The following is a 57,671-nucleotide window of genomic DNA, read 5'->3' as shown; positions in this document are numbered from 1 at the left end:
AGATGAAATTAAAAAAGAACAATATATATATTGTTCGCTTGAAACAAGATACGCAGACTATTTTAACGGATTTAGATATTGTTGAAAATTCAATGTTTACTGATCAAGTTTCGAATACGATTATGGGAAATTCTCAAAAAATGAAATCTTATTTAAGAGGAGCGTTTTTAGCGGCAGGTTCGGTTAATAATCCGGAAACGAGTCGCTACCACTTAGAGATTTATTCATTATCGGAACAGCATAGTAAAGATGTGACTGAAATGATGAATTATTATGGCATGAATGCTCGCACATTGGAGCGACGTAATGGTTACATTTCTTATCTGAAAGGTGCAGAAGATATTTCTGACTTCTTAACACTAATCGGTGCGACATCTAACATGTTGAAGTTTGAAGATGTTAGAATTGTCCGTGATATGAGAAACTCGGTCAACCGGATGGTAAACTGCGAGACTGCTAATCTAAGCAAAACGATTAGCGCGGCGGCTAAGCAAATTGAAACCATTGAATTTATTGAACGGACAGTTGGTTTAGATCAGTTGCCAGAAAAATTAAAAGAGATTGCAGAACTGAGAGTGGAGCATCCTGATGTTAGTTTGAAAGAGTTAGCTGAAATGGTCCCATCAGGTGCTATTTCAAAATCAGGAATCAATCATCGCATTCGAAAAATTAATGAATATGCAGAAAAATTGCAAAAAGTATAAAAAAAGACAGCTAATACAATTAGCTGTCTTTTTATTATTTGATTTTAGAGCTGTTAACCATGATTTCATCAATCAAGCCATATTCCTTAGCTTGCTCAGGTGTCATAAAGTTATCACGTTCAGTATCTTGTGCAATGCGTTCAAGCGGTTGACCTGTACGTTCTGCTAAGATTTTGTTTAAGCGATCGCGAGTATTTAAAATGTGACGAGCAGCGATTTCGATTTCAGTCGCTTGACCTTGCGCGCCCCCAAGTGGTTGGTGAATCATAATTTCAGCGTTAGGTAGAGCATAACGTTTGCCTTTGGTACCTGCTGTTAATAAGAAACTACCCATTGATGCAGCCATACCAAGTACAATAGTTTGAACGTCAGCTTTAATGAAGTTCATTGTATCGTAGATAGCTAATCCAGCAGAAACACTGCCTCCAGGAGAGTTGATATAAATGTAGATATCTTTTTCAGCATCTTGAGCATCTAAGAAAAGTAATTGAGCGATAACAGAGTTTGCAACATTATCATCAATTGGACCGCTTAGCATAATAATGCGATCTTTAAGTAAACGTGAGTAAATGTCATAAGAACGTTCACCACGAGATGATTGTTCAATGACTGTTGGGATTAAATTCATAAATGGTTCCTCCTATTAATTCTTAATCGATAGCTATATTCTAACATAAAACAGCATTATAAAACCAATGATACAAATTATAATAAGACTCTTTATTTTTTTAAGAGTTATTTTTTGAACATTTTGAATAAATAACGTATATTTATATAAAAGGTGTAATATAATTAACCAAAATGTCACCATTGTGTTAAAATAAATTTAAAGAAATAAAACCAGTCGGGTCAAGGAGCGAACAATGAAATTTTTGAGTGAATCAATTAGAAGAGTGTTATATTTTGTGTTTTTTGCTGTCGTTTTATTTATCAGTATTAAACATTTAGGTCAAGGGAGCTGGGTGAAACAAACTGTTCCTGTTTTAATGGCGTTAGTTTCTCTTGTCGGAGTATTAAATGCTGTTAATCCCTCGTTATTTGGAGGCGTCTTTACTAGTAGATCTAAAATGCCAAGTAATATGTTAGTCCTACTTTCATTAGTATTGTTAATGATGACTGGTGATTTATCGCGATTAATTGGCTTAGCTGAAAGTAAAGTTGCCACAGGGACATCTGTCATTAAAGATAAAGAAGCTGATAAGTTGAAAGCGGAAGCTGAGAAATTAGCTGCTGAAAAAGCCGAAGCGGAAGCTAAGAAAACTAAAGAAAAAGAGGCTGAAAAAGAAATAGACCCTGCGATATTAAAAGAAAAAGCCCAAGAGCAACTTCCGAAGAGTTTGAGTTCATTGAAAAAAGAGCCTTCGGGAACTAATTATTATTACTATAGCAAAACATTAGAAAACAAAACTAAGAAAAACCAGATATTCCCATATCTTATTACAACTACAACTGAGGATTTGGATTTGATGCATATGAACTTATGGATTCGCTATTCATATGTAGGTGATGAACAATTAGATTTGAAGAAATTTAAAATTATTACTGACAAAGAAGAGTACTTAATGGATGCTTATGATGTCAATGTTGATCGTGACTTACCTCAACAACCGCTTCAACCTGAAGATATTGATGAAGATGGTAATCCTATCGATGTTGAAATGAACGGCGAAGACACAGAAGAAACTGAAGAGGAAGAACAGAAAGTTTGGGAGTGGATTGAATTTTCACCAAACTCAAAAAAATTAGATATGTTAATAGATATGACAACGTCTAAAAAAGTGAAGATTCATTATGAGGGTAAAGAAGGTTCAATGGAACGGGACTTAACCAAAGCTGAACAAGAAGCTTTAAACGAAGTCGTTAATACTTATCGTTTCTTCTTAACAGCAACAGAAACAATTGAAGAAAAATAAAAAAGAAGCCATTGGCTTTTTTTTTATTTGTATTAAGTTGTAATCCGAGATATTCTATAGATAGAGGGGGTGGAAATCATGGCGAAAAAAGAAGAGTACTATGAGTTTAAATATAGTTTGCCTTATAAATTAGAATTAGCACCTAATCAAATTGAGCAAGGAGAAGCTTGGATTACTTGTGATTTAGAATGGACGGGTTCTGAGTATGATTGTGATTACGATGCCTCAACAGACGGGAAAGCCGATTTTACTGAAGGGTTACCACCAAAACTAGAAAAAGAGTTACTAGATAAATTAAGAAACGATTTGTTACGTGAAGGCGTGGAACTATCTGATTTACCATTTATGTAAAAAGAAAAAGCAGACACCTAGGTGTCTGCTTTTTTTGATGCCTCCTAAGGGAATCGAACCCCTGTCTCAAGAACCGGAATCTTGTGTGATATCCACTACACTAAGGAGACGTAGTACAAGAAATAGTTTAGCTAAGATAATGATAAATAGCAAGTTAATAATCAAAATATAATCGCCAATATTCTGTGAATAGAATAAATAAATCACAATGTTTTTTAATAAAAATGTAGCCTTTTCCTTGCATGCCATTTTGATAGGTGGTACTATTATCTTGTAAGTGAAGGAGAAGAAAATAGCATGGGCTAGTTTTTGGATCCCCTTTTTTTACAGTCTATGGGTCGTAAAACGACACACCGGGACAATTAAAGTCCCAGTTAGGAGTTGCTGATGGAAAACCAACTAGAGATTCTGAATACAATAGCGCCTGATATGATGCAAGTTGTTCAAGAGCGTTTCATTGTTCTTCAAAATATCGATTGGATGGCTCCAGTAGGCAGACGAACTTTAGCTTTAAAAATAGGTTTAACAGAACGTGTCTTAAGAACAGAGACAGAAATGTTAAAACAATTACAGTTGATCGAGATTTCTAAAAGTGGCATGACAATCACGCCAGAAGGCAAGAAAGTCTTAACCGGTTTAGAATCATTAATGGGTCAATACACAGGGATGAAGCAAAACGAGCATCGCTTAGCTGAATATTTTAATGTTGATAAATGCATTATTGTGTCTGGTAATAGTGATGAAGAAAAGAAAGTGTTAGCTAGTTTTGGTTTAACAGTTTCCGAAGCGCTTCAAAAATTGTTACCAGCTAAAGAAAGTGTCATTGCCGTTATGGGTGGGACAACGATGGCTGCTGTAGCAGAAAATATGGTTGCCCTTGATCAAAAAGTCAGTCACAACATTTTCGTGCCAGCACGAGGTGGAATTGGCGAGACAATGGGGATTCAAGCAAACTCTGTTAGTGCAACAATGGCTGCTAAAACTGGCGGTACATCTAGACCACTATACGTACCAGAAAGAGTGAGTCACGAAACCTATCAGTCGCTACTGCAAGAACCATTTGTTCAGGAAGTGATTGGGTTAATCGATGAATCAACATGTGTGATTCATAGTATTGGTCAAGCTATGAGAATGGCCGAAAGAAGAGGCATGTCGCAAGACGAATTAGTAATGTTGAAAGACAAGGGAGCTGTTTCTGAATCATTTGGTTATTTCTTCGATAAAGAAGGAGAAGTAGTCTACAAGATTCCGAGGATCGGCTTGCAGTTGAAGGACTTGGAAAAAATTCCGGTTATTTTAGCTGTTGCAGGTGGTGCATCAAAAGCGGAAGCAATTGAAGCTTACATGAAAAATGCCCCACAACAAACAGTCTTAATTACTGATGAAAGTGCCGCAAATGCGATTTTAAAAGGGGTAACCCTTTAAAATATAAAAAATATTGATTTTCATAAGGAGGAAATCTCACATGACAGTAAAAGTAGGGATTAATGGATTTGGACGTATCGGACGCTTAGCATTCCGTCGTATCCAAGAAGTAGAAGGTATCGAAGTAGTAGCAATCAACGACTTAACAGACGCTAACCAATTAGCTCACTTATTAAAATATGATACAACTCAAGGCCGTTTCAACGGTGAAGTTGAAGTTAAAGAAGATCACTTCTTAGTTAATGGTAAAGAAGTTAAAACTTTAGCAAACGCTAACCCAGCTGAATTACCTTGGGGAGACCTAGGTGTTGAAATCGTATTAGAATGTACTGGTTTCTTTACTTCTAAAGAAAAAGCTGAAGCTCACTTACAAGGTGGAGCTAAACGTGTAGTTATCTCTGCTCCTGGTGGAAATGACGTACCTACAGTAGTATTCAATACTAACCACAATATCTTAACAGGTTCTGAAACAGTTATCTCTGGTGCTTCATGTACAACTAACTGTTTAGCTCCTATGGCTGACGTTTTAAACAAAGAATTTGGTGTTGTTGAAGGATTAATGACAACTATCCACGCTTACACAGGTGACCAAAATACTTTAGATGCTCCTCACAAAGGCGGAGACTTACGTCGTGCCCGTGCAGCAGCTGAAAATATCATTCCAAACACAACTGGTGCTGCTAAAGCAATCGGTTTAGTAATTCCAGAATTAAACGGTAAATTAGACGGAGCAGCTCAACGTGTTCCTGTAGCAACTGGTTCATTAACTGAATTAGTAACTATCTTAGACAAAAAAGTAACAGTTGATGAAGTTAATGCAGCTATGAAAGCAGCAGCTAACGAATCTTATGGTTACACAGCTGACCCAATCGTTTCTTCTGATATCGTAGGTATGACTTACGGTTCATTATTCGACGAAACACAAACTAAAGTAATGACTGTTGGTGATCAACAATTAGTTAAAACTGTTGCTTGGTATGATAACGAAATGTCATACACTGCACAATTAGTTCGTACTTTAGAATACTTTGCTAAATTAGGTTAATTTTAACTCTTTGAGTGATAATTAATTTATAACTTAAAGCGGGGGAGCATCGCGCTTCCTCGTTTTTTTATTTCAAGGATAGATATGAGGAGGAAATACCAATGGCAAAATTAACAGTAAAAGATTTAGCCTTAAAAGGTAAAAAAGTTTTAGTCCGTGTTGACTTCAACGTACCTTTGAAAGATGGCGTGATTACTAACGATAACCGTATCACTGCTGCTTTACCGACAATTGAACACATTATCACTGAAGGTGGGAAAGCTATTTTATTCTCACACTTAGGTCGTGTGAAAGAAGAAGCTGATAAAGAAGGTAAATCACTTGCACCAGTTGCGAAAGCATTATCTGATAAATTAGGTAAAGAAGTTGTTTTCGTACCAGGCGTTACTCGTGGGGAAGCTTTGGAAACAGCGATCAACAACTTACCAGAAGGTGGCGTTCTATTAGTAGAAAACACACGTTTTGAAGATGTTGATGGTAAAAAAGAATCTAAAAATGATGCTGACTTAGGTAAATACTGGGCATCTCTTGGCGATGATATCTTCGTCAATGACGCTTTTGGTACTGCCCACCGTGCACACGCTTCAAACGTTGGTATTTCATCAAACGTTTCTCAAGCAGCAGCAGGTTTCCTAATGGAAAATGAAATCAAATTTATTAAAGAAGCTGTTGAAGCACCAGTTCGTCCATTCGTAGCGATCTTAGGTGGTTCAAAAGTATCTGATAAAATTGGTGTAATTGAAAACTTAATCGAAAAAGCTGATAAAGTTATCGTTGGTGGAGGAATGACTTATACATTCTTCGCTGCTAAAGGTATCGAAATTGGTGACTCACTAGTTGAATTAGATAAAGTTGAATTAGCTAAATCATTAATTGAAAAAGCTGGGGACAAATTAGTCTTACCAGTTGATTCAATCGAAGCCAATGCATTTGCTGGCTACACTGAAATGAAAGCAACAGAAGGTGAAGCAGTCGATAAAGGATTCTTAGGCTTAGATATTGGTCCTAAATCAATCGAGTTGTTTGAAAAAACAATCGAAGGTGCTAAAACGGTCGTTTGGAATGGTCCTATGGGCGTATTCGAAAACGAAGATTTTGCTAAAGGAACAATTTCAGTTATGGATGCTATTGCCGCTCAAGAAGGCGCAACATCTATCATCGGTGGAGGAGATTCAGCAGCCGCTGCAATCAACTTAGGCCGTGCTGATAAATTCTCATGGATCTCAACTGGTGGTGGAGCTTCTCTAGAATTATTAGAAGGTAAAGAACTACCAGGCTTAACTGCATTAACTGAAAAATAATGACAAGTTTAATTTAAATCATAATTTTCATACAAAAAAGGAGTGTTTGATTATGCGTAAACCAATTATCGCTGGTAACTGGAAAATGAACAAAACAGCTCAAGAAGCTATGACTTTCGTTGAGGCTGTGAAAAATAATATCCCTGCAAACTCTGCAGTGGATTCAGTTGTAGGTTCTCCTGCACTATTCTTACAAAGCTTAGCTGAAGCAGCTAAAGGAACTGAGTTAAAAATCTCAGCTCAAAACTGTTACTTTGAAAATGCGGGTGCTTTCACTGGTGAGAATTCACCTGAAGCTATTGCTGATTTAGGTGTTCAATATGTGATTATTGGACATTCAGAGCGTCGTGAGTATTTCCACGAAACAGATGAAGACATTAACAAAAAAGCTAAAGCAATCATTGCTAATGGTATGACACCAATCGTTTGTTGTGGTGAAACCTTAGAACAACGTGAAGCTGGCGAAACAGCAACTTGGATTAAAGGTCAAGTTGAAAATGCCTTAGATGGTTTAACAAATGAGCAAGTAGCTAACTTAGTTGTTGCTTATGAACCAATCTGGGCAATCGGAACTGGTAAATCTTCATCAGCTACTGATGCAGATGAAACATGTTTCGTCGTTCGTAAAACAATTGCTGATAAATTCGGTGCAGATGTTGCCAACAAAGTTCGTATTCAATACGGCGGTAGCGTTAAACCTGAAAACATCAAAGAATACATGGCTCAAGAAAACATCGATGGAGCATTAGTTGGTGGGGCAGCTTTAGAAGCTAACTCATTCTTAGCTTTATTGGAGGCAGTGAAATAGTATGAGTAAAGCACCAGTAGCCATTATTATTTTAGATGGTTTTGGCTTACGTAATGAAACAGTGGGTAACGCTGTTGCGCAAGCTCATAAACCAAATTTTGACCGTTACATGAAAGAATTCCCGACAGCTTCTTTAAAAGCTGCGGGACTTGATGTCGGTCTTCCTGAAGGACAAATGGGTAACTCAGAAGTCGGGCACAGTAACATTGGTGCTGGCCGAATTGTTTACCAAAGTCTAACAAGAATTGATAAAGCCATTGAAGATGGAGAATTCCAAACTAATGAAGCTTTATTAAAAGCAATGGATCACGCTATTAAAAACGATTCAGCTTTACACTTATTCGGCTTACTATCGAATGGTGGGGTACACAGTCATCAAAACCACTTATACGCTTTACTTGAAACAGCTAAAGCTAAAGGGGTTAAAGAGACTTATATCCATGCCTTCTTAGATGGTCGTGATGTGGCACCAACTTCTGGTGTTGATTTCATGAAAGAATTAGTGGCTAAACTTGAAGAGTTAAACTATGGTCAAATTGCAACAGTATCTGGTCGTTTCTATGCGATGGACCGTGATACACGTTGGGAACGTGTTGAAAAAGCTTATAACGCTTTAGCTTTAGGCGAAGGTGTTAAAGCAACTGATCCAGTTCATGCCATTGAAGCATCTTATGCTGATGGGATTAACGATGAGTTCATGTTACCAACAGTCATTGAAAAAGATGGTAAACCTGTTGCGACAGTAACTGATAACGATGCTGTTATCTTCTTTAACTTCCGTCCTGACCGTGCCATCCAATTATCAAATGCCTTTACAGATAGTGAGTGGTCTAACTTTGACCGCAAAGCTCATCCACAAAATGTGCAATTTGTGACAATGACACTTTATAACCCAAGTATTGTTGCTGATGTTGCTTTCCCGCCAATGGAAATGAAAAATGTCATCGGTGAAGTCTTAGCTAACAATAACTTAAAACAATTACGTATTGCCGAAACTGAAAAATACCCACACGTGACGTTCTTTATGAATGGTGGACGTAATGAGGAATTTGAAGGTGAAAGCCGTACACTAATTAACTCACCAAAAGTTGAAACATATGACTTGAAACCTGAAATGAGCGCTTACGAAGTGACTGATTCACTAGTAGCAGACATCGCAGCAGACAAGTTTGATGCCATCATCTTAAACTTCGCTAACCCTGATATGGTTGGACACTCTGGTATGCTAGAGCCAACGATCAAAGCGATTGAAGCAGTTGATGAAAACTTAGGTCGAGTAGTTGATGGTATTTTAGCTAAAGATGGTTATGCGATTATCTTCGCCGACCACGGAAATTCTGAAACAATGATGACACCTGAAGGTAAACCACATACTGCCCACACAACGGTGCCAGTCCCTGTGATTGTAACTAAAAAAGGCGTTGAGTTACGTACAGATGGACGTTTAGCTGACGTAGCACCAACAATGTTAGACTTACTAGGTGTTGAAAAACCTGCTGAAATGACAGGGCAATCACTGATTAAGTAATTTATCTGAGATAAGCAGTGGATAAATTGAAAACTTAACAAAAAAAGCTTATGATAAGAGAGTAAACTATGTTGAACATTTCGTTTAACTTAGAAATAAAATCAAAACCCAAAAGGAGAGACACAAACATGTCAATTATTACAGACGTATACGCACGCGAAGTCTTAGACTCACGTGGTAACCCAACAATCGAAGTAGAAGTTTATACTGAAAGCGGAGCTTTCGGTCGCGGAATGGTTCCTTCAGGTGCCTCAACTGGAGAATACGAAGCCGTTGAATTACGTGATGGCGACAAATCTCGTTACTTAGGTAAAGGTGTTTCTCAAGCCGTTGAAAATGTTAATACAATTATTGCTGAAGCAATCGTTGGATTTGATGTAAGAGACCAAATGGATATCGATAAATTAATGATCGAATTAGATGGTACTCCAAACAAAGCTAAATTAGGTGCTAACGCTATTTTAGGTGTTTCTATTGCCGTTGCTCGTGCTGCTGCAGACTACTCAGAAACTCCTTTATACCACTACTTAGGCGGATTCAATACTAAAGTATTACCAACTCCAATGATGAACATCATCAATGGTGGTTCACATGCTGATAACAGTATCGATTTCCAAGAGTTCATGATCATGCCAGTAGGAGCTCCTACATTTAAAGAAGCTTTACGTATGGGTGCTGAAGTATTCCACGCGTTAGCTAAAATCCTTAAAGGTAAAGGTTTATCTACAGCAGTAGGTGACGAAGGTGGTTTTGCTCCTAACTTAGGTTCAAACGAAGAAGGATTCGAAGTTATTATGGAAGCTATCGAAGCTGCTGGTTACAAACCGGGAACTGACGTAGTATTAGCAATGGATGCAGCTTCATCAGAATTCTACGATAAAGATAAAGGTGTTTACGTTTTAGCTGATTCAGGCGAAGGCGAAAAAACAACTGAAGAAATGGTTCAATTATACGCTGACTTATGCGAAAAATATCCATTGATCTCAATCGAAGATGGATTAGATGAAAATGACTGGGATGGATTCAAAAAATTAACTGAAGTATTAGGCGACAAAGTTCAATTAGTTGGTGACGATTTATTCGTAACAAACACTGATAAATTAGCTGAAGGTATCGAAAAAGGTATCGCTAACTCAATCCTAATCAAAGTTAACCAAATCGGTACATTAACAGAAACTTTCGAAGCTATTGAAATGGCTAAACAAGCTGGCTACACTGCAGTAGTTTCTCACCGTTCTGGTGAAACTGAAGATGCGACTATCGCTGACATCGCTGTTGCGACAAATGCTGGTCAAATCAAAACTGGTTCATTAAGCCGTACTGACCGTATTGCTAAATACAACCAATTATTAAGAATCGAAGATCAATTAGGTGATACTGCTCAATACAAAGGTTTAGATTCATTCTATAACTTAAAAAATAAATAATCTTAGTTTTAATAAAGCTTATTCTAATAGGAATTAAAACTGTACGGACGTAATTAAGACTCTTCTTTTGAAGGGTCTTTTTTGTGTTACTTTAAAAAATTCAGATGAATTTTTATTGGATTGTTGTATTAGAAACTCATCATAACGTATAATTTAAACGTATGAATATCAAATTTCATTTTTTGTTAATTACACGGAGGACAGAGTTTGATGGTACAAAAAATTAAGAAAGTTTATGTTGAAAAGTTTGTTTTGGATTTACATGAAATGAAAAAGGTTAATCACATCAATCAGATGATTAAAACTCTCAGATTGTTATTCAATTATATGGTAATGGAGGAGTATATTAAGAAGAATATTGTTAAAGATTTTTCATATCTAAAAAAAAGAAAGTGCTCTACTGAATACATTTAATGATAGTAAAGCATTTAGTATGATTAATTACTACGGAAAGAATGAAGATTTCATCTCTCAGCGCAACAAAGTAATTATTGAGATATTTGCTTGTTGTGGTTTTCGTGTTCAAGAAGTTAGAGAACTTAAAAATGAGAACATGTTTGATACTTATATTAAACTTTTTGGAAATGGAAGAAAAGAGAGGGGAGTTTCTATTATTCTTTACTTGTTTAATTCAGCAAAAATACATAGTGTGATTATTGCTATATAATGGTTTTAAGTTGTTCAATATACGTATTTATCATATACAATCTAGAAATAGGACGATTACCATGATAAGAGTTGAGGTGTTGGAGAAGGATGTACCTATAACTAAGATTTCTAGAGAGCTTGATGTTGCTAGGAATACGATTTATAGGATAAGAGATGAAGAGATGAAAAAGGAGAGAAATTAAAGTGGCAAAAAAGAAAAAATTTTATATTTGTTTTTATGATGAAGCATTTCATGATAGAAAAATAACTGAATCTAAAGAAAAAGGACAAATGAATATTGAACAAAAAGAGAATGGAGATAATTTTTTCACTGCTAAAATTATTTTTTTAGAGCATCAACATGAAAAATATATTAGGCTTTTTAATGAATTTGAAAATCAAGCAAAAGAAATACTAGATATTGATAATTCTGCTGAATTTAAGGGGACAACAATAAAAAAACCTAATTTTAAAAACGGAGTATCATCTTTTAATAAAAAAACACTAGAAATTTATAATAATTTTTTTGATTTGATTGATAGTAATTGGATTTTTCAAATTTCAGTAATGAATAAATTAGAGCATGTAATCAATTTTATTTTTTCAAATAGTAGAATTTCTTTAATAGCTGATGAGCAAGCTTTTAGATATTCATTAAGTAAATTTTTAAATCAATATAGAAATGAAGAGTTAATATCAGTATTATTTGATTCAGATTCGACAATATCTGATATTTATAATTGTATTATGAATTTATTAGATGATGTTGAGAATAATATTTCAGGAATAAAACGAAAAGAAGAAGAAGAGAGGGCCATTCGAGAAATAAGGACTGTTTTGTTAAATAGTTTATTAAATTTAAAATCAAAAGAAAAATATGAGTGGGACTACAGTCACTCTTTAAATGGGCTGGTCTTTTTACTTGAGGAAAAGAAAATAAAAACTAAATCCGTTAATTTAATTATAGATAGAGAAGAGAGAACTGAAGCAGTTGCAAAACAGTTTTTCAATTTTAAAAGTGTAAAAAGTGTAGATTCTAAAGATTGTTCAGGTGTAAGAATAGCGGATATTTTTAGTAATTTTGTAGGTAGATTTGTAAAAGCTATAGATGATGAGTATCTTGAAGATTGGGATAATTCTGATGCTAAAGCTAAACTAGCTGAGAGAAGGATTTTAAACACAGAATGGTTTAATTTAACTAATGAACAATTTGATTTATATATTAAAATAGCTAACGTATTTTCTGATAGAAAAGATATTTTCTGGACTGTGCAAACAGGTCTTTATTGGGGGAATTTTAGCGTGTTTATGTCTTTACTATATTATTTTTTAAGATTTGACAATTTTAATGAATATCAAAGTTATAGTTATGAGGAACATAGAGAACAGTTTAATTTGTTTTGTTTACAAAGAGAGGAACAAATGCATCAAAGATAAGACTAAAACCAAATAAAATTCTGATTTTATAGAGAAATATTTAAATTAATTTTTTCAAATAAATAAAATGCAAAAGAGAGTGATGTGATGTAATGAAAGATGATAAAAATTCAGGTATTGGATTTAGCTTGGCATTAGCTATAATTGTAGTTGGAATAGTATTACCAATTGTTTTTAAACAAACTCTAATAACAACAGTTTTTAGTATAGTACTCGTGTCAGTTGGAGTAGCAGGTTTAGGAATAGAACTTGAATCTTTTGATAATGGAAAAGGCTTTGCTTCAATTGGGATAGGAATATTATTTTTAGTACCAGCAATCAGCTTATTTTTTATAAATTCAATTTTAATTAAAATAGTTGGAGTTCTTTTACTTTTAATAGGAGTATTTGGAACTTTTGTAGGTGTCTCAGAACAAATTACAGTAAGAAATTCAAAAAAAATGACCAAAGAAGTAACTAAAGAAATAAAAAGTACTGAAAAATCTATTAATAAAGGCATGATACCTAATGTTAAAATTTTATTTTTTATCATAGGAGCACTTGCTGGATTTATTGCTAATTTAGTAACTATTTTAGATTATTTAAAAATTAGATGATGAGTTGGATATTGCTAACTACAAAATGCATCCTAGTTAGTAGTACATAACAATCCACTTTTAATAGTATTGATATAAAGCTTTATGTGATATGATTTTCTTTAAATAAAAGAAAAGTTCGTCTGACCGTATTGCTAAATACAACCAATTATTAAGAATCGAAGATCAATTAGGCGATACTGCTCAATACAAAGGTTTAGATTCATTCTACAACTTAAAAAATAAATAATCTTAATTGATTCGTTTAACTCATCCTGTTTTTGGGATGAGTTTTTTTGTATTCAAAAAGCCATACGAGTTAGTATGGCTTTACTAATCATTTAAATTATAGAAAGTTCTGACCTTCTTCATAATAGTTAGCTTCTTCAAGAGTGTGGAAGATAATCGTAATCTCTTTTTCCTCATTAAAATACTTGTTAAGGGTTGAGTTTAAGTACGTTGCAAGCTGATCTTGAACTTCTTGGCTGCGTTTGAACCAACTAACTTCTAAGAATAACATGCTTGACGTGATATCATTTCCTTCTAAAAAAATTGTGTTGCTAACGTGCTCAAAGGTAATCCAATCAATAGGGCAATCAATTATTTCAGCACTTTTGACTGATAATGTTTGAGAAAGTGATTTTACGTCTTCAAATTCTACGTTTTTAAATATAAATCTTGGCATAAATAAAACTCCTTTAATCAGTTATTTTTAATAAGACTATTATAAAACAAATTAATTAGAATAAATACCATCTTAGTCAAAATGAGTTCTAATAATTAGAGTGCTTGTATCCAACGTGTTACACTTAATGTAGAGACGACTGAAGAGGTGAAGATGAATGAAACGATTTGAAAAGAAGCTTGAGGATAAGTATAGCCAGTCATTTATGAAGTTTGATAAATGTTGTATTGATGATGCAGGGGACCTCCAAGATATGAAACGTAGCGTGCTGGAGGAAAGAAAAGTCGGTGATTTTTTAAACTTAATCAGAGGAAATCAATTTGAGGAGTTACTAACTAAAAACCAATTCAAAGAATTTTCTGAATTAGAGATTAATAAAGAACAATATGATTTAGAAGGATTTTTAAAATTATATGAAATTGTTTTACTGTTGAAAATTAATGATGTTTCATTGAATTTTACTAGTATAAATTTTGCTTCAGATAACTTTAAGATTACTATAAACACTATGTAATTTAATATTCAAAACACGCATGAATATGCGTGTTTTTTTATTTTTTTATGAGTTGAAAAAAGACGATTCACACTATCTGAGTGCTACAATACGGGTATCTTAAACAGAGGAGGAATAGCTATGAATTTAACAGAAAGCAAGGTTGATCGTTTGTTAAAAATTTTTACTGTTTTGATGCCCACGTCATTTACATTTTTTGTCATTATTGATAATATTTTTTTCGCCTGGGATGATAATTTCCAATTTGTAAAACATGTTATGTCCATGGATACCGTTGAGAGTGTGGTTCATTGGCGGACATTTGATAATCCAATAATTTGGAAAACGGCTTATACAATGTTGATTTGTTTTGAAACAGCTACATTTTTAATTGGAGTAATTGCCTTATACAAGTTAATTAAGGCGCTGAACAAAGATCAAGCGACATTTTTTAAAGCGAAATTGTGGGGTTACTTAACATTTGTCTTTACGTTATTGATTTGGTTCTTTGGTTTTATCGATATTGGCGGAGAATGGTTTAAAATGTGGTTATCCCCATCTTGGAATGGCCAACCTATTGCGATGTGGTTATCAATTCTTTTTGCTGTGTTACTAGGTATTTTTCATACTTCAGAACGTGAGAGCTAACAAATAAAAGACTACATTTAGTAGTCTTTTTTATTTGTTAAGGAAAAGTAAAATTATTTCTAATTTAAATTTGTTCGCATCTAAAACTAGCGAGGAATTATGAGCGTATGCTATAATAATGGTGTAATTAAAATAGAAGTGTGAGGTATTTTAAAATGGAAAATTTAGCAAAAAAACCAATTGTTTGGATTTTAGGTGTCATTGCAGTCTTAGCAATTATGTTTGGTGGTATGTATAACGGATTTATGCAAGCTGAAACAGAAGTTGATTCTGCTTGGGCTAACGTTGAAAGCAAATTACAACGTCGTCATGATTTAATCCCTAACTTAGTAAATTCAGTTCAAGGTGAAATGAAACAAGAACAAGAAGTTTTTGGTAAAATCGCTGATGCTCGTGCAGCAGTTCAAGGTGCCAAAACAACAGATGATAAAGTTGCAGCAGAAAACGAATTATCAAGTCAAGTTAATCGTTTAACAACTTTAATCGTTGAAAACTATCCAGAACTTAAATCAAGTGAAAACGTGACTAAGTTAATGGATGAATTATCAGGAACAGAAAACCGTATTTCAACTGAACGTGATCGTTACAACTCAGCTGTTAAATCATTTAACGTTAAAGTTAAACGTTTCCCAGGTAATATGGTAGCAAAAGTCTTCGGATTTGATGCAAAAGAATTCTTCAAAGCAGATGCTGGTGCTGAAAAAGCTCCAGAAGTATCATTTGATAAATAATAACTGTTAATAATCAAGGAGGGTCTACGATGAAGCGTATACTAACAATGTTGTTTATGACATTAAGCCTATTCGTAGGCTTATCTTTTACTGCTGATGCTCAGCGTGTCAATGGCGTGGATGATTTCTTTGCTGCTGACTATGCCAATATTTTAAGAGAAGAAGACAAGCAGTTAATTTCTGCAAAAAATATTGCTTATGAGAATAAATACAAAGATAAGGCTCCGCAAATTGTGGTAATGACCTTACCTCGTATGTCCACAGGTGATATTGAGTCTGAATCAATTAAGATTTTTGAAGATAAAAAAATAGGTAGTGCAGATTACGATAACGGCATATTAATATTATATGATTTAGATACTAACAAGGTCAGAATCGAAGTTGGATATGGGATGGAAGGAAGTATTCCAGACGGTATGGCAGGTATGATTCTCGATACGTATCTAGAAGATATTAAAGCAAGCGATAAAGCAGCTAAATCTCGTGGGCTGACAAGTGTCTTTAATGACGTTGTCACACAAGTTGATGCAGACATCGCTGAGGGTGGTATTAAAGCGACCAAAGCATCTGTGTGGAAATCATTCAAGTACTTCGTAATGAATAATCCAGAAATGATGATTTTCTTCTTATTCTTTATGTATGCCTTTGGTGTTTCAACAGTTCGAGAAGTTAAAGATCGCGAGAAAATTAATTTCTATCAAGAACATGGTGCAGATGAATTTTTAATCAAATACGGAATTACGTGGGTAGCATTTTATGCTGCTTATATGGCACGTAAACGTGCAGCAGTTGCAAGGGCAGCTTCACGAGGAAGTGGCAACATCGGCGGTTTTGGCGGCGGTGGTGGCTTCGGTGGTGGAGGTAGCTTCGGTGGCGGAGGTAGTTCTGGTGGTGGAGGAGCAAGTAGATAATACTTGCTTCTTTTTTTATACAAAAAAGCCTGGACAATTTTGTCCAAGCTTTTAATATATATATAATGTTATTTAATTCACAATTGGCGGGAATGTGTGGGAATCGAACCCACCTAAGAAGCTCTTAACTCCTCATAACGGTTTTGAAGACCGCAGGGAACACCAGAACCCATCCAATCCCAACGCAAGAATAACATAGAAAATTTGAATCAGTCAAGCTTTAATTTGCTAATAATATCCTAGTAATTTAATTTAAATTAGTTTAAATCCCGACACATTGTGATACAATGAACAAAAAGATTGATATTTTTTTACTTATAATTGTAAACGCTTACGCTTGAAAGGGGTGCTTGTTTTGGAAAAAATAAATGAATTTGGGGGATTATTTATATGTGGTGGTTGCAACGCGAAAATTGGACCGGGTAATTTAAGCAAATTATTAAATGGACTGCCACAAACTAATGACGATCGTTTGCTTGTGGGGTTTGATTCAACAGATGATGCGGGAGTGATTAAGTTGTCAGATGATGTGGCCTTAATTCAAACTTTAGACTTTTTCCCCACGATGGTAAGTGATCCTTATCTATTCGGGAAAATTGCTGCGACTAATGCATTAAGTGACGTCTATGCGATGGGTGGAAAAGTGTTATCTGCCATGAATATTGTGTGTTTCCCCGAAGAAATGGATATCAATATATTGGGAGAGATTTTACGTGGTGGTAGTGAGGTTATTCAAGAGGCAAAAGCTTTATTGGTTGGGGGGCATTCAATTCACGACAGTACACCTAAGTATGGCTTATCTGTTACTGGCACAATACACCCCGATAATATTTTGACAAATAATAATTGCCAAGTTGGGGATATCTTGATTTTGACTAAAGCAATTGGTGTTGGAATCATCACAACAGCGTATAGTGTAGGTGAAACAACTGATGAAAATTTTGCTGAAGCGATAAGTTCAATGACAACACTAAATAAATATGCTAGTGAAGTGATAGTTAAACATAAGGTGAGCAGTTGTACTGATGTGACAGGATTTGGGTTATTAGGTCATTTAAGCGAAATGCTTGGTGAGAATCAAACAGCGTACTTAACAAGCAGGGATATTCCAGTTATTAGTGGTGCTTATGAATGTGCGCAAGAATTATTAGTGACAGCTGGGGGACAACGTAATCGTAATTTTTTAAACGATAAAGTTTTATTCAAATGTGATGATTTTGCTATTGAGGAATTAATGTTTGACCCACAAACTTCTGGGGGCTTATTAATCAGTGTGCCAGCTGAATATGCAAAAAAATTAGTTGATGAGTTACAGCAAGTGGACCAGCTTGCATCTGTGATTGGAAAAGTAGTTGAATTGGATACTCATAAGATCATTATAGAGTAAGGAGGAATTGACAATGAAACAAGTTGATGCGCGAGGTTTAACGTGTCCTAAGCCAGTAATTGAAGCAAAAAAAGCTCTTAAAGAAAATAATTGCATTGAGGTGTTGGTTGATAATCAGATTGCGACAGAAAACTTAAAAAAATTAGCTGAAGTAAAACAATATAAAGTAAATGTTATTAAAGAAAGTAATCAGTCATTTAAAGTGATTTTATCTACAGGGAGCAGTAACAGTCCAGTCCAAAATAATGTCATTTTAGAGCCAAATAAATCTAATACCAACGTTGTTGTTGCTGTTGATACTGAAGTAATGGGACAAGGAAATCAACAATTAGGTGAGTCGCTTATGAAAAGTTTTATTTATGCTTTGGCAGAACAAGATTTCCAGCCTACTTGTATTCTTTTTTATAATGGTGGTGCGAAATTAACCGTGGAAAATTCGCCGGTGTTAGAAGATTTAAAAGGAATTTCGGAACGGGGGGTATCAATCTTAACATGCGGTGCTTGTTTAGATTTTTATGGTTTGACAGAGCGCTTAGCAGTGGGGGAAATCACAAATATGTATCGAATTGTTGAGTTAATGTCTACAGCACATCATGTTGTGAAACCTTAGTAAATGAGAGGTGTGTTTTATGGAAGGGTTAGTTGTTGTTGAATCAACGCATAAAGGGATGACACTGGAAGAGACTATCAATAAAAAAGGGATTAAGGCTCGATTGATTCCGACTCCGGAATCAATATCTTCTAGCTGTGGACTATCTTTAAAATTTAATTGGACTGATTATTCTCAAGTGATTGAAAGTTGTCATGGCATCGGTATCAGTCAGCCCTTGATTTATTACAAGCAAAAAGATCAGCATTTTAATTGGAAAATTGAGGAATGTGAGTAGCATAATCTTTTGGGAGGTGTAGCGTGTGACGCGTGTGGTAATTGGAACTGCTGGACATATCGACCATGGGAAAACCACTTTGGTTAAAGCTCTAACAGGAATTGAAACAGATGTTACGAAAGAGGAACTCAAGAGAGGGATGTCTATTAACCTTGGATTTGCATATTTAAATTTAGCTAACGGTCGACAAGTTGGGATTGTAGATGTGCCAGGTCATGAGAAATTTATAAAAAATATGTTGGCTGGGGTTGCAGGTATAAATTTGGTTATGTTGGTGATTGATGTTAATGAAGGGGTTATGCCTCAAACGCAGGAACATATCGATATTCTTTCACTGTTAGGAGTTAAAGATTTTATTGTGGTTCTTACCAAGTGTGATAGTGTTGAGCCTGACTATGCAGACTTGGTTTTGGAAGATTTAAAAGAACAATTTAAAGGAACAGCTTTAGAAAAAAGTGTCATCGTGAAAACGGATGCTGTATCAGGCTTTGGTCTTTCTGAATTAAAAGAAGAAATCAAAAACAAAGTAGAAGATCTCACAGATTCAGAAAAAAACACGTTAGATCCACGTCTAAATATTGATCGGGTATTTTCTGTTAATGGTTTTGGGACGGTTGTAACAGGAACGCTTTTGGAAGGCAGCTTGTCTGTTGGGGATGATGTGGTAATTTATCCACAAGGTATTAAAACTAAAATTCGAAATATACAAGTGCACGAAAAAAATCAACAGCAAGCTTTCCCAGGACAAAGAACAGCTATCAACTTAACTAAAGTGACTAGCGATAAACTTTCTCGAGGCAATACATTAACCGTTTTAAATAATGTTGAATCCAGTTGGATGCTGGATATTAAGGTTACCTGTTTAGATTTTTTAGAAAACAAACTGTCTCTTTGGGATCGTGTTCACTTCCATGTAGGAACACAAGAGGTGCTAGCTAGAGTCGTTCCTTTAGGTGCTGAAGAGATTGGGCCGGGTGAAGAAGGCTTTTTACAGCTTAGATTAGAAGAACAAGTGGTAGTGAAAAAAGGCGATCACTTTATTATCAGAAGTTATTCTCCTGTTCGGACGATTGCTGGTGGTACTATCTTAGAGACATTGCCAAGTAAGCATCGTCGTTATAAAGAAGGGCTATTGCAATCGTTAATGATTAAAGAAAAGGGCGATATTTCTGACTTAATAATTATTTATTTACAACAACAGCCTGAGTTGATTCAAACCATTAAATCAATCGCCGATCATATTAATAGTAGTCCATCGGAGGTTTCTTTAGGAATAGAAGATTTAATTCGAAAGAATCGCCTAATAAAAATCGGCAGAGGGGTCATGCTTTTTGAACGTCTCCATGAAATAGAAGAAAAAATTATCTCGAATTTAACAAACTTTCATCATTCTAATCCATATAAACTAGGAATGGATAAAGCTTCTTTTCATAGTGTTTTTCCTGGGCTGAAACTAAAAGAATTAGAGTTGATTTATCATGACCTAGAAACGCGGGAGTTAATCTCGCAAACAGATAAAATATTAGCACTAAAAACACATCGAGTTGCTATTCCAGATGGATTAAAAGTTGCAATGAAAGAAGTCGAACAGTTATTGTTAGTCGATCAATTTCAACCATATACATTAGAAGAATTAACGGCTAAGAATCTAGAGGCATTAAATGTAATTGGATTACTTGGAAACGATGTAATTGTTTATCTTACTCATGATATTATTTTACATAAAAAAAATTATCGCCGAGCAATGAATAATGTAACAGCATTCCTTCAAGCGAATGAACAAATTAGTTTAGCGGAATGTCGTGATTTATTAAAGTCATCTCGAAAATATTCTTTACTTTTCCTGGAACATTTGGACGATTTGAAGATCACGTATCGTGATGGTGATTATCGCCGATTGGTAGCTCCCCAACATAAAGAAGTAGGTGAGATTTGATGGAATGTTATTTTGATTACAGTGCTACATCGTTAAAGAAACCAATAACTGTGATAGAAAAAATGACGGACGTGCTGCAAAATAATACTTTTGGTAACCCAGCGCGGGGAGGTCATGACTACTCTTTGAATAGTTATCGTGAAGTTTTTAGAACACGGCAAGCTGTAGCAGATTTTTTTGGGATTACCGAAAGTCAACGCGTGATTTTCACAATGAATGCAACAATGGGGCTGAATCAGGTTATCAAAGGGTTATTTTCTGCCGGAGATCATATCATCACAACTAATTCAGAACACAATTCAGTGTTGAGACCTCTTTATCAATTAGAAGAGTCAGGCGCACGCTTGAGTTTTATTACCTGTGATCCTCATAATGGAACGTTACAAATAGAGGAAGCGGAAAGGTTAATCACGCCTAACACGAAAGCATTCGTTGTCACCGATGCGTCTAACGTGACCGGCAACATAACCGATTTAGAACCACTAGCAACTCTCTGTCAGGCAAAAAATATCCTATTAATTCTAGATGCTTCTCAGTCTGCCGGTAATCGTGTCATCGATATGAAAAAAGAAGGAATTGATATTCTTTGTTTTACAGGTCATAAATCGCTATATGGGCCACAAGGGATTGGCGGTATATGTTTCAGTGAAGAAATCTTCATTAACCCCTTACTTGTTGGTGGCAGTGGAAGTCATTCGAGCGATCATCAACATCCGACTGATTACCCGACGTGTTTAGAAGCTGGGACAATGAATTTACCAGGTATTGTAGGCTTGCATGCGGGAATTAACTACCTTAGTGAGAACGGAGTAGAAAAGTTAGCTAATAAAGCCTCAAAATATGCAGTTAATTTTTACAATCGCTTAAAAGATGAGCCGTTACTACAATTTTATGGTGATTACAGCACAACCAAAAGGATGCCAATAGTAACGTTTAATATTGGGGATATTTCATCATCGTTAGTGGCGGATTATTTATCTCAAACATATCACATTGCTGTTCGTTCGGGATTACACTGCGCCCCACTGATTCATAAATCGTTTGGGACAGAATCGCAAGGAATGTTACGTTTTTCTTTTTCCCACTTTACAACTGTTGAGGAAATTGACTACGGGGTCAAAGCAGTTAAGGACATTATTGATTTAGTGAATAGAGGTGAATGGAGTGAATAAAGAGTTATTAAAAAAAATTCCTAAAGTTGACGATTTATTAAGGCGATCTGAACTTGAAATTTACATAGTGAAATTTGGGCGTGAAATGGTTAAAGAAACTATTCAAGATGGCATCACAAAATTACGCCAAGAAGTCTTACTAAATAAAATAACCATCGATATCACTGAAAACGGAGTGATAGATTACGCCTGTAGTACTTTGGATAGAAAAGAAAAGAGCGGCTTAAAACGTGTAATAAATGCTACTGGAGTAGTGTTACATACTAATCTTGGACGAGCGAGAATATCAGAATCAGCACAAGAAAAGTTGTTAGAAGTTGCTTTTGGTTATTCTAATTTAGAATACGATTTAACAACTGGTAAAAGAGGCTCACGGTATCAAGTGATAGAAAAAGATTTAATTAGTTTAAGTCATTCCGAGGCGGGTTTTGTTGTTAATAATAATGCTGCAGCGGTGTTATTAGCATTGTCAACTATTGCGAAAGGGAAGGAAATTATTATTTCGCGAGGCGAACTAGTAGAAATCGGAGGATCATTTAGAATCCCAGAAATTATTGAATTAAGTGGAGGGATTATCAAAGAGGTTGGGACTACCAACAAAACCAAAATAGAGGATTACGCAAAGGCTATAAATGAAAATACTGGAGCGATTTTAAAAGTTCACACGAGTAATTATAAAGTAGTTGGTTTTACCGAAAGTGTAGCAATAGATCAACTTGCTTCACTAGCTAGAGAACATGATCTGCCGTTAGTCAATGACTTGGGGAGTGGCTTATTTTATAGCTTGGAAGACCTGGGGTTGCCACCAGAGCCGACTGTTAGCCAAGCAATTGAAAGTGGTTGTGATATTGTCACGTTCAGTGGTGATAAGTTGTTAGGTGGTCCACAGTCAGGGTTAATTGTTGGAAAAAAGGTTCTTATCGAGAAAATGAAAAAAAATCAATTAACCCGCACATTGAGAATTGATAAATTATCTTTGGCTGTACTTGAGCAAACATTGAAAGCTTATTTGCAACCAGACCATGGTCATGAAACAATTCCAATTATTAGAGCATTAAAGCAAGGCGTTACAGAATTAGAGATTAGAGGAAATAAATTGTCAGATCAATTAAAAGGGAACAACGCTTTATCTGTAAATCTGTTAGAAGATTGCTCACAAGTTGGTGGCGGTTCATTTCCAGAAGTGACACTGCCAACCATTTGTGTCACAGTATCAAGCATGAATATTTCTTGTCATGATTTTAGTGAACAGCTAAGGCAATGCGATATTCCTGTGGTGTGCCGGATTAAAGATAACCAACTAGTTTTTGATATGAGAACAGTTCAAGACGATGAGTTAGTTGACTTGGGATTAGCAATAAAAAAAGTTCTCAAAATTATTAAATAGTCTTGTTTTACCGGTAGATTGTGATACAATGAACTCATCAAATGAAAGGGGTTACATTATGTTTTTAGTAAATGGGATTATCTTAAAAAAATCATGACAATCTAGTAAAAAGGGGCAAGTTTGCCTATTCCCATTTGGCCTTAGTGTAATCATTTTATTTAACAATTTAAAACAAATTCATAAAACTGTTTTTAACTATGCAAAACAATATCAAGGAAGGATTGTGTCCCGTTTTTGGGACAGTCGTTTCGAGTTGTTTTTAATGGTTGAAGGCAGTTTTTTTGTGTGGAGATGATAATATGGTGATTTTAACAAATAATCCGAAAATTGCTAATTTAAAAACGTCAGAAAAAATAGACTATCAGGAAGTTGATTATCAAACGATTTTAGTCATAGCAAAGCGCTATGTTGTCGAAGGAAAACAAACACTTTTAATTCATCCACTTAGTGGCAGTATCAAACCAAATGAAACGATTTATAAGACAATCATATTAACTGATTCGGAAAAAGAAGAGATTGATTTGGAGAGCTTAATTTTAATTGAATCAGCTGAAGCAGTGGTTGAGAAATTTTTAAACAACCAACCTGTTCCGAATTGGAATGAAAAGATATTAACTGATTTTGCTTGGGTGGATTACTACATTATGATGAGCACGTTTGAAAGAATAGGCTTAAAAGTCAGTTGATTTTCAAAATTGAAAGGAGGTGAGGCTGAAAATAAACACTGTGATTGATTGATTTTTAAAATTTGAAATGAGGTGAAGGGATGAAATTGGAACTAGGTAAAATTATGATTGAAAAAGTTATCTTAGGGACAGAGTCAAAAGTTTTGGAACATACTTTGTATGTAAATGAAGAAAAAGTTAAAGAGTTAGTTCTTGCTGATGAACGTTTGACAGACTGTAAAATTGAAATTGCAAACCCTGGCGATAGTATTAGAATCACACCGGTAAAAGATGTTGTTGAACCTAGGTGTAAGGTTCATGGTCATGGTGAAATGTTTCCTGGAGTCATAAATAAAGTCTCAATGGTTGGTTCTGGTAGAACGCATGTCTTAAAAGGGTGTGGCGTGATGACCGTTGGTAAAATCGTTGGTTTCCAAGAGGGAATCGTTGATATGGTAGGACCAGGGGCTGATAAAACACCATTCTCAAATTTGATTAATATATGCTTGGTTCTTGAACCGGCAAAAGATTTAGAACCACATAGCTATGAAGAGGCGGCTCGCCTTGCCGGGTTAAAAATCGGAGAATATCTTGGTAAGCTGGGTGCAGAGGTTGAGCCAGATGAAATCACTGAATATGAAACATTACCTTTGTTTGAACAAGCAGCACAACACCCAGATTTACCGAAAGTCGGCTATGTCTATATGCTACAAACTCAAGGTTTGTTACACGATACGTATGTTTATGGTGCGGATGCCAAACATATTATTCCAACAATTCTTTATCCTACTGAGGTAATGGATGGAGCGGTTCTAAGCGGAAATTGTGTTTCGGCATGTGATAAAAATACAACGTATCATCATTTAAATAATCCAGTCATTGAAGATTTATATAAACGGCATGGCAAAGATTTAAACTTTATGGGTGTCATTATTACGAATGAAACAGTTTATTTGGCAGATAAAGAAAGATCGAGTGATATGACAAGTAAACTTGCTGAATTTATGGGGTTAGACGGAGTTATCATTACGCAAGAAGGTTTTGGTAATCCTGATACAGATTTAATTATGAACTGTAAAAAAATTGAACAAAAAGGAATAAATACTGTGATTGTAACGGATGAATATGCAGGACGTGATGGAGCAAGTCAATCCTTAGCTGATGCAGATAAACTTGCAACAGCGGTTGTCACTGGTGGGAATGCAAACGAAACAATTGTTTTACCACCAATGGAACATTTGATTGGACAATACGACTATGTGGATTCAATCGCGGGTGGTTTTGATGGGAGCTTGCGGGAAGATGGCAGTATTGAAGTGGAAATTCAAGCGATTACCGGCGCGACCAACGAATTAGGTTTTAATAAAATGTCTGCCAAAGGTAATTAAAAATTGGAGGGAAATAAATGTCATTAGAAAATAAAAAAATTATGATCATTGGTGATCGTGATGGGATTCCAGGGCTAGCCATTGAAGAATGTTTGAAAGGAACATCTGTAGATGTGGTCTTTTCATCAACGGAATGCTTCGTCTGAACGGCCGCAGGTGCCATGGACTTGGAAAACCAAAAACGTGTTAAAGAAGCTGCGGAAAAATTCGGTGCAGAAAATATAGTCGTATTAATTGGTGCAGCAGAATATGAAGCAGCTGGTCTAGCTGCTGAAACTGTTACAAACGGCGATCCAACATTTGCTGGTCCACTAACAAATGTCCAGCTAGGTTTAGCTGTGTATCATGTGTTAGAGCCAGAATTTAAAGAATTTGTAGATAGTTCTGTTTACGAAGATCAAATCGGGATGATGGAAATGATTTTAGAGGTAGACGAAATCATTGAAGAAGTTTCTGGTATTCGTAAAGAGTTTACTAAATATTAAAAAATGTTAGAAGGAGGTTACTATGACAAAGTATAAGGTAGTGCATTATATAAACCAATTTTATGCTGGGATTGGTGGTGAAGAATTCGCTAATACGAAACCATTTAAAAAAGATGAGATCATTGGCCCTGGTTTAGCTTTTTCGTCGGCTTTAGGTGAAGACGTCGAAATTGTTGGGACAGTCGTTTGTGGTGACAGTTATTTCGGGGAAAACATTGAAGAAGCTTTGGCAGAAGTTTTAGCAATGATTAAATCATATTCTCCTGATTTAGTTATTGCAGGACCAGCGTTTAATGCAGGACGCTACGGTGTGGCTTGTGGTGCTGTTGCAAAAGAAGTTATGGAAGTTCTGAATATTCCCGTTGTAACAGGTATGTATGAAGAAAATCCGGGAGTAGATTTATATAAAAAAGATGCCTATATCGTACCAGTAGGAAAATCGGCAGCAACCATGAGAAAATCTGTCCCTGCTATGACGAAAGTTATTTTAAAACTATTAAAAGGTGAAATAGTTGATCCGTTAGAAGATGGATACATCGTTCGTCATCGGAAAAACTTCGAAGAAACTAAACGAGGATCTGAACGGGCAGTTGAGATGTTAGTTAAGAAAATGAAAGGCGAGGAATATGTAACAGAATTCCCAATGCCAGAATTTGATAATGTTGAACCAGCAGCAGCAATTAAAGACATGGCAAATGCCAAAATTGCTTTAGTGACTTCTGGTGGGATTGTACCTAAAGGGAATCCTGATCATATCGAATCATCAAGCGCCTCTAAATATGGTGAATACGATATTGAGGGTGTGACGGATCTAACAGAAGAAACCTATGAAACCGCACATGGTGGTTATGACCCAATGTATGCGAATCAAGATGCTGACCGCGTCTTACCTGTTGATATCATGAGGGAAAAAGAAAATGCTGGCGAAATTGGAGAACTATATCGTTATTTCTATACAACAACTGGTAATGGGACATCTGTAGCAAATGCGAAAAAATTTGCATCAGAATTTGCTCAAAAATTAGTTGCAGATGGTATTCAAGCAGTTATTTTAACCTCTACATGAGGAACTTGTACTCGTTGCGGAGCAACGATGGTAAAAGAAATTGAAAAAACTGGAATTGCAGTAGTGCATATTTGTACAGTTGTACCGATTTCACTAACAGTTGGTGCGAACAGGATTGTTCCAGCCATAGCTATTCCACATCCATTAGGCAATCCAAGCTTAAGTAAAGAAGATGAGAAAAAATTACGTCGTGGCATTATCGATAAAGCGCTAGAAGCTTTGACAACTGAAATTTCTGAGCAAACAGTATTTGAATAAAAAAATAATCTAAGCTACTAGGTTGTAGGTTGGGTATCTTATGCAAAAAAGCGATGTGACTAAGTTAAGAAGGATGTGAAAAAATGGCAGAAATGTATGATGTTGTCATAATTGGTGGTGGGCCAGCCGGCTTAACATCTGCTTTATATAATTCACGAGCAAGATTAAAAACTTTGGTTTTAGAGAAAACGAAACTTGGGGGACAAATAGCTTTAACTCATGAAATTGCTAATTTCCCTGGGGCTATAGAAGGCAGTGGCGAAGAACCTTCAGGGGCGGAATTGATTGCGAGAATGGCAGATCAAGCCCGGAAATTCGGTGCTGAGATAATGGTGGGAAAAGAAGTTGTTTCATTGGATTTAGAAGGAAAAGTTAAGGTAATAAAATGCCAAGATGGTAGCGAGTTCCAATGCTACGCAGTCATTTGTGCAAATGGGGCTGAGCCACGAGCAATTGGTTGTCCTGGTGAAGAAGACTTGAAAGGTAAAGGAGTGTCATACTGCGCAACGTGTGATGGGGCATTTTTTGAGGACCTTGAGGTATATGTTGTAGGCGGAGGAAACTCAGCTGTTGAAGAAGCCTTATTTTTAACAACATTTGCTCGAAAAGTAACAATCATTCAAAATTTATCAGAATTAACAGCATCAGCGATTGCTGTGGAACAGGCTGAAAATAATCCTAAGATTGACTATATTTTTAATAGTGTTGTGACGGAGATAAAAGGTGATGGATTAGTTGAGAGCATGGTCATCAAAAATGTGGAAACAGAAGAAACGCAATTAATTGAAGCAGATGAAGAAGATGGTACGTTTGGCATTTTTGTCTTCATCGGTTATGTTCCAAAAACTGATTTATATCAAGGAAAACTAACGTTAAATGATTGGGGTTATCTTGAAACTACTGACTCACTAGAAACAAGTATGTCGGGTGTGTTTGCAGCGGGAGATATTCGTCCTAAATTGTTAAGACAAGTTGTGACTGCTACTGGTGATGGTGCCACAGCCGCATTTGCAGTCCAAAGATATGTAGAAAAAATGAAATCGTAAGGAGGAGCTAACATGTTGGAATTAACACTTGAAAATTTTGATGCGGAAGTAATAGAAAATAACAAACCAGTAGTTATTGATTGGTGGGGAGAAACTTGTGAGAATTGTATCGCATTAATGCCAATGGTTGAAGAAGTATCAGCTGAATATAGTGATTGTTTCCATTTCACAAAATTTAATACTTCCCAAAAAGGTGTCCGTCGTTTTTGCATTAAACATAAAATTATGGGACTACCAGTTATTTCGATATTTAAAAATGGTGAGAAGGTAGCTGAATTAACCAAAGATGATATCACTAAAGAGTCATTAGTAGAGATGTTAAAAGCAAACTGTTAAATAATAGTTTAGGAGGGAAATAAATGTCATTAGAAAATAAAAAAATCATGATCATTGGTGATCGTGATGGGATTCCAGGGTTAGCCATTGAAGAATGTTTGAAAGGAACATCTGTAGATGTGGTCTTTTCATCAACGGAATGCTTCGTCTGAACGGCCGCAGGTGCCATGGACTTGGAAAACCAAAAACGTGTTAAAGAAGCAGCAGAAAAATTCGGCGCAGAAAATGTGGTCGTATTAATTGGTGCAGCAGAATATGAAGCAGCTGGGCTAGCTGCTGAAACTGTTACAAACGGCGATCCAACATTTGCTGGTCCACTAACAAATGTCCAGCTAGGTTTAGCTGTGTATCATGTGTTAGAGCCAGAATTTAAAGAATTTGTAGATAGTACTGTTTACGAAGATCAAATCGGGATGATGGAAATGATTTTAGAGGTAGACGAAATCATTGAAGAAGTTTCTGGTATTCGTAAAGAGTTTGCTAAGTATTAAATTAAAAAGAACCTAAGGGAGGCTTGCCTCCCTTTTTTATCAGAGGAGGGTTATCATGGGTTTTGCAACGCTTAATGGAGCGAGTTATATTTTGGTTCATACTCCCGACATGATTGAACATAATGGAACCACACAAACAACTGAAAAAATCGTTAATCCAGATAGTGAGTATTTAAAACAATTAAAAGGGAATATTCGGAGTTATGATCAGGTTGTTAACTATGCCCCGAATCAAACTTACATTGGTAATATGAAACCATCAGATTTAAAAGAGCTACCACAACCATGGGTTTCAAGTGAGTGTAAAGGCGAACGATTTGGTCGCTTTGGAGAGATTATGCCAGAAGAAGAATTTTATGGATTATTACAAATTTGTGATGTCTTTGAGTTGGTACATCTTGAGAAAAATTTTTCCGTAAAAGTAAAAGAAGCGATTGGCAAACATGAATTATTTTCAGAAGATGTATCTAAAATTAAAGAAGGTCAGGAAGCTATTTGGTTGGCAGAAAAGGTGACTGCTCGGCATGCGGAAGGACTGTATGTTGGCAATGACTTAGTAGGGTGTGTTTTACCAGCGCATGAAATTGATGTTAACTTAAGCGCCCACACTATTTTAGAAAATTTAGTTGTAAAAGCTAGTGGTGTTTTAGCATTAAGACATTTAATTAAGTTGAAAGGACTCAATCCGACAGAAATTGATTATGTTATTGAGTGTAGTGAAGAAGCTTGTGGTGATATGAATCAACGTGGTGGTGGTAATTTTGCAAAGTCTATTGCTGAATTATCTGGCTGTACACAAGCAACGGGCTCTGATTTAAGAGGGTTCTGTGCCGCACCAACTCATGCACTTATAACGGCTGCTTCGCATGTCAAAGCTGGGACGTTTAAAAACGTTGTGATTGTGGCAGGTGGAGCTAGTGCTAAGTTAGGAATGAACGGGAAGTCTCATATTGGCAAAGGCTTGCCAATTCTAGAAGATGTTCTAGGCGGTTTTGCTGCATTGATTAGTGAAAACGATGGTGAACATCCGGTGTTGAGAACAGATTTGGTTGGCCGCCATATGGTTTCGAGTGGATCAAGCCCGCAAGCAGTAACAACTGCTTTAGTCGCTGCGCCTCTTGACGCAGCAGGATTGACGGTTCATGATATTGATGCCTACTCAATTGAAATGCAAAATCCTGACATTACAAAACCTGCTGGTGCAGGTGATGTCCCAGAATCAAACTTAAAAATGATAGCAGCCGTGGGAGTTTTACGCAAAGAATTAGAGAAAAAAGAGTTGATGAACTTTGTAAATGAAAAGTCTATGCCTGGTTGGGCACCAACTCAAGGCCACATCCCAAGCGGCGTGCCATATTTAGGATTTGCAATTGATGATTTGACAACTGGTTCATTTGACAGAGCGATGATTGTAGGAAAAGGCTCGTTGTTCTTAGGGCGAATGACCAATTTATTTGATGGCGTATCAATAATCATCGAACGAAATTCTGGGGAAAAATCAGAAGTGAGTAATGATTTGAAATCGGAAGTTAAATCGGCAGTAGCCAAAGCGTTGCGTGGGTTCACTGACAGCCTGTCAGTGGAGTCCTAGGTGGTGATGGCTATGACGATAATCGACGAGAAAATAAAAGAAGTATTCGATGAAATTGCAACATCCTTAGAAACAGGAAAAAGTGGTTCTAATCTTAAAATAGGTTTGACAATAAACGGTAGTGAATTAGGACTTGCCAATATGGAAGAAGCTGTAAAAATAGCCAGTAAAAATCAATTGTTTGATGTTGTAACGATTGGATCAGAAGTACAATGGGAAGGCGTTGAGTCAATCGTTTGCGAAACTGAAGAAGCCGGCTATGCCAAAATGGAAGAACTGTTAACAACTGGGTATATTTCAGCCTGTGTAACGTTACATTATAATTTTCCGATTGGGGTGGCTACGGTTGGTCGCGTCGTGACACCTGCGCTAGGCAAAGAGCTGTTGATTGCAACAACAACAGGAACAACAAGCCAGGTGCGCAATGAGGCAATGGTTTATAATACGATAAACGGCATTGCAGTAGCGAAGGCCTTGGGTAATGCGAACCCGACTGTGGGTATCTTAAATGTTGATGGGGCAAGGACCGTTGAAAGAAGCCTGAAAGAATTAGTAATGAATGGTTATTCTTTGTCCTTCGGTGAAAGCCAACGGCAAGATGGCGGAGCAGTTATGCGCGGGAATGATCTGTTAACTGGTAGTTGCGACGTGATGGTTTGCGATAGTTTAACAGGGAATCTATTGATGAAACTATTTTCTAGCTATACAACAGGTGGACAATTCGAATCATTAGGATTTGGTTACGGACCTGGGGTTGGAAAAGATTATTGTCAAAATATTTTAATTGTCTCCCGCGCTAGTGGTGCACCAGTAATAGCTAATGCACTCAGCTATGCATACGATATGGCAAAAGCTGATTTACAATCTTTGAGCGCGGCGGAATATAAGTTAGCCGAAAAAGCTGGCTTAAAAGCGATTTGTCGAAATCTTCAGCCTGTTGAAAAAACATCTTCAACAACTATCGAGCAACCTCCAAAAGAAGTTGTGACAGAACAAATATCGGGTATTGATGTGATGGAATTAGAAGATGCAGTACTAAAACTGTGGGAATGTCATATTTATGCTGAAAGTGGGATGGGGTGTACAGGTCCAATTCTACTAGTTAGCGAAATTAATATGGCTACTGCCGAGACTATTTTAAAAGAAAATAATTATTTATAATTAATAAAGCTAAAAGGGCATGTTAACCCTTTTAGCTTTATTTTTTAGAATAAAATAGTAAAATAATATTAAAGAAGATTCGGAGGGAAAGCCAGTGGAGGATTTACTTAAAGAAATAAATCAATTTCGTGATGAGCGTGATTGGCGACAATATCACAGTCACAAAGATCTTGCTATATCTGTTAGTTTAGAAGCGTCGGAATTATTAGAAAATTTCCAGTGGAAAACTGATAAAGAGGCAGTAGCAGTTAATAAACAAAATATTCAAGAAGAAATTGCTGATGTTTATATCTATTTAATGATGTTAGCTGACGATCTTGATTTAGATATAAAAGATATCGTTCGACAAAAATTAACAAAAAATGCTGAAAAGTATCCTGTAGATGAGGTCCATGAATTAAATCAGAAAGCAGTTGATTAAGGATTTGACAATTCACGGTTACTAGCTTTTGTTTAGCTAATATGGTAGAATTAACGAATAGTAATTCAATGTAACGGGAGGTTTCACTTATGTATAGTTTTTTAGTTGGACTAATGTTAGTTCTTTCAGTTTTAATTATTATTGCTGTAATGATGCAGCCTAGCAAACAGAATAGTGCTGCTAGTGCATTTACAGGTGGCGCAGATCAATTATTTGGTAAACAAAAAGCTCGTGGTTTCGAAGCGTTTATGCAAAAAGCAACTGCAGTTTTAGGTTTTGCTTGGGTAATCAATGCAATTGTTTTAGCGATTATTTCTTCTAAGTAAAATAATGCCTCCTGTTTTCAGGGGGCTTTTTGTATGGTTTTAATATTAGATGTGTGGAGTGGATGGAATGGAAACGAACAATGTAAAACTACCAGAAACGGTTTTTCTAAAAGGTGGCAAACGTGCGGTTGTTTTGATGCACGCCTATACAGGCAATCCAAATGATGTAAGATCATTAGGTCGAGTATTAAATAGCAACGGTTATACAGTTTTGATGCCGTTGTTTGCGGGACATGGAACAAAAAGAGCTGAGGATATTTTGGCAGCAGGTCCAGAATCTTGGCATCAGCAACTAGTGAATCACATGCAACACTTAAAAGATGAGGGTTATGACGAAGTGGCAGTTTTTGGTTTATCACTAGGCGGCGTGTTCGCTATGAGCGCACTAGAACGATACCCTGAACAAGTCATTGGCGGAGGGATTTTCTGCTCACCGATTGCAGCTGAAATCGAAACTAACATTTTACCAACCTTTAAATATTATGCTCGCACTAACATGAAACGAGCAGGGTCAGAAGATGGTGAAGTTGAACAGCGTATGTCTGAAATTGAAAAGACACTACCAATTCAATTAGCAGAAATCAGTGACTATTCTGCCGAAGTGTTTCATCAGTTAAAAACGGTCAAGCAGCCAACTTTATTAGTTCAAGCTGGACAAGATAAGATGATTAATCCCGATGATGTCTATGATGTAGCAGATGAGCTTATTAATTCTCAACCGCAAATCAAATGGTATCCAGAAAGTGGTCACGTTATCACAATTGGTCCTGAGAAAAAAGAATTTGAAGCAGATGTCTTACTATTTATTAATCAATTAAATTGGCATTATAGTTTGGAAGCGTAAGTCTCCTTGCTGTAGATGCAACGAGGTGACTTATGAAAACAACAATTAAAGAAAAAATATTAAATTATTTAGAAACAAGTAGCAAAAAAAGTTTTTCCATGGAAGAGCTAAGCCAAGATTTAGAGTTAAATAAAGGTGATGATTTTAAAGCTCTTGTTCAAACAATCGCTACAATGGAAAGAGAAAAATCAATCATCTTTACTAAAAAAGGTAAAGTTCAATTGCCATTAAAAGAAGTATTAGTGGAAGGGATTTTCCGAGCTAATGATCGAGGTTTTGGATTTGTTAGTATTGAAGGTGAAGAAAATGATGTTTACATTTCGAAAGACCATACAGGTTTTGCATTAAATGGTGATACTGTAAGAATTGACATTTTAAGCTCTCCCAATCAACTTGAAGGTAAGACTGCTGAGGGTAAAGTTAAAGAGATTGTAAAACGCAGCATGACTCAAGTGGTGGGTGAATTCATTCCTTACAGTGAAGAAGAGCGTCAAGAGACAGATTTATATGGTTATGTTAAACCCCAAGATAAAAAGCTAAGTAACTATAAAATTTTTATTGCGGCTGAAGGGATCCAACCGGTTGAGGGAACAATTTGTGTTGTTGAAGTGACTCACTATCCTGAACCAGGATATCCAACTGCCTTAGAAGGTCTAATCAAACAAACAGTGGGCCATAAAAATGATCCAGGAATGGACATTTTAAGTATTGTGATGCAACATGGGATTCCAACAAAATTCCCAGATGATGTTTTAACTCACGCGGACCAAATTCCTGATGAGATTTCAGAAGAAGATATGACTAATCGTCGTGATATTCGTGACCAAATATTAGTTACCATTGATGGTGCTGACGCGAAAGATTTGGATGATGCGGTAACTGTCAAGAAGTTAGCCAATGGTCATTACTTCTTAGGCGTTCACATTGCTGACGTTTCCCATTATGTGACTGAAGGTAGTCCCATGGATTTAGAAGCTTATGAACGTGCCACAAGTGTGTATTTGACTGACAGAGTTATTCCGATGATTCCTCATCGTTTATCAAATGGTATCTGTTCATTGAATCCAAAAGTTCCAAGACTTGCCATGAGTTGCGAAATGGAAATTGATGAAACTGGGACTGTTGTGTCGTACGATATTTTTGAAAGTGTCATTCAAACAGCTGAACGAATGACGTACAAAGCTGTTAATGAAATTCTAGAAGATGAAAATCCTGAAACGATAGCGCGATATGATTCACTGGTTCCAATGTTTAAAGAAATGGGTGAACTACACCAGTTACTAGAAAAAATGCGTGTTGATCGTGGTGCTATTTCATTTGAAGATCGAGAAGCAAAAATATTGGTTGATGAGGCTGGGCACCCAGTCGATATTGAACTACGCTCACGAGGTATTGGTGAACGTTTAATTGAATCATTTATGTTAATGGCAAATGAAACAGTTGCTAAACACTACTGTGATTTGAAGTTACCATTTATATATCGTATTCATGAGCAACCAAAAGAAGATAAAGTGCAACGTTTCTTCGAATTCATTACAAATTTTGGAATTGTGGTTCGTGGGACGAAAGAAGATATTTCTCCTAAAGAATTACAAAAAGTCTTGAATCAAGTCATCGATCGTCCCGAAGAGGCTGTTATTAATAAGATGTTACTTAGAAGTATGCAACAAGCCCGCTATAGTGAAGATTCAGTTGGTCACTACGGTTTAGCAGCAGATTATTATACGCACTTTACATCGCCAATTCGTCGTTATCCAGACTTGATTGTTCACCGTTTAATCAAATCCTATTTAACACAACCAGTTGCAGAAGAGACGAAAGAAAAATGGAACAGTCATTTGCCAGATATCGCAACTCATAGTTCGCAAATGGAACGTCGTGCTGTTGAAGCGGAACGTGATACTAATGCCCTTAAAAAAGCTGAATTTATGGTTGATAAGGTTGGTTTAGAATTTGAAGGTGTGATTGGTTCGGTGACGAAATTTGGGATGTTCATTGAATTACCGAATACCGTCGAAGGATTGATTCATGTTAATCAATTGCCAGAATACTTCCATTTCGTGGAAAGCCATTTAGCGTTAGTTGGTGAAAGAACAGGAACAACCTACAAGATTGGCCAAAAAGTTGTTATTAAAGTAACTAAAGCAGATCCCGCAACACGTGAAGTTGATTTTGAGTTAGTCTCTGTTGAAGAATTACCAGAAAGTGATAAAATAAGTATACTGAAACGTGACCGTCGAGGTGGCAAACCAACAGGTCGTAATCGTCAAAATGACCGTCAACCACGTGACAAAGATAAAAAAGCTTATCATGGTAAAGCTAAAGGGAAGTCAGGCAAAGGTGGTAAAAAACCTTTCTATAAAGAAGCTGTTAAGAATAAAAAAGGTAAAAAGAAAAAATCTAATAGGTAAGGGGTGGTGTTATGCCAAAAGGAGATGGACAGTTAATTGCACAAAATCGTAAAGCACGTCATGACTACAGTGTCAGCGAAACGATTGAAGCAGGCATGGTTCTCCAAGGGACAGAGATTAAAGCGATTCGTGCTGGGCGCATTAATTTAAAAGATGGCTTTGCTAAGGTGAGAAATGGTGAAGTTTACCTTCATAACGTCCACATTAGCCCTTACGAACAAGGTAATTTGTTTAACCACGAACCGTTAAGAACGCGTAAGTTGTTAATGCATAAAAAACAAATTGCACGTTTGATTGGTGAAACCAAAAATCCTGGTGTCACATTAGTTCCTTTAAAGTTATACATAAAAAATGGTTATGCTAAAGTCTTAATTGGTGTCGCTAAAGGTAAAAAGAACTATGATAAACGAGAAGATTTGAAACGAAAAGATATCAATCGCGATGTCGCACGTGAAATGAAAGATAGATAAAAAGAACGCCAACTGTGTATCAGTTGGTGTTCTTTTTTTGAGTAAAACTACTTTAAAATAAGCAATCGTTTCATCTGTATTTTCAATAATAAGAACAAAGAGTTTTTTTCATAGATAATTCTTTAAATATCAGGGATTATTTGGTACGATAGGAGATGTATTAGACTATTTTTTTAGTGAGAGGAGAATGAGATTAGTCGAAGCGAAAAATTGCAATTAACTGCAGAGTTAAAGCTTTTTAAAAGCTGAGAGTAAGAATTGATTTGGCGAAAATGAAAAACAGAAAAAAATCTATCATTTTTTTTATTATTTTCATGAAAAAGCTTTGTAATTTGATAATCATGGTGTTATCATTAGCAATGTTAAATAGTGGAAAGTGATAGTTGTATAAGTTTTAACTTATAACAAGTCTGTAAGTATTATTTTTGCTATTTTGATAATCTTCTCTTTGGAAAAGAGGTGAAGTAATATGGAAGAAAAATCCTGGATTGTGAATATAGCCGGATTGGATTTCGATATGACAGTCTGCATGATGGTTCTTTTAACCTGTGCCCTGATATTTGGGTTTGTCATGTACTGTTCTCGCAATCTTCAGCTTAAACCTACAGGTAAGCAAAATGTCTTAGAAGCGATCATAGATTTTGTCCGCAATATCTTATCAAGTAACTTGCCTAGTAAGGAAGTCAACAACTTTCATCTACTAGGATTTACAATGTTTCTATTCATTCTTGTTTCCAATATGCTAGGTTTAATAACGAAAATCGGTATTCATAATTCTCTGGGAGAAGAAATCAGTTACTGGAAGAGTCCAACAGCTGATCCGCTAGTCACTTTGACTTTAGCGACAATGGTTATTCTACTAACCAACTACTTTGGTGTTAGAAAGTTTGGTTTGAAAGGCTATTTCAATAATAGTTTTGCCCAACCAGCTAAATTCTTAATGCCGGTAAAAATTATGGAAGAGTTTACGAATGTCTTAACATTAGGTTTACGTTTGTACGGTAATATCTACGCAGGTGAAGTGCTCTTAACGTTAATTTCTAGTAAATTAGCCCCAAGTTTTGGTGCAGCATCATTTATCGCAGGTATCCCACTAGAAATGATTTGGATTGGTTTCTCAATCTTTATCGGTGGTATCCAAGCATATGTATTTGTAACGTTATCGACTGTATACTTATCTCATAAAGTAGAATCAGAACACTAAAAAAACAAAAAACAAACTGAGTAATCAAGATTGCTCAAACATTAGGAGGAATTTCAAAATGGAAGGTTTAAATTACATCGCAGCATCAATCGCAGTATTAGGTTCAGCATTAGCAGCAGCATACGGTAACGGACAAGTTATCTCTAAAACAATCGAGTGTATGGCTCGCCAACCAGAAATGGCTAAAGAATTAAAAAGTACAATGTTTATCGGTGTAGGTCTTATCGAGGCCGTGCCAATTCTAGGTGTGGTTATTGCTTTACTATTAATCTTCTTATAAGAAACACAAGATTAACTAGTAATGCCAAATGCCATTTCATTAAGTCATCGACTTAATGAAATTTAGTAACCAAGAGAAGGGACGTGCCAGCGATTATGATTAATAGTTTGGTTATTGGTAATATACCAACAACTACTTTCACGACGATGGCTTTTGTCAGTCTATCTTTTCTTATTCTATTGTTCTTAATCAAAAAATTCGCGTGGGAATCAATTAGTTCAATGTTGGAAGAACGTGCAAGTAAAATTGCTAATGATCTTGATAGCGCTGAACAAGCGAGACTTAACGCTGATACATTGATTCAACAAAAGGAAGAAGAGCTAACAAAGGCACGTACAGAAGCAGCTGCAATTATTAAACGAGCTAAAGATAATGCTGAAAATAACGCAAATAGCATTGTTGAAGAAGCTCAAGCAGAAGCTCAAAGTTATCGTGAAAAAGCGCAACGTGACATGGAGCTGGAACGAGTTCAATTAATGGACTCTGCTCGTCAAGATGTTGCAGATTTATCTATGGAAATAGCCACTAAGATTGTTAAAAAAGAATTAAGTAAAGATGCACATGAAGACTTAATTAATTCTCATATTGAAGGGCTGTGAGCGCAAAATGAAGACTGAAAATTTAACGATTGACAGACGATATGGCCGTATTCTATTTGAAACAGCAAAAGAAAGCGATGCTTTAGACACTGTTTTAGAAGAATTAACGACATTGCGTGGCGTCTATCAAGAGGTACCTGATATGGGTAACTTATTAACTGATGAACGCTTAACTGCCTCTGAAAAAGAGCAATTATTTGCAACCTTAGCAAATCAATTTGGAGAAACTGTTTCGAACTTTTTACGCGTTGTCTTTAACAACCGTCGAATGCAAGAAATTCCTCAAATGATTTCAGAATTTAACTTCTTTTATCATGAAGATAAAGGTGTGCTTGTGGCGGATGTGACGTCGGCAGTCGAACTGACGGAAGAACAAAGCAAACAAGTAGAAGAGAAAATCGCTAAAAGTTTTGATTACGATCAAGTAATTTTAGAAAAACATATCGATCCTGAAATTTTAGGTGGTTTAATTATTAAAGCAGCTAACAAAGTGATCGATAGTAGCGTGAAAAAACAATTGACTACAATGCACAAACAAATTGTTAAGTAAGGTAAATGAAAAAAGAGGTGAAAATCAGTGAGCATTAAAGCAAATGAAATTAGTTCGCTTATCAAACAACAAATTGCTAACTATGCCGACACAATCGAAGTTGATGAAGTTGGTGTTGTTACTTATGTTGGTGATGGTATTGCCCGTGCTTATGGTTTAGAAAATGCCATGAGTGGAGAGTTACTTGAATTCTCAAACGGTGCATTCGGTATGGCTCAAAACCTTGAATCTAATGATGTCGGTATTATCATTCTTGGGGATTTTGAATCAATCCGCGAAGGCGACCAAGTGAAACGTACTGGTCAAATCATGAACGTTCCTGTAGGGGAAGAATTGATTGGCCGTGTTATTAATCCTTTAGGACAACCAGTTGATGGCTTAGGTGACATCAAAACGACTAAAACTCGTCCGATTGAAGCTGCTGCACCAGGTGTTATGCAACGTCAATCTGTTGGTGAACCTTTACAAACTGGTTTGAAAGCCATTGATGCATTAGTTCCAATTGGCCGTGGTCAACGTGAACTTGTCATTGGTGACCGTAAAACTGGTAAAACATCGATTGCGATCGATACTATTATTAACCAAAAAGATCAAGATATGGTATGTATCTATGTTGCCATTGGTCAAAAAGAATCAACAGTGCGTACGCAAGTTGAAACTTTAAAACGTTATGGCGCAATGGACTACACAATCGTGGTAACTGCCAGTGCATCACAACCAGCACCATACTTATACATCGCTCCTTATGCGGGCGCTGCTATTGGTGAAGAGTTTATGTATAACGGCAAACATGTTTTAGTTGTTTATGATGATTTATCTAAACAAGCTGCGGCTTATCGTGAATTATCATTACTATTAAAACGTCCGCCAGGTCGTGAAGCTTATCCAGGGGATGTTTTCTACTTACACTCACGTTTATTAGAACGTGCGGCTAAGTTAAGTGCTGATTTAGGTGGCGGTTCAATGACGGCATTACCGTTCGTTGAAACGCAAGCCGGAGATATCTCAGCATATATCCCAACAAACGTTATCTCAATTACTGATGGACAAATCTTCTTGCAAGATAACTTGTTCCACTCAGGTGTGAGACCAGCCGTTGATGCCGGATTATCTGTATCACGTGTTGGGGGATCAGCCCAAATTAAAGCGATGAAACAAGTAGCGGGAACGTTACGTTTAGACTTAGCAAGTTACCGTGAGTTAGAAGCCTTCACTCAGTTTGGTTCTGACTTAGATGCGGCAACACAAGCTAAATTAAACCGTGGACGTCGTACGGTTGAAATCTTAAAACAAGATTTACACAACCCATTACAAGTAGAGAAACAAGTAACAATTCTTTATGCCTTAACTCATGGATTCTTAGATAGTATCCCTGTTGATGATATTTTACGTTTTGAAAGTGAGTTGTTCGAACATATCGGCAACAATAACCCAGAGTTATTTGCTCACATTCGCGAGACTAAAAACTTACCAGAAGCAGCTGATATGGATAAAGCAATTGAAGACTTTAAACAACTATTTGTTGTAACTAATCAAGAAGCTAACGCGTAAAAGGATGGTGAATTTGTGTGGCTGAATCATTAATTGAAATTAAAAGAAAAATTGCCTCTACAAAGAAAACCAGTCAAATTACAAGTGCTATGCAAATGGTTTCCGGTTCAAAACTAAACAAATCTGAGAATGCTTCAAGAAATTTTCAAGGCTACTCTCAAAAAGTTCGTGAAATGGTGACACATTTAGCGGCTACTCAGTTAGAAACGATGGAAAATAATCGTGCTGCTGGTGCTAGTGATGGCGGAAATCCAGATGATTACCATAGTATGTTAGTTGCGCGTCCAGTTAAAAAGACAGCTTATATCGTGATTACTGCAGATAAAGGATTAGCTGGTGGTTATAATAGTGCTGTAATTAAGCAAACGTTACAAATCATCAATGAAGATCATGAATCTGAAGACGATTACGTTTTAATGGCTATCGGAAGTGCTGGAGCAGAGTTCTTTAAAAACCGTGGTGTCAATGTCGCTTATGAATTACGTGGCCTAAGTGATCAACCGACCTTCGATGAAGTTCGTAAAATCGTGAAAGCAACAATTCAAATGTATGAAACTGAAGTGTTTGATGAGTTATATGTTTGTTATAACCACCATATCAACTCAATTTCGTCACAATTTAGAGCGGAAAAAATGTTACCAGTATCAGATTTAGACGCTGGGGAAGCGAAAACTTATACCGAAGAATACATTTTAGAGCCAAGTGCTGATGCGATTCTAGATAAGTTGTTACCTCAATATGCTGAAAGTTTGATTTACGGTGCTATTTTAGATGCAAAAACGGCAGAACATGCAGCGCGTATGACTGCAATGAAGAGTGCAACAGATAATGCTTCAAATATTATTGATGAATTAACTATTTCCTATAACCGTGCCCGTCAATCAGCAATTACCCAAGAAATTACGGAAATTGTTGGTGGGGCAGCGGCATTAGAGTAATAACGGGAGGAATGTAAAATGAATTCAGGCAAGATTGTTCAAGTTATCGGTCCCGTTGTCGACGTGGAGTTCTCTGCCGATCAATCCTTACCAGAAATTAATAATGCCTTAGTTGTTTATAAAGCAGACACGAAACAAAAAGTTGTTTTAGAAGTTGCTTTAGAACTAGGCGATGGCGTTATTCGCTCAATCGCTATGGAATCAACTGATGGCTTACAAAGAGGAATGGAAGTTTTAGATACAGGCGCTTCTATTTCTGTACCAGTTGGTAAAGAAACTTTAGGACGTGTTTTCAACGTTCTTGGTGAAACGATTGATTTAGATGAACCGTTGAGTGACGATATCGAAAAAAGCAGTATCCATAAAAAAGCTCCGACTTTTGATGAGTTAGCAACAAGTACGGAAATTTTGGAAACTGGTATTAAAGTTATCGATTTACTTGCTCCTTATTTAAAAGGTGGTAAAGTTGGGCTATTCGGTGGTGCCGGTGTTGGTAAAACCGTTTTAATCCAAGAATTGATTAACAATATCGCTCAAGAACATGGGGGAATCTCAGTATTCTCTGGTGTTGGTGAACGTACTCGTGAAGGTAATGACCTTTACTTTGAAATGAAAGAATCTGGCGTTATTGAAAAAACTGCCATGGTTTTCGGCCAAATGAACGAGCCACCAGGGGCACGTATGCGTGTTGCCTTGACAGGTTTAACGATTGCGGAATATTTCCGTGATGTTGAAGGACAAGATGTACTATTGTTTATCGATAACATCTTCCGCTTCACACAAGCAGGTTCTGAGGTGTCAGCCCTATTAGGTCGTATGCCATCAGCCGTTGGTTACCAACCAACACTTGCAACTGAAATGGGACAATTACAAGAACGTATCACATCTACACAAAAAGGATCCGTTACGTCTATCCAAGCAATTTATGTACCAGCGGATGACTATACCGATCCAGCGCCAGCAACAGCTTTCGCTCATTTAGATGCGACAACTAACTTGGAACGTCGTTTAACTGAAATGGGTATTTACCCTGCGGTTGACCCATTAGCATCAACATCAGGCGCTTTGGCACCTGAAATTGTTGGAGCAGAACATTACAAAGTAGCAACTGAAGTTCAACATATCTTACAACGTTACCGTGAGTTACAAGACATCATTGCTATCTTAGGTATGGATGAATTATCTGATGAAGAGAAAGTCCTTGTTGGACGTGCTCGTCGTATTCAATTCTTCTTATCTCAAAACTTCCACGTAGCGGAACAATTTACTGGTCAACCAGGTTCGTATGTTCCGGTTAAAGAAACAGTCCGTGGATTTAAAGAAATTCTTGAAGGTAAACATGATGATTTACCTGAAGAAGCTTTCCGTAGTGTCGGTAGTATCGATGCTGTGATTGAAAAAGCAAAATCTTTAGGCTACTAGGATGGAGGAGAAATCATGGCTCAATTAAAAGTCGAGATCGTCACTCCTAATGGTGTCAGTTATACCAATGAGGTAGCACAAATGGTTATTGTTCGGACAGTGGATGGCGACCTTGGTATTTTACCAGGTCACTCACCAATCATTGCACCACTTAGAATTGATGAAGTTCGTGTTAAGAATGATCGTTCTAGTGAAGAACAAGAAATCATTGCAACTAACGGCGGGATTATGGAAGTTCGTGATAATGTTGTGACAATTGTTTCTGATAGTGCAGAGAAATCAACAGATATTGATGTCCCTCGTGCTGAACGTGCGAAACTTCGTGCAGAAGCTCGTATTGCAGAAGCAAAACAAGAACACAATATTGATAGTCAAAAACGTGCTGAGGTTGCCCTTAGTCGTGCGATCAATCGTATTAACGCTTCAAAAAAATAGACCAAGCCTTCGGGCGGGTCTTTTTTTTGTGTGAATAAAGGGAAACTCTATGGTAAAATTAAATTATTATTTGTTAGAAAGAGGGCGTAACTATGCAAGTTTTTGGAATTGATGCATTAGTGAGGTTGGTGTGTCATTTGTTATTTGTTTATATGGCTTATTGGGCGCTTCAAGGCGTTAGAATTGAGTCGTTTTTCAAAAAACAAACTTTACCACAAATTAAATTTTTTATCCTTTTTTTCGCTATTGCGATAGGCTATATGACAAGCTCATTTTTCTTAGAATGCATCACATTAATTCGCAATTTTATTATTTCTGTAGTATGATAGATAAGTTAAAACACTCGCTAAAAAATCAACACTTTTTAGTGATAATAAAAAGGTAGTTTGCTTAAAATTCTGGAGGTTTAATCATGGATCAAATTCTTGTCCGTAGTGGAAATAAATTAGAAGGTACTGTAAAAATTGAAGGGGCTAAAAATGCGGTATTACCAATCTTGGCTGCTGGGTTATTAGCAGAAGAAGGCATAACAGTTTTAGACAATGTTCCAATTTTATCTGATGTATTTATGATGAAAGAAGTGATACATCATTTAAATACTGAGATTCAATTTGATCAAGAAAATAATCGTGTGACGATTGATGCAACAAAAGACTTATTAGTTGAAGCACCCTATGAATATGTTAGTCAAATGCGTGCCTCAATTGTTGTTATGGGACCATTATTAGCCCGTAATAATCATGCTCGTGTTGCGATGCCGGGTGGTTGTATGATTGGCTCTCGTCCAATCGATTTACACTTAAAAGGTTTTGAAGCGATGGGCGCTGAAATCACTCAAGAAGGTGGTTTCATTGAGGCAGTTGCCCCAAATGGTTTAAAAGGTGCTCAAATATACTTAGATTTTCCAAGTGTTGGAGCGACACAAAACATTATGATGGCAGCCGTTAAAGCAAAAGGTACGACAATCATTGAGAATGTTGCCCGCGAACCTGAAATCGTAGATTTAGCTAATGTTTTAAATAAAATGGGTGCTAAAGTGGTTGGTGCTGGTACTGAAACAATGACTATCGAAGGTGTAGAAAAGCTTGTTGGAATTAAACACCGTATCGTGCAAGATCGTATCGAAGCAGGAACATTTATGGTAGCTGCAGCAATGACTGGTGGAAATATTTTAGTTGAAGAGGCTATTGCAGAGCATAATGGTCCACTTATTTCTAAATTACGTGAAATGGGTGTAACGGTTACTCAAGAGGAAAATGGCATTCGAGTAGTCGGAACTGATAAATTAGTTTCAACAGATATCAAAACATTACCTCACCCAGGTTTTCCTACTGATATGCAAGCACAAATGAGTGCCTTGCAAGTTATCGCTGACGGAACAAGTATCGTCACTGAAACCGTCTTCGAAAATCGTTACCAACACTTGATGGAGTTAACTAAAATGGGCGCCGATTTCCGTATTGATAATAATGTTGCTTATATTCATAATCCAGTCCCATTACGTGGTGCTGAAGTAGCTGCTACCGATTTACGTGCAGCTGCAGCATTGATTTTAGTAGGGTTAGTCGCATCTGATGTGACTAAAGTGACTCATTTAGAGTATTTAGATCGTGGTTATTATAACTTCCATAAAAAATTAGCAGCACTGGGTGCTAATATTGAACGTGTAAATGCCTAAGCGAATTAAAGGAGAAAAGTGATGGAGAGTTCAAAAAAATACATTTTAAAGCAATTATTTAAAATAGTTCTTATCATTTTAGTAGCACTTCTATTATTTTCAGTAGGGTTGATGATTGGCTACGGTGTTCTTGGAAAAGGAAATCCATTTGATGTTTTTAATGGTTCGACGTGGTCACATATCACAGACTTTATAAAATAAGCAAAAGCTATGGGAAACCATAGCTTTTTTTGAAATGAATCGGAAAGGGGAAGTATCAATGAAGCGTTTAATTTTAGCGATTGTTGGTTTTTATCAACGGAAAATTTCACCAGGATTACCAAGACGTTGCCGCTACCATCCAACATGCTCACAATACATGGTTGATGCGGTCAATTACCACGGTGGGTTTAAAGGGTTTATAATGGGCATAGCACGTATCTTCCGATGTCAACCATTAGTTAAAGGTGGAATTGATTATGCCCCCTTAAAATTCACTGTGCGTCGAAATAGTGATGAAGTCTATCCAGGGCCCTATAAAAAGGAGTGTCAGTGTCATGATGAAATTAATTGATTCAGCAAATGATGCGTATCCTTGGGATTTGCTGTTACTTGCAGATCCAGAGAAAGAAATAGTTGAGAGTTATTTATATGCGTCAGAAACATATGTTTATCAACCTGAAAATAGCAAACCACTTGGCGTGATTGTTTTGTCTAAAGTATTGGTTGATACGTATGAAATAATGAATATTGCGGTATCAGAATCGGCTCAAGGAAAAGGGATTGGCAAACATATGCTAAATTTTGTTCTGAAGATGTTGCAGGAAAGAATTGAGCGCTCCTATGAGGTAGTTATTAAGACCGGTGAAACCTCAACACCTGCATTAAAACTATATCAATCTGTTGGTTTTGAAATAACGGAAATTGTTAAAGATTATTTTGTTGAGCATTATCAAGAGCCAATCTTTGAAAATGGTCAACAATTAAAAAATCAAGTTATTTTAAAAAAGGAATTAAAGGCTGAAAACATTAACAAATAGCTGGTGATGTGGTATTGTTATATAGGAAATAACAGGAGGAAATAACATGAAAAAAAATAAAGATATTGAAGTTTCAGTTACTGAGAAAAAACAAAATTCAAAAGGCCAAAAAGCTGAAGTGCAAGAACTAAGCATTGGTAAAAAAGTGATTGGTGAAGTAGAAAAAATCGAAGATAAAAAGTTTGTTGTAACAATTGAAGGTGAAGGCCCTAAATTTGTTAAATCTTTTGATGAAGGCTATGAAACGTTAATTAGTCATTGGAATCTTTTCCAATAAATTGTTAAAAACTATTGAAATTTAGTTGTAAATTATGTATTATATTGAGGTCGGGTTATTTATCTGACTTTTGGAGGAATAGCGAAGTGGCTAAACGCGACGGACTGTAAATCCGTTCCTTAGGGTTCAGTGGTTCGAATCCACTTTCCTCCATTTTAATAGTGGGCTATCGCCAAGCGGTAAGGCAACAGACTTTGACTCTGTCATTCGTTGGTTCGAATCCAGCTAGCCCAGTTACTAAACAGACCTTAGTGTCTGTTTTTTATTTTATAAAAAAAGAAGGACACCTGTTAAAGGCGTCCTTCTTTTTAATTTTTAAAGTATTGTTTGGCAGTTTGTTCGTAGTTTGGAAATTTTTCACGATTCATTGTGTAAGTCAAAGCGCCAGAGAAGGGGTCGTGGTTCGAATTGTTTTTAATAAATAGAGCCGTATTGGCATCTCTTTTGTTTGGGAAAACAATCGTAAATTGTTGTTTATCAATTTCAAACACAAAGTATTTCATGTTATTTTTTTCAGAGTTAGAAATTTCTTTATACTCCATCTCTTTTTCATGTTTTTTGATTTCCATTGTAATTGTAGTGGGATCAATCGATAGGTTAATTTTCTGTTTGTAAGCATCTGTTGCTTTCCATTTCCCTTCAATGTTTTGCTCTTTGCTACACCCTGAAAGGAATAAACAAGACACAAGCGTTATCGAAAGTGTGATTAGTTTCTTCATTAAATTGTACTCCTAAACTATAAATTATAATAAATACATTTGGTTATTATAGCACATAATTAGGTATCTTTTTTGAAAAAAACAGAAAAAATTATAGAAGAAAATAAAGAGTAATCCCTTTGTTTTCAACGTTTTTAAGTATTTTGTTCGTTTTTTATTAAAAAACCATCATTAAACGTATAGTTTGTGAAAAACGTTAATAAAGAGTATAGTTAAGATATAAAGGGGGAGTTAAAATGGATAGACTAAAAGATAAGGTTGCAATCGTCACTGGTGGTAGTTCAGGTATCGGTTTAAAAGTTACGGAACGTTTTTTAGAAGAGGGAGCAGTTGTGATCGCTTGTGATATCAATGAAGTATCATTGAATAACTTACCTAATAATGAAAAATTAGTTCCGATGAAATTAGATATTACTTCTGATTCTGAATGGCAAAATGTTGTAGCTGATGTTATATCTAAGTTTGGCAAGATTGATATTTTAATTAATAATGCAGGAATATCATCAGACAAGAGTCTAGCTAATACAACTCTTTCTGATTGGGAATTACAACATAAGATTAATAGTTGGGGCCCATTCGTAGGAATGCAAACTGTCGTGCCGTATATGGAAAGAGCTGGTCAAGGCGCAATCGTTAATACAGCCTCGTATACCGCTTTGATTGGGGCAGGAATAAATGCATACACAGGTTCAAAAGGTTCAATCAGAGCTGTCACACGTGCAGCTGCAGCTGAATTGGGTCGTAAAAATATTCGTGTGAACTCAGTTTATCCAGGTGTGATTGAAACACCGATGTCAGCTGCTGTTAAGGAACATAAAGAAGCGATGGACTTCTTAGTTGCCAGCACACCTTTACAACGTTTAGGTCAACCAGAAGAAGTGGCGAATGCTATTTTATTCTTAGCCTCAGATGAAGCATCATATATTACCGGAGCAGAACTTGTAATTGATGGCGGATATTCGGCGTAATTCATTAAATAAAAAGACCTACAAAATTGTAGGTCTTTTTATTTGCTAGTGTCGACGGTAGAATTCTATCTATTATAATGCTAAAATAATCATAACAAATAATATTGAGAGCAGGGTTGAGATGACTGAATTTGTAACTGTCCAGGAATTAGTTAATGCATTACAATTAACGGTTTTAGCTGGTGAAGAATTTTTAGATAAAAAGATTTACACAAGTGATATTTCACGTCCAGGATTAGAGTTGACGGGATATTTTAATTATTACCCTCAGGATCGTGTGCAATTATTTGGTCGTAAAGAAGCGACGTTTTCTGAAAAAATGCTTGAAGAAGAACGTGCTATGGTTATGCGGAAAATTTGCCAACCAGAGACACCTGCAGTTTTATTCGCACGGGGGATTACACCGCCAGTTGAATTGATGAAAGCTGCTGAAGAACAGCAGACGCCAGTTTTATCTTCAGCACTGAAATCATCGCGGATCGGCGGGATGGTAACAAACTTCTTAGAGAGTAAGTTAGCTATGCGTTCATCAGTACATGGTGTTTTAGTAGAAGTCTATGGTCTAGGCGTTTTGATTCAAGGTGATAGCGGGATTGGTAAGAGTGAGACTGCTCTTGAGTTAATTAAAAAGGGCCATCGTTTAATCGCAGATGATCGCGTGGACGTTTATCAGCAAGATGAAAGAACCGTTATTGGCGAACCTGCCCGTTTATTGAAACATTTAATTGAAATCCGTGGTATCGGTATCATTGATGTGATGAACTTGTTCGGTGCAAGCGCAGTTCGTCCAAGAGGTCAAGTTCAATTAGTGGTTTCTCTAGAAGCTTGGAGTAAAGAAAAACAATTTGATCGTTTAGGTGGCGCAGCAGAAACAATGCGTATTGCTAATGTTGATATCCCTAAAGTATCGATTCCAGTTAAAACAGGTCGTAACGTAGCGATTATCGTTGAAGTAGCAGCTATGAACTTCCGTGCTAAAACAATGGGTTACGATGCGACGAAAGCATTTGAAGAACGCTTAGCGATTATGATTGAAGAGAATAACGAAGCAGAGAAGAAAGCGAGCGAAGATCCGCATGAGTTTATTTAGTTCAATTAATCCAGTTGCCTTTAGCTTATTTGGTCTTGACGTCAACTGGTATGGCATTATTATTGTTTCAGGTATGTTGTTAGCTATCATTCTTGCTTCAAAAGAAGCGGTTCGGGTAGGATTGAAAGAGGATGATGTGATTGATTTCATGTTTTGGGGGTTGCCCCTTTCTATAGTTGGTGCAAGACTTTATTATGTAGCTTTCGAATGGAAACGGTATGCAGATAACCCAATTGAAATTTTCGCTATTAGAAATGGCGGTCTAGCTATATACGGCGGTTTGCTTGCTGGTGCCATTGCGATGTATATCTTCACCAAAAAGCGCGGGATTTCTTTTTGGCAATTTTTAGATATTGCTGTTCCTGGTGTGATCATTGCTCAAGCAATTGGCCGTTGGGGAAACTTTATGAATCAAGAAGCTTATGGTGGCGAAGTCAGCCGCTCATTCTTAGAAAATCTGCATTTGCCATCCTTTATCATTGATAATATGCAAGTGAATGGTGTCTACCACCATCCAACTTTTCTTTATGAGAGTTTATGGAATGTACTGGGTTTTATTCTGTTATTAATCTTACGTCGTCAAAAAAACTTTTTAAAAATTGGTGAATTAACTTTTATTTACGTGATGTGGTATTCACTAGGTCGTTTCTTTATTGAAGGAATGAGAACGGATAGTTTATGGCTGTTTGACACGATACGTGTTTCTCAGTTACTGTCGGTGATCTTGTTTATTATCGCTGCGATATTATTAATTTATCGTCGCAAGGTAATGAAACCTGCTTTTTATAAGCGTACAGTTAAATAATTTAAGATAATGTTAGACTTTACTTACTTTCTAACATTATCTTTTTTTATATGGTAAAATAATGTCACGAGAAAAGGCTGATTGCCAGAAGGAGTGTTCAAAATATGCAACAAAAAATTGCGGTTTTAGGACCAGGTTCATGGGGAACTGCCCTTGCCAAATCTTTAGTGGAAAATGGTCACGACGTTAGATTGTGGAGCCATAAAGAAGAACCGGTACAAGAAATAAATAATAAGCATACGAATGAAGCTTACTTAAAAGGAATTGAGTTACCTAAAGAATTAAAAGCAACATCAAACATGGCAGAAGCTGTAGCAGATGTTGATGCGGTATTATTTGTTGTCCCAACTAAAGCCATTCGTTCAGTCGCTAAACAGTTAGTAGCCGTTTTAGAAACGAAGCCTGTTATCATTCACGCTAGTAAAGGGTTTGAACAAGAAACTCATAAACGTATTTCAGAGATTTTAGAAGAAGAAATTCCAAGTGAAAAACGTCAAAATGTTGTCGTGTTATCAGGACCAAGTCACGCTGAAGAGTTAGCTGTTCGTGACATTACAACAGTAACAGCTGCTTGTGAAGATTTAGAGCAAGCGAAATATGTCCAAGACTTATTTATGAATGATTATTTCCGAATCTATACTAATACTGATGTCTTAGGTGTAGAAACAGGTGCCGCTTTAAAAAATATTATTGCCTTAGGTTCAGGTGCTATTCACGGTCTTGGGTTTGGTGATAATGCGAAAGCTGCCTTGATGACGCGTGGTTTAGCTGAAATCAGCCGTTTAGGAGTTGCCATGGGTGCAGATCCTTTAACGTTTATTGGTTTGAGTGGTGTTGGTGATTTGATTGTCACTTGTACAAGTGTTCACTCAAGAAACTGGCGTGCTGGTGATTTATTAGGTAAAGGTCATAATTTAGACGAAATTTTAGAAAATATGGGCATGATTGTTGAAGGTGTTTCAACGACGAAAGCGGCCTATGAATTAGCTCAAGATTTAAATGTGGACATGCCGATTACCGAAACTATCTATAATGTTATCTATAAAGGTCAAGATGTTAAGGAAGCCGTTCGTCAGCTAATGCTTCGCGAAGGTCGATCTGAATAATTAAGAACGTACAGATAAATCCAGGAGGATTCCTGGGTTTATTTTTTTAAGGGAGAAAGATAAATGGAAATCAATTCAGCAGTATTACAAATTTTAGACTTGGAAAGTGGCTCATTGTTTTGTTCGCAAAAAGAACTAGATATTAAAGCCTATCCAGTTAAAACATATTTAGAATCAGTTGTTAAAAAATTTCATCAAGGGGACCTAAAAGAAGGACATTTGTCTGCTGACGACTCAATCATACAGACTGCTTTAAATGGTGACTTATCTTTTGTTGAGAAATCAGAAAAGTTTGCAACTATCTTTTTTAATTGTTTGTCGCAAGGGCATGAAGTTCCAAGTGGGGATTTATTTTGTATGGAGTTAGAAGATCGTGGTGACTCATATTTAGGGTTATTTAAAATCAATTACAAACCTGCTTATACGCATTTTGTTGATTACGAAGAAGATCAGCTTTTAAATAATTTGATAATTAATAAAACAATTCTACCAGCTACTAGTCAGAAAGTTAGCGAAGGGCTGGTTATTAACTTATCAACTTTTGAATTTAAATTAGTTGAAAAGAAATATATGTTTGATGATAAAAAGACAAATTATTTAACTGATTTAATATTGAAAACAGCAGTTAAGCCAACTGTTCAAGAAAATATAAAAATTGTTAAAAAAGCAGTGAAAGAAGTAGCGGACAAATATAATGAAGAAACCTTTACATCCTTAGCGAATGTGCAACAAGCGGTTCATGAGAGCATCGAGTCGGAAGGACGTATCAGTAATCAAAAAATCGCTGAAGTGGTCTTCGAACATAACCATTCAGCGAAATCTGATTATTTGGAAAAAGTAGAACAGAGTCGTTTTGTAGAAGATGTTCCGGTTAACGTTCCTAAGTATGAAAAAAAATACAGCAAGCAAAAATTAAAATTAACAAACGGGATAGAGATGTTTATCCCCGTAGAAGTTTATCAAGATAAAGATTTAATTGAATTTATTAATAATCCTGATGGCACTATTTCAGTGATGATAAAAAATGTTGATGATATTATTAATCGATTCTAAATAAAAAAGCTCACACGATTGTGTGAGCTTTTTTATTATTGAAATTAAGAATAGCTGTGTTCGTTTGGGTGTTCGTCAGCATACATATCATATGATTTTTCTTCCCAAGCCATAAACCACATAAGAGCAGGAACTAAAATAATAAATAGAGCTGCTTTAATCCCAAGGGTTCCAATGAAAATTCCGATAAGTAAGATAAATAGTGCTACACCTAATTGTTTGATTGCTGTCATAATAAATTCCTCCAGTACAAATAATATAAGAACGTCTGTTCGTTATATTCATAATACAAACATTTGTTCGTTTTGTCAAGAGATAAAATAAAAAAACCAGAAAAAAATTTCTGGTTTTTTAGACTTAGATTGTATCCCGGTATAAACCAACGACTTTACCTAAGATAGATACGTTATCTAATAAGATAGGTTCCATAAAATCATTTTCAGGTTGTAAACGGAAATGAGTACTTTCTTTATAGAAACGTTTGCATGTCGCTTCATCTTCATCAGTCATAGCAATAACGATATCACCATTGGATGCGTTTGGTTGCTTCTTAATGATAACTTGGTCACCATCAAGGATTCCAGCATTGATCATACTTTCGCCGCGAACCGTTAACATAAATAAGTTGCTTTCATCATTTTTTAAATGAGGGGGTAACGGAAAGTGATCGATAGCTTCTTCAACGGCCAAGATAGGGGCACCAGCAGTAACAGTTCCTAATAGAGGAATTGTTTTTTCTTGGATACCAATTAATTCTAAGGCTTGAGGAGTTAACTCGATGGCACGTGGCTTTGTAGGGTCACGTTGCAATAGTCCTTTTTTCTCTAAGCGGGATAAATGACCGTGAACGGTAGAAGTAGAAGATAGTTCTACTGCTTCACCGATTTCTCTAACAGTGGGTGGATAGCCTTTTTCTTCAACTTGAGCATGAATGAATTTTAGAATGTCTGTTTGACGGGTTTCTCTTCCTGAACTCATGGCATAGCCTCCTTTTTCATTTTAATATCTTGAGTGTATCATAGTAAAAAACAAAAATCAAACACTTGTTCGCTAGTTGGCCTAAGTTGTTTTTTTGCTTATTTTAGGCTAATATAGAGGCTATAAGAAAAGAGTTAGGAGGTTTTGTTATGTTATCAAGTGAAAAAATGGCGCGTATTAATGAGTTAGCAAAAAAAGCGAAAGCGGAAGGTTTGTCATTAGTCGAGCAAGCTGAGCAAAAAGATTTGCGCGCAGAATACTTAGAGCGTTTCCGTGGTGGTATGAGAAATCACATTGAAGGAATGAAAGTTGTTGATCAGGAGGGTAATGATGTAACGCCTGATAAATTAAAAGATATTCAAAAAGAAAAAGGGATTCACGATCGTTAATCTCTTTTCTTTTTATCAAAAAAGAAAACGCTTAATATTGATTGATTTTTACCTGCAAGACAGTTAAAATAGAAGAGTAGCAATTAAGGTAAAAAAAACCTAAATAACAGGAGGATGTCAACATGTTCGATAAAATTGATGAGTTAGGTGTAAATTCGATTCGTACGTTAAGTATGGATATGATTCAGAAAGCAAATTCAGGTCACCCAGGTCTACCTTTAGGTGCAGCGCCGATGGCATACGCACTATGGACTAAGCATTTAAAAATTAACCCAAGTACGTCAAGAAATTGGGTCGATCGTGATCGTTTCATTTTATCTGCAGGTCATGGGTCAGCGATGTTATACAGCTTATTACATTTAGCTGGTTACGATGTGACTAAACATGATTTAGAAAACTTCCGCCAATGGGGCAGTCGTACTCCTGGACACCCAGAGGTTCACCACACTGATGGTGTGGAAGCAACAACTGGTCCTTTAGGGCAAGGAATTGCAATGAGTGTTGGTTTCGCTATGGCAGAAGCTCACTTAGCAGCCACTTATAATAAACCTAACTACAAAGTGATGGATCACTACACATATGCACTATGTGGTGATGGTGATTTAATGGAAGGTATCTCACAAGAAGCAATGAGTATGGCAGGACACTTGAAATTAGATAAATTAATCGTTTTATACGATTCAAATGATATTTCATTAGATGGTCCTTTAAACAAATCATTTACAGAAGATGTGAAAGGTCGTTTTGAAGCAACCGGATGGCAACATATCTTAGTAAAAGATGGGAATGATTTAGAAGCGATTTCTAAAGCGATTGATGAAGCGAAAGCTGAAACAACAAAACCAACTGTGATTGAAATTAAAACAGTTATCGGTTTTGGTGCGCCAAACGAAGGAACAAACAAAGTTCACGGAGCGCCACTTGGTGCTGAAGGAATTGCGACAGCTAAAGCGGCTTACGGATGGGATACCCCTGAGTTTGAAGTGCCCGCTGATGTGCAAGAACGTTTCAAACAAGAAATTAATGCCAAAGGTGAAAAAGCTGAGGGTGAGTGGAATGACTTATTTGCGGGCTATAAAGCTGAGTACCCAGAATTAGCTCAACAATTTGAAGATGCCTTCGCTGGTAAATTACCAGAAAATTGGGATAGCGAAATGCCAACTTACAATGTTGAGGATGCTGGAACTGCCAGCCGTATTACAAGTAAAGAAATGATTCAAGCGCTAGCTAAAACAGTGCCAAGTCTTTGGGGCGGATCGGCTGACTTATCATCATCAAATAACACAATGATGGCAGCTGAAACAGATTTTGAAGCAGGTCAATACGAAGGACGTAACATCTGGTTTGGTGTTCGTGAATTCGCGATGACAGCTGCTATGAACGGGATCGCGCTACACGGCGGTACAAAAGTCTACGGCGGAACATTCTTCGTCTTCGTTGACTATATGCGTCCAGCAATTCGTTTAGCTGCGATTCAAAATACACCAGTAACATACGTGTTAACACATGATTCGATTGCTGTTGGTGAAGATGGCCCAACTCATGAGCCAATCGAACAATTATCAAGCTTACGTGGTATGCCGAACTTAACAACATTCCGTCCAGCTGACGGTAACGAAGTGAGAGCTGCTTGGAAATTAGCGATGCAATCAACGGATCGTCCAACAGTTTTAGCCTTAACTCGTCAAAACTTACCGGTTTTAGAACATACCAAAGAGTTAGCGGAAGCAGGTGTAGCAAAAGGAGCATACGTTGTTTCACCACAAAATGGTGAACAACCAACAGGTATCTTAATTGCCACAGGTTCTGAAGTTGCCTTAGCAGTGGAAGCGCAAAAAGCTTTAGCAGAACAAGGGGAAGATGTTTCAGTTGTGTCAATGCCAAGTATGGATTTATTTGAACAACAAGGTGCTACTTATCGTGAGTCTGTTTTACCAAAAGCAGTAACTAAACGAGTGGCTGTTGAAATGGGAGCATCATTCGGTTGGGAACGTTATGTAGGATTTGAAGGAAAAACTGTCACAGTTGATAAATTCGGTGCGAGTGCGCCAGCTGCGAAAGTCTTACCTGAATATGGCTTTACAGCTGATAACGTTGTAAACACATTTAAATCTTTATAATAGTAAGACGTGAAAGAGAGCTTAGGCTCTCTTTTTTTGTGAAGATTTTATGAAAAAAGCGCATTATACAGCGTTAAAGACAACAGTATGGTAAAATAAGTCAATAGAGTAAGAGGTTTAGGAGGAGTCACATGAGTAAAATTTCAAAAAGTGTTTGGCTGAGTAATATTATTTGGTTTGTTGGTTTGGTGGCAGTCATGTTACTAGTTCGTCATTATGTCTTTACACCAGTCGTGGTTTCTGGGAAATCAATGGATCCCACAATGCAAGATGGTGAACGTGTTTTCGCTTTACGCTTTGGTGATATTGACCGCCAAGATGTGGTCACGTTCCCAGCTCCTGATGAGCAAAAGAAAAGTTACATTAAGCGTGTGATTGGATTACCAGGAGAGCGTGTTCGTTTTGAAAAAGGTCAACTCTTTGTTAATGATAAATTAGTAAAAGAACCTTACTTGGATAAGTATCAATCAAAATTACCAGATGGCGAATACTTAACAACTATTATGAATCGTCAAGGTGAAATTATTACCGACTTCGATTTACAAGCACTGCCAGGAAATTACGTTACAATTCCAGAAGGCAAATTATTTGTAATGGGTGATAATCGTCAAAATTCAAAAGATAGTCGTATTTTTGGATTGATTGATGAAGAAACGATTTCAGGAAATGTTAAGTTTGTTTTTTGGCCACCAAGTAAATTCGGCACAATGAAATAAAGTCTAGCGTATGCTAGGCTTTTTTGTTTAAGTATATTAGGTTTTTTTACCTTTGAAATATGATAAAATTAAACAGAGAGAAAAAGAGGAGGATGACAAAGTGGGATTAGAATTTATTATTGGATCAGCGAGTGCTGACCGTGAAACGCCTTTAGTTGAAAAAGCACGTGACTGGCTAGTAGCCAATCCTAACCATGAAGTCTTCTATCTAGTACCTAACCATATTAAATTTGAGACAGAAGTATCTGTTTTAAATAAGTTACACACTTTAGAACCGTTTAACCAAAACAAGCGGATGGCTAGTTTACAACTTCAAGTATTCAGCTTTACGCGTCTTGCCTGGTATTATTTACAGAATACTGAAGGCTTCCAATCGGAACAAGTCTCAGAAGCAGCAAATTTAATGTTGATTCGTAAGGTGTTACTTGAAAATTCAGAGAGTTTAACGGTCTTCAAAGGAGAAGTGACGAAACCAGGTTTTATTCAGCAATTAGCTGATTTATTTAATGAATTATTGGCTGGAAACGTCCAAGAAACTGATTTAACGCAATTGATTACTGAATTAGGTAATTCACCAAAAGAAGCTGACTTTAAGACTAAATTGACAGAGTTTAATTACCTATATCAGCTTTATTTGGAAAATCTTGCAGGACGCCAAATCGGTATAACGCAACAAATCAGCCAATTAGCTCAAGAATTACCGAAACGTGATTTAAGCCAAGTGATGTTTATCATCTCTGGCTTTTCACGTTTTACAGCACGCGAACAGGAATTGATTCAAACATTAGTTTCTAACGCCGCCGAAGTGAAGGTAAACTTGGTTTTAGATAAAAGTTATAGCACTGAGTTACCAGATAGTCAAAATATGTTCTATGATGCAGGGAAAGTTTATTTTGATCTGTATCAGTTTGCTCGTCGAGAACAAGTCAAGGTTTATCAAGATACTAAAGTGGGCAACAGTGAAGCAAGTGATTTAGCAATGTTAGAAGATTTTTGGGTGCAATCTCAAGAGTTATCATCGAAGAAATTTGATGGTGTTTTAAAAGATAACCAAATTAAGTTGTTTGAAACGCCAACAAGTTATAGTGAAATGACTGAAGTCGCAGGAGAAATCAGACGGTTAGTCGCAAGCGGGGAGTATCGCTATCGTGATATTGAAATTTTGACTCGTGATTTAGCGACGTACGAAAAAATTATCGCCCCAATTTTTGATAATCACGCTATTCCGTTTTATGTTAATAATGAGTTAGCAATGAAACACCATCCATTACTTGAGTTATTAATTAATTTATTTAATATTGATGAACGTTATTACCGTTACAACGATATTATGCGTTTGTTGAGAACAGAACTGATGATGCCGTCATTGGATAGTGAGACGGATTATTTAGCATGGCAAGACTCGCGTAAAGAATT

At 36.4% G+C, this 57,671-nt stretch carries 63 protein-coding genes, 4 tRNA genes and 1 pseudogene (2 of these 68 cut by a window edge); 61 read left to right on the top strand and 7 right to left on the bottom strand.

What is annotated here, in order from left to right; genetic code table 11:
- On the top strand, positions 1-704 hold the 3' portion of the coding sequence (gene whiA, locus G7081_RS06320) for a DNA-binding protein WhiA (RefSeq protein WP_166008106.1). It extends 226 nt beyond the left edge of the window; 704 of the gene's 930 nt are visible here — the last part of the coding sequence; the start codon falls outside the window, past its left edge; the stop codon is at positions 702-704.
- A 34-nt stretch (positions 705-738) separates the two neighbouring features.
- Here the strand turns inward: whiA and clpP are convergent, their stop codons facing one another.
- Positions 739-1,332 carry an ATP-dependent Clp endopeptidase proteolytic subunit ClpP gene (gene clpP, locus G7081_RS06315; protein ID WP_166008105.1) on the bottom strand — a complete coding sequence of 198 codons (594 nt, stop codon included), beginning with the start codon at positions 1,330-1,332 and terminating at the stop codon, positions 739-741.
- A 235-nt stretch (positions 1,333-1,567) separates the two neighbouring features.
- Between clpP and G7081_RS06310 the strand changes: the two genes are divergently transcribed.
- Together G7081_RS06310 and G7081_RS06305 are read left to right on the top strand one after the other, a co-directional pair.
- Entirely contained in the window at positions 1,568-2,617 is a 1,050-nt protein-coding gene (locus G7081_RS06310; protein ID WP_166008104.1) for a hypothetical protein, read from the top strand.
- Positions 2,618-2,695: 78 nt separating this feature from the next.
- Positions 2,696-2,968, top strand: coding sequence for a hypothetical protein (locus tag G7081_RS06305; RefSeq protein WP_166008103.1), 273 nt, complete (start codon positions 2,696-2,698; stop codon positions 2,966-2,968).
- Between the two features lie 38 nt (positions 2,969-3,006).
- Here G7081_RS06305 and G7081_RS06300 read toward each other — a convergent pair.
- A tRNA-Arg gene (locus G7081_RS06300) sits at positions 3,007-3,078 on the bottom strand.
- A gap of 277 nt (positions 3,079-3,355) precedes the next feature.
- Between G7081_RS06300 and G7081_RS06295 the strand changes: the two genes are divergently transcribed.
- From G7081_RS06295 to G7081_RS07670, 9 genes and pseudogenes are all read left to right on the top strand, one after another.
- A complete protein-coding gene (locus tag G7081_RS06295; protein WP_166008102.1) occupies positions 3,356-4,393 on the top strand; it encodes a sugar-binding transcriptional regulator in 1,038 nt (345 codons plus the stop codon).
- Positions 4,394-4,433: 40 nt separating this feature from the next.
- Positions 4,434-5,438 (top strand): type I glyceraldehyde-3-phosphate dehydrogenase, encoded by a 1,005-nt coding sequence (gap, locus tag G7081_RS06290; RefSeq protein ID WP_166008101.1) that lies wholly within the window; start codon positions 4,434-4,436, stop codon positions 5,436-5,438.
- Positions 5,439-5,539: 101 nt separating this feature from the next.
- Positions 5,540-6,739 carry a phosphoglycerate kinase gene (locus G7081_RS06285; RefSeq protein WP_166008100.1) on the top strand — a complete coding sequence of 400 codons (1,200 nt, stop codon included), beginning with the start codon at positions 5,540-5,542 and terminating at the stop codon, positions 6,737-6,739.
- Positions 6,740-6,791: 52 nt separating this feature from the next.
- Positions 6,792-7,547 carry a triose-phosphate isomerase gene (gene tpiA, locus G7081_RS06280; RefSeq protein ID WP_166008099.1) on the top strand — a complete coding sequence of 252 codons (756 nt, stop codon included), beginning with the start codon at positions 6,792-6,794 and terminating at the stop codon, positions 7,545-7,547.
- 1 nt (position 7,548) lies between these two features.
- The gene (gene gpmI / locus G7081_RS06275) at positions 7,549-9,075 is read left to right on the top strand and encodes a 2,3-bisphosphoglycerate-independent phosphoglycerate mutase (protein ID WP_166008098.1); all 1,527 of its coding nucleotides are present in this window, start codon (positions 7,549-7,551) and stop codon (positions 9,073-9,075) included.
- A 128-nt stretch (positions 9,076-9,203) separates the two neighbouring features.
- Complete coding sequence (gene eno / locus G7081_RS06270) at positions 9,204-10,502, top strand: phosphopyruvate hydratase (RefSeq protein ID WP_166008097.1); 1,299 nt, start codon at positions 9,204-9,206, stop codon at positions 10,500-10,502.
- 852 nt (positions 10,503-11,354) lie between these two features.
- Entirely contained in the window at positions 11,355-12,587 is a 1,233-nt protein-coding gene (locus G7081_RS06260; RefSeq protein ID WP_166008095.1) for a hypothetical protein, read from the top strand.
- Between the two features lie 92 nt (positions 12,588-12,679).
- The gene (locus G7081_RS06255; RefSeq protein ID WP_166008094.1) at positions 12,680-13,183 is read left to right on the top strand and encodes a hypothetical protein; all 504 of its coding nucleotides are present in this window, start codon (positions 12,680-12,682) and stop codon (positions 13,181-13,183) included.
- A 115-nt stretch (positions 13,184-13,298) separates the two neighbouring features.
- A pseudogene (locus G7081_RS07670) lies at positions 13,299-13,412 on the top strand (hypothetical protein); the annotation flags it as partial.
- A gap of 96 nt (positions 13,413-13,508) precedes the next feature.
- Here the strand turns inward: G7081_RS07670 and G7081_RS06245 are convergent.
- On the bottom strand, positions 13,509-13,847 hold the full coding sequence (locus tag G7081_RS06245; RefSeq protein WP_166008093.1) for a DUF1904 family protein: 339 nt from the start codon (positions 13,845-13,847) through the stop codon (positions 13,509-13,511).
- Between the two features lie 157 nt (positions 13,848-14,004).
- Between G7081_RS06245 and G7081_RS06240 the strand changes: the two genes are divergently transcribed.
- From G7081_RS06240 to G7081_RS07665, 4 genes are all read left to right on the top strand, one after another.
- Positions 14,005-14,361 (top strand): hypothetical protein, encoded by a 357-nt coding sequence (locus tag G7081_RS06240; protein ID WP_166008092.1) that lies wholly within the window; start codon positions 14,005-14,007, stop codon positions 14,359-14,361.
- A gap of 120 nt (positions 14,362-14,481) precedes the next feature.
- The gene (locus G7081_RS06235) at positions 14,482-14,988 is read left to right on the top strand and encodes a DUF2165 domain-containing protein (protein ID WP_166008091.1); all 507 of its coding nucleotides are present in this window, start codon (positions 14,482-14,484) and stop codon (positions 14,986-14,988) included.
- A 155-nt stretch (positions 14,989-15,143) separates the two neighbouring features.
- A complete protein-coding gene (locus tag G7081_RS06230; protein ID WP_166008090.1) occupies positions 15,144-15,719 on the top strand; it encodes a LemA family protein in 576 nt (191 codons plus the stop codon).
- 29 nt (positions 15,720-15,748) lie between these two features.
- A complete protein-coding gene (locus tag G7081_RS07665; RefSeq protein ID WP_166008089.1) occupies positions 15,749-16,630 on the top strand; it encodes a TPM domain-containing protein in 882 nt (293 codons plus the stop codon).
- A gap of 84 nt (positions 16,631-16,714) precedes the next feature.
- Here the strand turns inward: G7081_RS07665 and G7081_RS06220 are convergent.
- A tRNA-Sec gene (locus G7081_RS06220) sits at positions 16,715-16,811 on the bottom strand.
- 174 nt (positions 16,812-16,985) lie between these two features.
- Between G7081_RS06220 and selD the strand changes: the two genes are divergently transcribed.
- The 36 genes from selD (at position 16,986) to G7081_RS06040 (ending at position 46,545) form a co-directional block, all read left to right on the top strand.
- A complete protein-coding gene (gene selD / locus G7081_RS06215; protein WP_238786631.1) occupies positions 16,986-18,017 on the top strand; it encodes a selenide, water dikinase SelD in 1,032 nt (343 codons plus the stop codon).
- A gap of 13 nt (positions 18,018-18,030) precedes the next feature.
- Positions 18,031-18,627, top strand: coding sequence for a sulfurtransferase-like selenium metabolism protein YedF (gene yedF / locus G7081_RS06210; RefSeq protein ID WP_166008088.1), 597 nt, complete (start codon positions 18,031-18,033; stop codon positions 18,625-18,627).
- 19 nt (positions 18,628-18,646) lie between these two features.
- Positions 18,647-18,904 (top strand): putative Se/S carrier protein, encoded by a 258-nt coding sequence (locus G7081_RS06205; protein WP_166008087.1) that lies wholly within the window; start codon positions 18,647-18,649, stop codon positions 18,902-18,904.
- Positions 18,905-18,929: 25 nt separating this feature from the next.
- Entirely contained in the window at positions 18,930-20,840 is a 1,911-nt protein-coding gene (gene selB / locus G7081_RS06200; protein ID WP_166008086.1) for a selenocysteine-specific translation elongation factor, read from the top strand.
- The gene (locus G7081_RS06195; RefSeq protein WP_166008085.1) at positions 20,840-22,012 is read left to right on the top strand and encodes an aminotransferase class V-fold PLP-dependent enzyme; all 1,173 of its coding nucleotides are present in this window, start codon (positions 20,840-20,842) and stop codon (positions 22,010-22,012) included. The genes selB and G7081_RS06195 overlap by 1 nt, the downstream gene beginning before the upstream one ends.
- Positions 22,005-23,399, top strand: a complete 1,395-nt coding sequence (gene selA, locus G7081_RS06190) for an L-seryl-tRNA(Sec) selenium transferase (RefSeq protein ID WP_166008084.1) — start codon at positions 22,005-22,007, stop codon at positions 23,397-23,399. Before G7081_RS06195 ends, selA begins: the two co-directional genes overlap by 8 nt.
- 299 nt (positions 23,400-23,698) lie before the next feature.
- The gene (locus G7081_RS06185; RefSeq protein WP_166008083.1) at positions 23,699-24,085 is read left to right on the top strand and encodes a GrdX family protein; all 387 of its coding nucleotides are present in this window, start codon (positions 23,699-23,701) and stop codon (positions 24,083-24,085) included.
- Between the two features lie 80 nt (positions 24,086-24,165).
- On the top strand, positions 24,166-25,452 hold the full coding sequence (locus tag G7081_RS06180) for a glycine/sarcosine/betaine reductase component B subunit (RefSeq protein WP_166008082.1): 1,287 nt from the start codon (positions 24,166-24,168) through the stop codon (positions 25,450-25,452).
- Positions 25,453-25,469: 17 nt separating this feature from the next.
- Positions 25,470-25,937, top strand: a complete 468-nt coding sequence (grdA, locus tag G7081_RS06175) for a glycine/sarcosine/betaine reductase complex selenoprotein A (RefSeq protein ID WP_166008081.1) — start codon at positions 25,470-25,472, stop codon at positions 25,935-25,937.
- A gap of 22 nt (positions 25,938-25,959) precedes the next feature.
- Entirely contained in the window at positions 25,960-27,261 is a 1,302-nt protein-coding gene (gene grdB, locus G7081_RS06170; protein ID WP_166008080.1) for a glycine reductase complex selenoprotein B, read from the top strand.
- Positions 27,262-27,344: 83 nt separating this feature from the next.
- The gene (locus tag G7081_RS06165; protein WP_166008079.1) at positions 27,345-28,307 is read left to right on the top strand and encodes an NAD(P)/FAD-dependent oxidoreductase; all 963 of its coding nucleotides are present in this window, start codon (positions 27,345-27,347) and stop codon (positions 28,305-28,307) included.
- 12 nt (positions 28,308-28,319) lie between these two features.
- Positions 28,320-28,643, top strand: a complete 324-nt coding sequence (locus G7081_RS06160) for a thioredoxin family protein (protein WP_166008078.1) — start codon at positions 28,320-28,322, stop codon at positions 28,641-28,643.
- A 23-nt stretch (positions 28,644-28,666) separates the two neighbouring features.
- On the top strand, positions 28,667-29,134 hold the full coding sequence (gene grdA / locus G7081_RS06155; RefSeq protein WP_166008077.1) for a glycine/sarcosine/betaine reductase complex selenoprotein A: 468 nt from the start codon (positions 28,667-28,669) through the stop codon (positions 29,132-29,134).
- 55 nt (positions 29,135-29,189) lie between these two features.
- Complete coding sequence (grdC, locus tag G7081_RS06150; protein WP_166008076.1) at positions 29,190-30,725, top strand: glycine/sarcosine/betaine reductase complex component C subunit beta; 1,536 nt, start codon at positions 29,190-29,192, stop codon at positions 30,723-30,725.
- Positions 30,726-30,737: 12 nt separating this feature from the next.
- Positions 30,738-31,886 (top strand): glycine/sarcosine/betaine reductase complex component C subunit alpha, encoded by a 1,149-nt coding sequence (gene grdD, locus G7081_RS06145; RefSeq protein ID WP_166008075.1) that lies wholly within the window; start codon positions 30,738-30,740, stop codon positions 31,884-31,886.
- 94 nt (positions 31,887-31,980) lie between these two features.
- Positions 31,981-32,307 carry a nucleotide pyrophosphohydrolase gene (locus G7081_RS06140; RefSeq protein WP_166008074.1) on the top strand — a complete coding sequence of 109 codons (327 nt, stop codon included), beginning with the start codon at positions 31,981-31,983 and terminating at the stop codon, positions 32,305-32,307.
- An 89-nt stretch (positions 32,308-32,396) separates the two neighbouring features.
- Positions 32,397-32,633 (top strand): preprotein translocase subunit SecG, encoded by a 237-nt coding sequence (gene secG, locus G7081_RS06135; RefSeq protein WP_166008073.1) that lies wholly within the window; start codon positions 32,397-32,399, stop codon positions 32,631-32,633.
- 67 nt (positions 32,634-32,700) lie between these two features.
- Positions 32,701-33,477 (top strand): alpha/beta hydrolase, encoded by a 777-nt coding sequence (locus G7081_RS06130; protein ID WP_166008072.1) that lies wholly within the window; start codon positions 32,701-32,703, stop codon positions 33,475-33,477.
- A gap of 32 nt (positions 33,478-33,509) precedes the next feature.
- Positions 33,510-35,888 (top strand): ribonuclease R, encoded by a 2,379-nt coding sequence (gene rnr / locus G7081_RS06125; RefSeq protein WP_166008071.1) that lies wholly within the window; start codon positions 33,510-33,512, stop codon positions 35,886-35,888.
- A gap of 11 nt (positions 35,889-35,899) precedes the next feature.
- Positions 35,900-36,358 (top strand): SsrA-binding protein SmpB, encoded by a 459-nt coding sequence (smpB, locus tag G7081_RS06120; protein ID WP_166008070.1) that lies wholly within the window; start codon positions 35,900-35,902, stop codon positions 36,356-36,358.
- Positions 36,359-36,827: 469 nt separating this feature from the next.
- On the top strand, positions 36,828-37,562 hold the full coding sequence (gene atpB, locus G7081_RS06115; RefSeq protein ID WP_166008069.1) for a F0F1 ATP synthase subunit A: 735 nt from the start codon (positions 36,828-36,830) through the stop codon (positions 37,560-37,562).
- Between the two features lie 58 nt (positions 37,563-37,620).
- Positions 37,621-37,842 carry a F0F1 ATP synthase subunit C gene (gene atpE / locus G7081_RS06110; RefSeq protein ID WP_166008068.1) on the top strand — a complete coding sequence of 74 codons (222 nt, stop codon included), beginning with the start codon at positions 37,621-37,623 and terminating at the stop codon, positions 37,840-37,842.
- A gap of 83 nt (positions 37,843-37,925) precedes the next feature.
- Complete coding sequence (gene atpF, locus G7081_RS06105) at positions 37,926-38,441, top strand: F0F1 ATP synthase subunit B (RefSeq protein ID WP_238786630.1); 516 nt, start codon at positions 37,926-37,928, stop codon at positions 38,439-38,441.
- Positions 38,442-38,448: 7 nt separating this feature from the next.
- Positions 38,449-38,991, top strand: a complete 543-nt coding sequence (gene atpH, locus G7081_RS06100; protein WP_166008066.1) for an ATP synthase F1 subunit delta — start codon at positions 38,449-38,451, stop codon at positions 38,989-38,991.
- 27 nt (positions 38,992-39,018) lie between these two features.
- Positions 39,019-40,542, top strand: coding sequence for a F0F1 ATP synthase subunit alpha (gene atpA, locus G7081_RS06095; RefSeq protein ID WP_166008065.1), 1,524 nt, complete (start codon positions 39,019-39,021; stop codon positions 40,540-40,542).
- Between the two features lie 17 nt (positions 40,543-40,559).
- A complete protein-coding gene (locus G7081_RS06090; protein ID WP_166008064.1) occupies positions 40,560-41,480 on the top strand; it encodes a F0F1 ATP synthase subunit gamma in 921 nt (306 codons plus the stop codon).
- A gap of 18 nt (positions 41,481-41,498) precedes the next feature.
- Complete coding sequence (gene atpD, locus G7081_RS06085) at positions 41,499-42,902, top strand: F0F1 ATP synthase subunit beta (RefSeq protein ID WP_166008063.1); 1,404 nt, start codon at positions 41,499-41,501, stop codon at positions 42,900-42,902.
- Between the two features lie 15 nt (positions 42,903-42,917).
- Entirely contained in the window at positions 42,918-43,337 is a 420-nt protein-coding gene (locus G7081_RS06080) for a F0F1 ATP synthase subunit epsilon (RefSeq protein ID WP_166008062.1), read from the top strand.
- A 92-nt stretch (positions 43,338-43,429) separates the two neighbouring features.
- The gene (locus G7081_RS06075) at positions 43,430-43,663 is read left to right on the top strand and encodes a DUF1146 family protein (RefSeq protein WP_166008061.1); all 234 of its coding nucleotides are present in this window, start codon (positions 43,430-43,432) and stop codon (positions 43,661-43,663) included.
- Positions 43,664-43,749: 86 nt separating this feature from the next.
- Positions 43,750-45,015, top strand: a complete 1,266-nt coding sequence (gene murA, locus G7081_RS06070) for a UDP-N-acetylglucosamine 1-carboxyvinyltransferase (RefSeq protein ID WP_166008060.1) — start codon at positions 43,750-43,752, stop codon at positions 45,013-45,015.
- Positions 45,016-45,036: 21 nt separating this feature from the next.
- Entirely contained in the window at positions 45,037-45,216 is a 180-nt protein-coding gene (locus G7081_RS06065; protein ID WP_166008059.1) for a DNA-directed RNA polymerase subunit beta, read from the top strand.
- Between the two features lie 58 nt (positions 45,217-45,274).
- The gene (gene yidD, locus G7081_RS06060; protein ID WP_166008058.1) at positions 45,275-45,568 is read left to right on the top strand and encodes a membrane protein insertion efficiency factor YidD; all 294 of its coding nucleotides are present in this window, start codon (positions 45,275-45,277) and stop codon (positions 45,566-45,568) included.
- On the top strand, positions 45,552-46,034 hold the full coding sequence (locus G7081_RS06055) for a GNAT family N-acetyltransferase (RefSeq protein ID WP_166008057.1): 483 nt from the start codon (positions 45,552-45,554) through the stop codon (positions 46,032-46,034). The genes yidD and G7081_RS06055 overlap by 17 nt, the downstream gene beginning before the upstream one ends.
- A 46-nt stretch (positions 46,035-46,080) precedes the next feature.
- Positions 46,081-46,311 carry a DUF2969 family protein gene (locus G7081_RS06050; protein ID WP_166008056.1) on the top strand — a complete coding sequence of 77 codons (231 nt, stop codon included), beginning with the start codon at positions 46,081-46,083 and terminating at the stop codon, positions 46,309-46,311.
- Between the two features lie 72 nt (positions 46,312-46,383).
- A tRNA-Tyr gene (locus G7081_RS06045) sits at positions 46,384-46,464 on the top strand.
- 9 nt (positions 46,465-46,473) lie between these two features.
- Positions 46,474-46,545: transfer RNA gene (locus tag G7081_RS06040), tRNA-Gln, on the top strand.
- 74 nt (positions 46,546-46,619) lie between these two features.
- Here the strand turns inward: G7081_RS06040 and G7081_RS06035 are convergent.
- Positions 46,620-47,030 (bottom strand): hypothetical protein, encoded by a 411-nt coding sequence (locus tag G7081_RS06035; protein WP_166008055.1) that lies wholly within the window; start codon positions 47,028-47,030, stop codon positions 46,620-46,622.
- Positions 47,031-47,266: 236 nt separating this feature from the next.
- Here G7081_RS06035 and G7081_RS06030 point away from each other — a divergent pair, with 236 nt between their 5' ends.
- The 5 genes from G7081_RS06030 to G7081_RS06010 all read left to right on the top strand — a co-directional run bounded on the left by G7081_RS06030 (position 47,267) and on the right by G7081_RS06010 (position 52,052).
- On the top strand, positions 47,267-47,998 hold the full coding sequence (locus G7081_RS06030; RefSeq protein WP_166008054.1) for an SDR family NAD(P)-dependent oxidoreductase: 732 nt from the start codon (positions 47,267-47,269) through the stop codon (positions 47,996-47,998).
- Positions 47,999-48,119: 121 nt separating this feature from the next.
- Entirely contained in the window at positions 48,120-49,088 is a 969-nt protein-coding gene (gene hprK, locus G7081_RS06025; RefSeq protein WP_166008053.1) for an HPr(Ser) kinase/phosphatase, read from the top strand.
- Entirely contained in the window at positions 49,075-49,893 is an 819-nt protein-coding gene (gene lgt / locus G7081_RS06020; RefSeq protein WP_166008052.1) for a prolipoprotein diacylglyceryl transferase, read from the top strand. The genes hprK and lgt overlap by 14 nt, the downstream gene beginning before the upstream one ends.
- 104 nt (positions 49,894-49,997) lie before the next feature.
- Positions 49,998-50,999 carry an NAD(P)H-dependent glycerol-3-phosphate dehydrogenase gene (locus G7081_RS06015; protein ID WP_166008051.1) on the top strand — a complete coding sequence of 334 codons (1,002 nt, stop codon included), beginning with the start codon at positions 49,998-50,000 and terminating at the stop codon, positions 50,997-50,999.
- A 63-nt stretch (positions 51,000-51,062) separates the two neighbouring features.
- The gene (locus tag G7081_RS06010; protein WP_166008050.1) at positions 51,063-52,052 is read left to right on the top strand and encodes a nucleoid-associated protein; all 990 of its coding nucleotides are present in this window, start codon (positions 51,063-51,065) and stop codon (positions 52,050-52,052) included.
- Between the two features lie 44 nt (positions 52,053-52,096).
- Here G7081_RS06010 and G7081_RS06005 read toward each other — a convergent pair whose 3' ends face one another.
- Together G7081_RS06005 and lexA are read right to left on the bottom strand one after the other, a co-directional pair.
- On the bottom strand, positions 52,097-52,285 hold the full coding sequence (locus G7081_RS06005) for a hypothetical protein (RefSeq protein WP_166008049.1): 189 nt from the start codon (positions 52,283-52,285) through the stop codon (positions 52,097-52,099).
- Between the two features lie 124 nt (positions 52,286-52,409).
- The gene (gene lexA / locus G7081_RS06000) at positions 52,410-53,030 is read right to left on the bottom strand and encodes a transcriptional repressor LexA (protein ID WP_166008048.1); all 621 of its coding nucleotides are present in this window, start codon (positions 53,028-53,030) and stop codon (positions 52,410-52,412) included.
- 149 nt (positions 53,031-53,179) lie between these two features.
- Between lexA and G7081_RS05995 the strand changes: the two genes are divergently transcribed.
- The 4 genes from G7081_RS05995 to G7081_RS05980 form a co-directional block, all read left to right on the top strand.
- Positions 53,180-53,419, top strand: coding sequence for a DUF896 family protein (locus G7081_RS05995; RefSeq protein ID WP_166008047.1), 240 nt, complete (start codon positions 53,180-53,182; stop codon positions 53,417-53,419).
- A 122-nt stretch (positions 53,420-53,541) separates the two neighbouring features.
- Complete coding sequence (gene tkt / locus G7081_RS05990; protein WP_166008046.1) at positions 53,542-55,539, top strand: transketolase; 1,998 nt, start codon at positions 53,542-53,544, stop codon at positions 55,537-55,539.
- Between the two features lie 131 nt (positions 55,540-55,670).
- Entirely contained in the window at positions 55,671-56,255 is a 585-nt protein-coding gene (lepB, locus tag G7081_RS05985) for a signal peptidase I (protein ID WP_166008045.1), read from the top strand.
- Between the two features lie 100 nt (positions 56,256-56,355).
- Positions 56,356-57,671, top strand: partial view of a PD-(D/E)XK nuclease family protein gene (locus G7081_RS05980; RefSeq protein WP_166008044.1) — the 5' end (the start) only. Its footprint extends 2,239 nt past the window's final position; the window shows 1,316 of its 3,555 coding nt (coding positions 1-1,316); it begins with the start codon at positions 56,356-56,358; its stop codon lies beyond the right edge, outside the window.

Origin of the sequence: Vagococcus coleopterorum, assembly GCF_011303955.1 — a bacterium.
GTDB lineage: Bacteria > Bacillota > Bacilli > Lactobacillales > Vagococcaceae > Vagococcus_D > Vagococcus_D coleopterorum.
This window is presented reverse-complemented; position numbering and strand designations above follow the sequence as displayed.

Bases quoted from the DNA above. Each gene is read 5' to 3' on its own strand.
- clpP (WP_166008105.1), bottom strand. From the start codon at position 1,332: ATGAATTTAATCCCAACAGTCATTGAACAATCATCTCGTGGTGAACGT.
- G7081_RS06310 (WP_166008104.1), top strand. From the start codon at position 1,568: ATGAAATTTTTGAGTGAATCAATTAGAAGAGTGTTATATTTTGTGTTT.
- G7081_RS06305 (WP_166008103.1), top strand. From the start codon at position 2,696: ATGGCGAAAAAAGAAGAGTACTATGAGTTTAAATATAGTTTGCCTTAT.
- G7081_RS06295 (WP_166008102.1), top strand. From the start codon at position 3,356: ATGGAAAACCAACTAGAGATTCTGAATACAATAGCGCCTGATATGATG.
- gap (WP_166008101.1), top strand. From the start codon at position 4,434: ATGACAGTAAAAGTAGGGATTAATGGATTTGGACGTATCGGACGCTTA.
- G7081_RS06285 (WP_166008100.1), top strand. From the start codon at position 5,540: ATGGCAAAATTAACAGTAAAAGATTTAGCCTTAAAAGGTAAAAAAGTT.
- tpiA (WP_166008099.1), top strand. From the start codon at position 6,792: ATGCGTAAACCAATTATCGCTGGTAACTGGAAAATGAACAAAACAGCT.
- gpmI (WP_166008098.1), top strand. From the start codon at position 7,549: ATGAGTAAAGCACCAGTAGCCATTATTATTTTAGATGGTTTTGGCTTA.
- eno (WP_166008097.1), top strand. From the start codon at position 9,204: ATGTCAATTATTACAGACGTATACGCACGCGAAGTCTTAGACTCACGT.
- G7081_RS06255 (WP_166008094.1), top strand. From the start codon at position 12,680: ATGAAAGATGATAAAAATTCAGGTATTGGATTTAGCTTGGCATTAGCT.
- G7081_RS06245 (WP_166008093.1), bottom strand. From the start codon at position 13,847: ATGCCAAGATTTATATTTAAAAACGTAGAATTTGAAGACGTAAAATCA.
- G7081_RS06240 (WP_166008092.1), top strand. From the start codon at position 14,005: ATGAAACGATTTGAAAAGAAGCTTGAGGATAAGTATAGCCAGTCATTT.
- G7081_RS06235 (WP_166008091.1), top strand. From the start codon at position 14,482: ATGAATTTAACAGAAAGCAAGGTTGATCGTTTGTTAAAAATTTTTACT.
- G7081_RS06230 (WP_166008090.1), top strand. From the start codon at position 15,144: ATGGAAAATTTAGCAAAAAAACCAATTGTTTGGATTTTAGGTGTCATT.
- G7081_RS07665 (WP_166008089.1), top strand. From the start codon at position 15,749: ATGAAGCGTATACTAACAATGTTGTTTATGACATTAAGCCTATTCGTA.
- yedF (WP_166008088.1), top strand. From the start codon at position 18,031: ATGAAACAAGTTGATGCGCGAGGTTTAACGTGTCCTAAGCCAGTAATT.
- G7081_RS06205 (WP_166008087.1), top strand. From the start codon at position 18,647: ATGGAAGGGTTAGTTGTTGTTGAATCAACGCATAAAGGGATGACACTG.
- G7081_RS06195 (WP_166008085.1), top strand. From the start codon at position 20,840: ATGGAATGTTATTTTGATTACAGTGCTACATCGTTAAAGAAACCAATA.
- G7081_RS06185 (WP_166008083.1), top strand. From the start codon at position 23,699: ATGGTGATTTTAACAAATAATCCGAAAATTGCTAATTTAAAAACGTCA.
- G7081_RS06180 (WP_166008082.1), top strand. From the start codon at position 24,166: ATGAAATTGGAACTAGGTAAAATTATGATTGAAAAAGTTATCTTAGGG.
- G7081_RS06165 (WP_166008079.1), top strand. From the start codon at position 27,345: ATGGCAGAAATGTATGATGTTGTCATAATTGGTGGTGGGCCAGCCGGC.
- G7081_RS06160 (WP_166008078.1), top strand. From the start codon at position 28,320: ATGTTGGAATTAACACTTGAAAATTTTGATGCGGAAGTAATAGAAAAT.
- grdC (WP_166008076.1), top strand. From the start codon at position 29,190: ATGGGTTTTGCAACGCTTAATGGAGCGAGTTATATTTTGGTTCATACT.
- grdD (WP_166008075.1), top strand. From the start codon at position 30,738: ATGACGATAATCGACGAGAAAATAAAAGAAGTATTCGATGAAATTGCA.
- secG (WP_166008073.1), top strand. From the start codon at position 32,397: ATGTATAGTTTTTTAGTTGGACTAATGTTAGTTCTTTCAGTTTTAATT.
- G7081_RS06130 (WP_166008072.1), top strand. From the start codon at position 32,701: ATGGAAACGAACAATGTAAAACTACCAGAAACGGTTTTTCTAAAAGGT.
- rnr (WP_166008071.1), top strand. From the start codon at position 33,510: ATGAAAACAACAATTAAAGAAAAAATATTAAATTATTTAGAAACAAGT.
- smpB (WP_166008070.1), top strand. From the start codon at position 35,900: ATGCCAAAAGGAGATGGACAGTTAATTGCACAAAATCGTAAAGCACGT.
- atpB (WP_166008069.1), top strand. From the start codon at position 36,828: ATGGAAGAAAAATCCTGGATTGTGAATATAGCCGGATTGGATTTCGAT.
- atpE (WP_166008068.1), top strand. From the start codon at position 37,621: ATGGAAGGTTTAAATTACATCGCAGCATCAATCGCAGTATTAGGTTCA.
- atpH (WP_166008066.1), top strand. From the start codon at position 38,449: ATGAAGACTGAAAATTTAACGATTGACAGACGATATGGCCGTATTCTA.
- atpD (WP_166008063.1), top strand. From the start codon at position 41,499: ATGAATTCAGGCAAGATTGTTCAAGTTATCGGTCCCGTTGTCGACGTG.
- G7081_RS06080 (WP_166008062.1), top strand. From the start codon at position 42,918: ATGGCTCAATTAAAAGTCGAGATCGTCACTCCTAATGGTGTCAGTTAT.
- G7081_RS06075 (WP_166008061.1), top strand. From the start codon at position 43,430: ATGCAAGTTTTTGGAATTGATGCATTAGTGAGGTTGGTGTGTCATTTG.
- murA (WP_166008060.1), top strand. From the start codon at position 43,750: ATGGATCAAATTCTTGTCCGTAGTGGAAATAAATTAGAAGGTACTGTA.
- G7081_RS06065 (WP_166008059.1), top strand. From the start codon at position 45,037: ATGGAGAGTTCAAAAAAATACATTTTAAAGCAATTATTTAAAATAGTT.
- yidD (WP_166008058.1), top strand. From the start codon at position 45,275: ATGAAGCGTTTAATTTTAGCGATTGTTGGTTTTTATCAACGGAAAATT.
- G7081_RS06055 (WP_166008057.1), top strand. From the start codon at position 45,552: ATGATGAAATTAATTGATTCAGCAAATGATGCGTATCCTTGGGATTTG.
- G7081_RS06050 (WP_166008056.1), top strand. From the start codon at position 46,081: ATGAAAAAAAATAAAGATATTGAAGTTTCAGTTACTGAGAAAAAACAA.
- G7081_RS06035 (WP_166008055.1), bottom strand. From the start codon at position 47,030: ATGAAGAAACTAATCACACTTTCGATAACGCTTGTGTCTTGTTTATTC.
- G7081_RS06030 (WP_166008054.1), top strand. From the start codon at position 47,267: ATGGATAGACTAAAAGATAAGGTTGCAATCGTCACTGGTGGTAGTTCA.
- hprK (WP_166008053.1), top strand. From the start codon at position 48,120: ATGACTGAATTTGTAACTGTCCAGGAATTAGTTAATGCATTACAATTA.
- lgt (WP_166008052.1), top strand. From the start codon at position 49,075: ATGAGTTTATTTAGTTCAATTAATCCAGTTGCCTTTAGCTTATTTGGT.
- G7081_RS06015 (WP_166008051.1), top strand. From the start codon at position 49,998: ATGCAACAAAAAATTGCGGTTTTAGGACCAGGTTCATGGGGAACTGCC.
- G7081_RS06010 (WP_166008050.1), top strand. From the start codon at position 51,063: ATGGAAATCAATTCAGCAGTATTACAAATTTTAGACTTGGAAAGTGGC.
- G7081_RS06005 (WP_166008049.1), bottom strand. From the start codon at position 52,285: ATGACAGCAATCAAACAATTAGGTGTAGCACTATTTATCTTACTTATC.
- lexA (WP_166008048.1), bottom strand. From the start codon at position 53,030: ATGAGTTCAGGAAGAGAAACCCGTCAAACAGACATTCTAAAATTCATT.
- G7081_RS05995 (WP_166008047.1), top strand. From the start codon at position 53,180: ATGTTATCAAGTGAAAAAATGGCGCGTATTAATGAGTTAGCAAAAAAA.
- tkt (WP_166008046.1), top strand. From the start codon at position 53,542: ATGTTCGATAAAATTGATGAGTTAGGTGTAAATTCGATTCGTACGTTA.
- lepB (WP_166008045.1), top strand. From the start codon at position 55,671: ATGAGTAAAATTTCAAAAAGTGTTTGGCTGAGTAATATTATTTGGTTT.